The sequence below is a fragment of the Streptomyces sp. MK37H genome (assembly GCF_018035285.1).
Taxonomy (GTDB): domain Bacteria; phylum Actinomycetota; class Actinomycetes; order Streptomycetales; family Streptomycetaceae; genus Streptomyces; species Streptomyces endocoffeicus.
In genome coordinates, this window is the sequence record NZ_JAAAYH010000008.1 from 1 (window position 1) to 57,671 (window position 57,671).

Genomic DNA, 57,671 nt, shown 5'->3' on the forward strand with positions numbered 1-57,671 from the left:
GACGTAGACCGCCTTAGCCGCGCTGAAGGTGGCCTTCGGTCCGAACGGCAGCGGCCCGGCCGGTCCATCGTTGCGCAACCAGTCCCCTGCATATGCCGCGAGGGACGCAAGCTTCCCAGGGGTCATGAAGCGACCTCAGCAGCGTCCTGGTCGTTCCACTCCTCAACCGCCTCGTCCGGGCTGTCGAGAAACTCGGCGGTCCAGCTGTCTTCCCGCCTCGCGGTCGAGTGGCCTCCCCTGCGGTTGCGGCGTTCCCAGATACGGCCCCAGAAGTCCAGGTCGGCGCCGACTGCGTCCAGAATGCCCTTCCATTCCTTGACATGGCTGAGGTCGATGCCCACCATCTCGACGTGATCCGTTCCATCCCCCGCCTTGACTCCCCGTAGGGCAGCCATGGTCTCTTCGAGCTGACGTACAGCGGCGCCAAGGGCAGCAGCAGCGTCACGCAACGCGTCGTCAGGGGTGTCCATGGATGTCGGCCGAGCCGGCGAGCCGGCCTTCGGGAACGTCGAGCGAAGGTATACGTCGTTGAGTGTCTGATCCTGCGCACGGTCATCGGTGAGACGAATGGTGCCGTCTTCGTTGACTGCACGCAGAGCGGAACGGCCGTCGTTGTGGTCGACGATGGCCCGATGCAGCTGCTGGATTCCTAGGCGTGACGTGAGCATCGTGTCGATGACCTCACCCGGGCGGCGCCGGTCATCAGCGTTCGGGTTGTTGCTGGTGCCTCGGTCGGCCCACAGCGACAGCGTGGCAATGAGCGGGTACGCAGCACGGGCAGCGAGTTCGAGTCGTGCCTGGCCAGGCGTTCCTGCCGGGTCTGCGTCGAAATCGCTGAGGGCGTCCCCAAGTACCGCGTCGGCATCGCGATGCGTGGGGTTGAAGTGGTTGTCGCGCACCGAGACGAATCCGTGCTGCATGTAGCGACGCACCCGGTCGGGACTGGCCCCTTCCCCGGCCACAGACCTCACGATCAAAGCCACCGCGAGCTTCACCCGGACATTCTTGGTGATGCGCTTGCGGGTCGACTGACGGGTCACAGCATCTCGGATCGCGTCACGAACGGCCTGGTCGTTGCTGGTGAACAGGGCAATGATCTCGGCTGCCCGGATAGCCGGGTCGGTCGGCAGATGGGCAGTCTTAGCCTGGGAACGGCTGATGGCGCCGGCTAGCCACCTACGACGCAGAGGGGTGAGGATCCCTCGGTCCTCCATGACGGTCAGCGCCTCGTCCGCGAGTGACTCGAGTTCTGGCCCTTCGCCCCACTCCTTCGGGGCGTCGACATGCCGAAGCGCTACAAGCGACTTGACCGCGGAGGAGAAGCGGTCGGGCCCGCCGGGCAGAGGTCGGTAGCCGACGAGAATGAGCGCCGGCATGGTCTCGCAGCGCAGCGCCTCGGACTGCTTGACCGTGGGACCTTGCTCAAATGCCGTGTTCAGTTCCTTGATCCGACCCCTCATGAAGGTGTCGGATTCGGCCTTCACGACGACCTCGACGCTGTTGCCGTCTCCGAGGAGGTCGTGGGCGGCAGTGGTTCGCGACGACCCCTCGGCAGTGGTCATAGCCCACAGGTCTGAGCTCTCTTCGCCGGAGTGCCTGTAGCGGTTGGCAACCAGCCATACCTCAGTCAGTACGCCCTGATTACGAATCGAGTATCGCCAGTCGTTCGCAGCGAGCACCGCGCGGGCTGCGAGAGCCGAGGCCCACGCCATGTGCTCGGATGATTCGACTTCGATTTCGAGGTGGGGCGTGATGCCGTTGCTGGTGGGGTCGTCAACGGGCGCGAACCGAGACTCCTCGTCCGTCCCCGGCTCGATCGCGATGGGATGGCGGCGGGCATCACCGATGCGGGGGTTTCGGATATCGGGCAGCGTGCGACGTGTCCACACCCTCGCACGAACAGCGAGGAGGGTGCCTCCCGTGATGGCCAGCGCCGTCGGAGTCTCGATCGATCGGCGGAGTTCGGCCGGGTCCACTACGGCATTGGCGACGCACTCGGCCGCATCTGGCGCGAGGTCGAACGTGTCGACGAGCTTCTCAGCCGCCTTGCGGCGGGCAGCGATCGGAGCAAGCTCGGGGAGCTTGTCCACCGGTCGCGGAGGTACGTGATCGTGCGGAGCGGCCGTCTCTTCAAAGATCGTGGTCATGTTCCGATGCCCTCCTGGGCGTAGTTGGGCACGCCGAAGAGCACGGAACAGTTGAATTACCGATCATCCCGCTTGCTCCCGGGTGCCACACGAATGTGGTCCGTGCCCGGGAGGTCGGACGACTCAAGCCGTCAGGCGCATCCCCTCCGACTCGTCTGAGGCAAGCCCCAGCGTGGTCTTCGGCGGCAACGCGGCACTCGGCATAGTCCGCGGCGTGAGGAAGCATGCCTCCACGTTGCCTACCCCAGGGGGAACCCTGAAGCGACCATGCTCCGCTCCACGCGTCGCAGGCGAAATCGACACTAGCACGAGGCAATCAACTCACGTGGACAAAGCGCTGTTGTCCCGCCTCCTGCATCCTCAATGCACCTCAGTGAACGACTCACTGCAAAGCCCCCCAGCCCCCGTCAGGCCAACAGGTCCCGCCCTCCTGCCGCAGCCTCCACCCACCGGACACGCCCATCACGCCACCGAACACCGAACATAAGACCATATTGACGGTTCGTCATGAGAGAGAACCCAGCCTGCGGGCTGCGGTACATGAAGCCGCGCTTCCCAGCGAGGACTCCTGTGGCCATTGCGCCGGCCCAAGAGCAGTAGGCTGCCCGCGAGTTATTCGCCTCGGGACGGGATCTGGCGCTAGTCGCCCGGGCCGGGACCGGCAAGACATCCTCGCTGATCCTGATGGGCTCCGCGACCCGTAGACATGGGTTGTACGTCGCCTTCAACCGGTCGATCGCTGACGACGCACGGGGACGTTCACTACCGCGAGCGCCTTAACAACTCGGCGCGCATCCCCGCCAAACACACGGCCCACTACACGACCGACCGACAGGTCATGGCCCGCCACATGGAGTGGGTCAACGGACGCGACGATCAGGCGCAGGAGTTCCTCGCGCGCTCTGCTGCCCTACGCGCATCGGGCCTGGCAGGACACCTGCTCCGTCGCGGGCAAGCTGCGGTTCGAGCACGATCACTACATGAAGTTGTGGGCGATGACCAAGCCAGTGCTGCCCGCCGACTTCGTCTTGCTGGACGAGGCCCAGGACACCAATCTTGATCTGGAGGAGGTCTTCCTCGCCCAAGAGGCGCAGCGGATCTGTGTAGGTGACCCGGCCCAGCAGATCTACGGATGGCGCAGCGCGCGGGACGTGATGACCGGCTTTCCGGCCGATCGCCTCCACCTCACCCAGTCCTTCCGCTTCGGTCCGGCGATCGTCACGGCGGCCAACCGCTGGCTCAGACACGCCGAGTCCGAGATGCAGCTCACCGGGCACCGGCCCAGCTCTTCCTGCATCGACAAGCTGGCGCATCCGGACGCGGTGTTGTGTCGGGGCAACGCCGACGCCATGCAAGAAGTCCTGGCCTTCTTGGAGCTGGGCATCCCGGTGGCGCTGACCGGCGGCGGGAGTGCGCTCCACCGCATTGCTAAAGCCGCCGCCGACCAGCTTCTCGAATGCCACGATCACCGAGAGGGTGAGGCCACGCTCCGTGCAGTGCTCACGGTCGGTGACTCCTCCGTCAGGCCGTTCCTGGCTCCGCGAACGCCGGGGACCATTCCTCACTTATTGCCGGTCATCCCCTCGGTGCAGGGCCCGCAGTGGGGCGAGGAGCAGGAGTGCCCTGCTCTTCCTGCTCGGCTGTCGGTTCCCGGAGAACACCGGCCTTCGCTGAGATGTCGCGCAGGAGTGCGTCCCGCAGGGTGTGCAGCGTCGCGATCTTGGCGACCAGGAGTCGCGCCACGGCGTGCAGGGGATCGGCCATCGTGTGGAAGTCGGTGCGCGTGAACCGGTCCGGCCAGGTGACCTCCAGGCGCTTGAGGGCGCCGGCGGAGATTTCCCGCCCGTTCTGGCCCTGCGCCAGCCGTGCGATGTCGCTGCTCCTACTCCTGAGTTCGTGGAGCAGCCACCAACCGTCCTCGTCCTCAATAGGTCGTACGGCCACGACGCCCCTGAGAGGTGTTGCTGGTCGGCGCGGCACGGCGATGTGTGCGCCGTCGGAACGGGTGCTCAGCATCAAGGTGCCGGGAGGATGTGCCTTGCCGCCGTTCGCTGGGCTACTCAGACGGAATCTCTGAACGTGGGGCACGGGGAGGCCGTAGAGATCTTTGGGGGCGATTACGTCGGCTACATCGGTGGTGAGTTCTGTGGGTAACGAGGGAAGCGAGCGTTCGGAGCCTTCGCCCGTCTTCGGTTTGGCGACCTTCGCGAGCGGGTGTGTCTCCCATGGTGGAATCGTCGACGCCCAGTCGTCATGGAGGGCGTCGGCCAGTTGCACTGCCTTGCACGCGGTCTCCTGGTAGAGGGCGGTCATCTCCTCGATGAGGCCGAAGGCCCGGTGGTATGCGGTGATGACGTATGGCGGGGGCAGCGGAAACAGCATGCGGTGGAGGGTGTCGAGGCTGATGGTGGGCTCGACATGTGCCGTCACGTCCTCGTCGATGCGGGCCTTCGCCGTGGGTGTCTGTAGCCAGATACGCAGCCACCGCACTATGTGCGGCTCAGCGCGGATGATGCCGATCGACCTGGTCGCTGTACATCCCGCGTGCTCGGCGGTGACCAGTGCGGAGTCGCCCACCCGCCGGACGAGAACGACGGCCAGGTCGCCCTCCCTGAGGGTTGCCCGGCTGGGCGGGGATTCGCCCAGCCGACACTCATTGGCCCTGGGCGAGAGGATCCTGCCGTCCTGGACGAACGTCGAGCTAACGACTCCTGCAGTCTGATCGGCAGCCGCGTCGTCGAGGAAACCGGAGGTGGTGTATATGTCCCTGCGGGCCCGCTCGATTTTGATGGAGGTCGTCTGCCAAGCCGCCCTACCTGAGTCGGCCTCTTCGGCATTGGCTTCCATCAGATCTCCTCCAAGACGTCCAGCAGTCGGAGTTCCAGGTCGCGCATCTGGTCGAACTGATCGGCCAGTTCGAGTTTGAGCTGCTCGACCCGGCTCCGTGTGTCCCGTTCGGGGCTGGGAGCCTCCACGGCGTACGAAGTCGGCATCAGGCTGTACTCCCGGTCGGCGATCTCCTCGGTGGAGCAGCTTCGGGACCAGCCAGCTGCGTCGTTGTACGGCGAGGCCGCAGAACCGTTCTCGGAGAGGCCACGCCAGGCCGCCAAGGTGGTCAGGATCAATGCCGTGTTCTTGTTGCCCAGCCTCCTTGATCTCGAATCCGGGACCGGTTCGAAGGCTCGCCGCGCGTTGACGAAAAGCACCTGCCGGCGACGGTCCAGGACGCCCCAGCCGGGACGCGCGCTCTTGTCCCTGTTGAGCACCCACAGACAGGCCGTGGCTTTGCTGTGACCGAACACGCGAGGTGGCAGAGCGATCACGCACTCGACGAGATCGTCACACAGGAGGCGTTCACGGAGCCTTCGGGTGTGGGGTTGTCTGCTATTGGCCGCGCTGTCGGCCATCAGGAAGACAGCACGTCCGGCCGGAGCCAGCGCATGCGCGATGTGCTGAATCCACGCGGAGTTGGCGGACCCTCGGGATGGCGATTCATCCGGCCACCGGGGATCGACAGGGACAGGAAGAGCCGACCAGCGGGCGCCTTGCTCCGTCTTGTCCTCCGGCGCCCAATCGCGCTGGTTGAAGGGAAGGTTAGCCAGGATGATGTCGTAGGGCTCGAGTTCGGGCTCCGCGAGGCTGTCCCCGGGCGGGAAGACGTGGGCCGTGATCCCCCGCACCGCGAAGTTCATGCGGGCCACCTGTGAGGTGTGGGCGTGCTGTTCCTTCCCCTGCAAGGACATGGCCGGATGCAGCTCGACGCGTTCGCGGACATAGCGGTGACTCTCGACGAGCAGTCCCCCTGAACCGCAGACCGGGTCCAGCACTCTGTGCCCGTCGCCGGGGACGGCCGCACCGACCATGAGACGTGTCATGTCATCCGGCGTGAAGTAGTGGCTGCCGTCTGCCTGGGCCTGGTCCGCCGAGAGGTCATGGAGGCACTGGTCGAGCAGGGGCCCGACCCGCTGGGTGGAGCCGATGGCTTGGATGAGAGCGTGCAGTGATCGTTCGGAACCGGAGGGCGGAATGGGCATCAGGCTCCTCATGCCCACGTCGGCGCCCTGTTCGTCGGCTACGGGAAGCCAGTGGCTCAGACACTTGCTCACGGCAGCGCGGATTCCTGAACCGTGCCCTGCTGGCTGACCCAGCAACCACGACCACGTCGGTACGCCGGTGCCGGGAGCAGCGTGCGCGGTCCGGCTCAGATACAGCAGCCCGAGGACGAGGCGAGTCGCATCGTGGGCGTTCATCAGCCGCGAGAGGTGCGTGCGGTGTCGGCGCACCTTCGCGAGCACCTCGTCGAGCGAGGAGGCACCCTCGGCCTGCATGTGTCCTCCAAGGGCACTCATGTCGCTCACGAGCCCACCACACCCAGGGCGCCCATGACCACGATGAGGAGTGTCAGGGAGCCGGCGAAGGTCAATGCTCCGGTCTTGAAGGCCGCCGTGGGACGCCCTCCCTCGACGACGGTCACGACGCTGCCGGCCAGAGCGGCGACAAGCGCCGTGAGGACCGCGATGATCACGTACATCAGCCTCGGTTGCACGTGGTTCCTTCCTGAGGTCGGGGGATCTCCCAGCGGACGAGTAAGCCGGTGATCCCTGGCTTCAGGAAGGACAGTAGAAGACGTAGACCGCGGGCTACTGGGTGCACGCCGTTTGGGATTTTCTTAGGAGCGCGCGCGGAGTTCAAGCACTATCGTCGAGTGCACGTCGTTTGGGATTCAAGACAGCGAGTCGGCGAGGGGGGGGTGTGTCCCGGCCTTGGACTCACGTCCAAATGCCCTCCGCCCACGGCAATGCCTCGCACCGGGTGCCGTCGATTCCGTTGGCGTGGAGTAGTCCGGAGCGGCGCACGAAGGCATGGAAGCAAACGCTGGCCGCGCTCAACACTCAGGAACGCAACGACCTGTCTCTCCTGCTGGGCAAACCACTCACCGGTGCCACCGTGACCGTACGGCTTGACGTGCTCGACTCACGGCTGTGCGCCTCGGCCATCGGACTCGGCCTCAGGGACACCCTGGAGGAACTCGGCCCGCCCCAACCCCGCGCGACCCCGCCGGGACGGAGACACAGCGGAGCTGGTGATCGATAGACGCACACCCTCTCCGTGTGTCACCGTTCAATCGCGCTGTGAAGCCGCATCCACCCTTTTGAGGAGCACGATGCCCGCACCTACCGCCGAGCAGAGTACGGCCGTCGATACCTTCCGGCGCGGGGGCCACATGGTCCTGCAGGCCGGAGCCGGGACCGGTAAGACGACGACGCTGGCGATGCTCGCGGCCAGCACGGCGAAGCCCGGCCGGTACATAGCGTTCAACAAGTCGATCGCGAACGACGCCGCCCGCAAGTTCCCCGGCAATGTGCGGTGCAAGACCGCGCACTCGCTCGCCTTCGCAGCGGTGGGCCACAAGTACGGAGCACGGATGAACGCGCCCCGGGTGCCTGGCTGGAAGACCGGTGCCTCCCTGGGCATCTCCATCAACATGCGGGTCCGGATCGGCGAACGCAACGTCACCAACAAGGCCCTCTCCTACACCGTGTTGCGGACCGTCACCCGCTTCTGCCAGTCCGCGGACCGCGTCATCAAGCGCCACCACGTGCCCCGCCTGCGAGGCGTCGAGGCCAAGGATCTGCACGCCCAGCTCGTGGACATCGTCCTGCCGTACGCCGCCAAGGCATGGGACGACCTCCAGAATCCGCAGGAAGGCGTTGTCCGCTTCGATCACGACCACTACCTGAAGATCTGGGCGTTGACCGAGCCGAGGATCGAGGCGGACTTTCTGCTGCTGGACGAGGCACAGGACACCAACCCGGTGGTCGAGCAGGTCTTCAACGCCCAGCGGGACCACTCCCAGCTGGTGATGGTCGGCGACTCCGCCCAGGCTATCTACGGCTGGCGGGGAGCGCGAGACGTGATGAGCGACTTCGACGGCACCCAGCTGGCCCTGTCGCAGTCGTTCCGCTTCGGTGCCGCGCTGGCCGAGGAAGCCAACCGGTGGCTGCGCCTCGTCGACTCTCCGATCCGCCTGACCGGCACTCCGGCCATCAACACCCGGCTCGAACGGCTGGAGGAACCAGACGCGATCTTGTGCCGGTCCAACGTCGGCGCCATGCTCGAAGTGATGCGCCAGCTGGAAGCCGGCCGCCGCGTCGCACTGGTCGGCGGCGGCGACGCACTGCGAGCCCTGGCCCGGGCCGCCCGCGATCTGAAGGCCGGCAAACGCAGCACCCACCCCGAACTCATCCTCTTCGAGAACTGGGGCGAACTCCAGGAGTACGCCGAGTACGACCCGTCCGGACGTGACCTGCTGCCTCTCGTCGACCTGGTCGACGAGCACGGGGTGGACGTCATCCTGCAAGCGGTGGACCGGCTCGCAGCCGAGCAAGGGGCCGAGATCGTCGTCTCCACCGCCCACAAGGCCAAGGGGCGCGAATGGGCCTCCGTACGCATCGGCGAGGACTTCGAGGAACCGGCCGACCAGGAAGAGACCGACGAGAACGGCGACCCGTTGCCCGGCGACATCGACGACGCCGAGGCACGCCTCGCCTACGTCGCCGTCACCCGTGCCCGGCACAACCTCGACCTGGGCGGCCTGTCCTGGATCAACCAGCACCCCGACGGCAACCCCAGCGGCAAACGCCCGCCCCAGGCCCCCGAACCGCCCTCAGGCTGGGCCGCGCTGGGACCCGCACCGCACTGAACACCTGGCGAGATGCGGCCCGAACGGCGATGTCAGTGTCCTCTGCCACCGTGGAGACTGGCACGAAGGATCTGGTCGGAGAGGGGTACCAGGTGCCGATGACGGCGATGCACCCAGAGCGCGGTCGGATCGATGCCACGGCCGAGGGCCTCGGCTGTGACTGGTCTTGGTCGGCCATCCACCGCGTACGGCCCCGGGTCCCTCTGACCTGCCCGGAATGCGGCCGTGGACTGCGGGCCAAAGTCTCCCGCCGCGGTCTGCGATTCTTCGCCCACGATCCTGGCTCGCCCACGTGCTCTCTGACCGGGGAGACGATGGAACACCGCCTGCTCAAGCTGGAGCTCGTCCTCGCCGCGAGGGAAGCCGGCTGGCACGCGGAGCTGGAGGTGCCCGCCGCCAGCGGGCGGTGGCGGGCGGATGTCCTGGCCACCTCGCCGGACGGCCCCCAGCGAATGGCCTGGGAAGCTCAGTTGTCCCCGATCACCGCATACGACATCACCCAACGCACCGAACGCTACGCCGCCGACGGTGTCGCGGTCTGCTGGGTAGCTACCCACCGACGTCCCTGGCTCGGCGAAGTCCCTGGCGTCCGCGCCAGGCCACCCAGCGATGAGCCCGAGTCGCAGTGGCAGGTCACCGAAGGTCTCGCCCGCTTCGCAGTCGAACCGTGCGAAGACGAACGTGTGTGCCCTGGTGATGGGCACGGAGTCTGGAGCGAAGTCCGGGCGCCCTTACGGGAGTTTGTGACTTGGTCGCTGTCCCACCGTGTCATTCCGCACCGCCTGTCCCGCCCGGCGTACCTCGCTGGCAACCGGTGGGCTCAGGTGTGGACGACCTCGCAGTACGCTGCCGCGGCGGAAGAATTCTCCCGGGCCGCAGAGCGTGATCGGTGGCTAAGCTCTCCCCGCGGCTCGGTCCGTGTCATGGCCCCACAGCAAGGAGGCACGGACAATGTCGCACGGCAGGCTGCTCGGTTGCTGACCGGCGCCCAGCCCACTGCACGTCGCCGCCCTCCTTCGCCTCGGACACCGAGAACAGCGGGCCGCCCCCGTATTCCAGCAAATCCAACCCTGGAAATCGGACCTGATGCGAGTATTCCTGCACTGCACGACGCCGTGACCGCCTGGGTGCAGGTAGCGACCGGATCGACACCCCAGATACGCCACAGCTCGCGTATTGCCGATGGGGCAGCGATCTACCTCGACGGCAAGCCTTACGGTGTTCTGCGACCGGACCCCGAGCAGATGGATTGGCAGCGGTGGCGAGGCTTGAAGGATCTCGTGGTCTTCGCCGCAACCCGCGACGAGCGCAACCGCATCGCCGTCGCGGCCCCGAACGGCGTCCGCATCGTTGTCCTCGGACAGCAAGGTTCTTGAACGCCGCGGGGCCGACACGCGCGGCATGAGAGGCCCTTGTACGCCATCCAACAGGCCCTTACGCTCGCGCACTTGAGCCGACAGCTGTGGGGGGCTGGGCATGGCGGTGTTGATGGTGGCCGCGACGGTGTACGGCGTGGTGCAGCTGCTGGTGTTGTCATCGCCGACGCGTTCGGTGCGGGTCTCCACCGTCCTGCTGGCGATCGCAGTGGGCGTCTACGGCTGCGGCATAGTGACCGTGCTGCTGGAGTACGCGTATACACGCACCGTCTCCGACCAGCCCCATGGTGGGGCGCTGCTCAACACCGTGAAGACGGCCAGTTACACCGTCGACCCGGTCATCGAGGAGCTGGTCAAGATCACGCCGCTGCTGCTGGCGGCGTGGAACGTCAAGATCCGCCGCCAGTGGGGCCTGACCGACTACGTAGTCACCGGCGCGGCGCTGGGCGCGGGGTTCGGGCTGCTGGAGGCGGTGGCCAGGTTCGGCCTGGACGCGGCCCGGGCCATCAGCCACCCGGCCGGGGGCTGGATCATCCCCGACAGCCTGCAAGCGCCCTGGATCCCTGGCCCCGATCAGGTCTTCGCTGCCTGGTTCCCCGCCCCCTTCACCACCCTGGACTTCGGCGGTGCCCACCCGGCCGCTGACACCAGCCCCCATCTCGTCTACACCGCCGCCGCGGCCCTGGGGGTCGGCATCCTCATCCGTGGTCGCCACTGGCTGCGGGCCCTGGGGCTAGTGCCCATCACCGCTGCCTGTGCTCACCACATGCTCACCAACTACGCGGCCGCACAACCCGGTGCCCGGGACACCCAATCACTGGTCGAAGACCTCAACGGCATCCTGTGGACCATCCCGCTGGCCGTGCTGGCCATCGCGATGGGCGTCGACATGTGGCAGATCCGCCGTGCCAAGCGGACGGTCCCAGGCGTACTGCTCCGCGAGGAGCGAGCCGGACGCACCGGCCTTACGGCATTGACCGGATACGGGCTGTGGTGTGTTCCCTGGTCCACGCTGATCGCACTGCGCTTCGCGCGCATGCGCCGGGCCCTGTTCTATTGGAAGCGCTCAACAACTTCCTCGCCTACCTCGGCTTCGCCCTCATCCTCCTCGCTCTCCTCGCCCTCTTCCCGCCGGGTGGTGGACTCGCCTTCGCAGGCGCCGGCATCGCAGCAGGCACGATCACCATCGAAGCCGCGATCCACGCCGCCGCGCTGGGGACGCTCGGCATCGTCCTCATGACCGCTGCGGGTGGTGGCGCACCGACCGACGGGCCGCCCGAGGGACAGGCGGATGCCGGAAGTCAGAGTGGCTCGCGCCCCAAGCCGGAAGAGCCGAACCCTGTCACCGAGGAGCAACAGCAATCCTTCCATCAGAGCCAGCAGCATCTGAACGGCCTCAGCAAGCGGAAACAGGCAGACGAGGTCGGCAGAGGCTTCGAAAGAGACGGTCAGAAATACAAGCCTGAAGCGCCACTACTCAAGACCGGCAAGCACGGCGTTGACTGGTCCGAAGGAACGGCTCGCGCGATAAGAGACGGACGACCCCAGGGGCAGTTCGGCAGCGCAGCGGACGTCAAGTACGCAGCGGAACGCGGAGCCGAACTAGGGCCGAATAAGACAGGGTTCTTCAGGCTACCTGAAGGGCACAACTGCATAGAGTATCTTCCAGATGGCACGACGCGCACACCGAACAGCATTTTCGTCAAGGTGTACCCCAACGGCAAGGTCCACGCCTACCCACTGACTCGATAGGAACAAGCATGAACTTCCGGCTGCAAGCAGGGAACCCTGAGGCCCTGAAGGTTGGGCCAGCCGACGACATGGCGGATGCGGCAGGGCAGATGTATCCCATGGAGACCGAAGATGCCATCCTGTTCTGGAACCGGGTCCCCGTGCGACTCGAATACCGTTACGACATTCCCGTCTTGCTTGATGACCTCGTCCCGTTGCTTGAAGAAGTCCAGAATCCGGGATTCTCTCAAACACAGGTCCACTGGGGATCCGACACATTCTCCACCGAGTGGAACATCGTTCGCGACGGAGATTCCCTCAGAATCGATTCGCACTGGGACAGCGCCCATGGAAGCTACGAGTTTCTTCTCAACGACCGAAGCCAGTTGACCGTAGGAATCGCTGCCTTCGTAGCCGAGTGGCTGAAATTGCTACGCCGGATCACATCCGACCTCATCATCTGCCATGTACGCCTGGAAGATGATGACATCGCGGTCCGGGCGAAAGCTTTGTTGTCGAAGTCGAGCTGACCCTCCGAGGAGAGGACGCGCAGGCTCTCCGAGTACAAGGCCGAGCCGCGGCAAGGATGGGTACGTGCGCACCTGATGGGGCCGGGTACCGTACGCCGGATCTGAGATCGCGCCCGGAATGCACAATCCCGGCCCCATGCCGTGCCTGGGCCGCGGCTCGACACGACGGCAGTTCGTGACGGGCTGGGCACGCTACTCGAACGGGACCGCCGAGGGCACGCGGCATCCGGACGAGTCGGACTACCGCACGCACGGACAACGCGACGATGACATGCAGTGATTAGCGCGCCGCCAGACGCGCCCGCAGGAGATCGTTGAGCATGCGTACCGGTGAGGTCGGGCCCATGACCAGACGTGCGTCGAGTGCCGCCTCCCACTGCTCGGTCAGACCGAGCATGAGGCGTTTGCGCATGCCGGGGGTGACGTGGGCGTAGCGCGCGGAGATGGAGCCGTCGATGTGGCCCATGCGCTCGTCCATGAGCACCTTCTCCGTGCCGAGGTCCTCCATCACGGTCCGGTGGGTATGGCGAAGGCCATGGGGGGTGAGGCCCTTGGCGATCGGAAGCCAGCAGGCATCGGCCCGCTCACTGGCGCCGCGCCGTCGGGCTGGCACACCGGGCCACGGCTCGGCGAGCAGGGGCACGGGTCGTGGCTCCTGCGGCGCCTTCTTCGGGTACCAGCCGGAGACCGCAGGGGTGAACAGCCAGGTTGCAAAACCGTTCCTGCGCCAATGGGCAGCGTGCTCCGGCACCACGCCACCCCGCACGAATCCGAGGTCCACGATGGCCTGCTCCACCTTCACTCGCGTGGCTTCGGTGACGCGGTCGGGGCGGTTGAGGACGTTGGACACCGTGCCCGTGGAGACTCCGGCACGGCGCGCGACGTCAGCGAGCTTCGCGCCCTGGTGGCCGCCGGTGCTGGCCGCGCCTTGCCCCCGGAAGACGTACGTCTTGCCGTGGCAGGGACACGGCGTGGGTTTCGTGCGGGCGATGTGGTCGGCCACCAGCGCCGACAGCCAGTCCATCGAGTCGAGGGTGCGGTAGCTGTCGTCCTTGGGCGGGCAGCGCACCAGCTCGCCCGAGTCGAGTTCGTACAGCTGCCACTCGACACGGAAGGCCCCAGGGCGCACGAACTCAGTCTCAAGGCCGACGATCTCGCCCCAGCGCATGCCCGTGTACCCCTTGAGGACCACGGCGACGAACTCGTCGTCGCGCCCCGACAGGAGAGCGGCCCGCTCGGCGGTCAGCAGGATGCCGAGGGGGTCGGTGACCACCTTCTCCGGACCACGGTTTCGGGAGCGGCCGGCGCGCTTGCCGCGCCCGCGGCGCCTGGCCGCGGGGTTGGAGGTGAGCAGGCCCTCGTCGATCGCGTCCTCGAAGATCAGGTGGAGGGTCGAGCGCCACGTCTTGACGCTGGAGGCCGCGTACACGGCCTTCTCCTTCTTCTCCCAGGCATCGACGTCCGTGCGCAAGATGCCAGCGAGCGCATTGTCCTCGAACTCGGGGAGCAAATGCTCCTCGATGTGACGCTTGTAGTTCTGCATGGTCGAGGCGGCCAGGTCCTGAGCCTCGTACCAGCGGTTCGCGTACTCGCCGAAGGTCTCCTGGCCGAGCGCCGGGTCACGCCAGTCTCCTCGCCGATATTTGTTCTCGGCCTCGCTCGCAGCGCGCTGTGCCTCACCCTTGGTGGCGAACCGGATCGCCCTACCGCTGTCGTCGACGACCGTGAGGTGCTTGCCGGGCACGACCTTGTACCGGCCTCGCCAATAGTTCCCGCGCTTCTCCGCGAAACCCAAGTCCCGCTTTCCTCCCCTTGTTCCGCTTGGCCTGGTGGGTGCTACGCGACCGTGTCGTACGGCGTCCGACGCGGCGGCCGGGCACGCAGGTGAGACGCCGAGGCGCCGCGCGTCCGCCGAGGTTGCTGGGTGGCCTGAGCAGGCGGCGTCGAGGCCGGAGCAGCCACCGGTGTGACGCCCCGCGGAGGCCGCACCGGCCGCTCTTCGTGGAGGCGGACGATCTCGGCGAGATGGCTGGCGGTGAAGCGGTAGGCGCGACCGACTCGTGTGTGGGGGATCAGGCGGCGTCGTGCTCGGTCCTTGACCCACCAGGCAGAGCAGCCGAGAGTCTCGGCGATCTCCTCGGGTCGGTAGAGGCGAGGCAGGGCAGCTTCGCCCTCAGCGCCGGAGTGGCCGGGCGTGCGGGCAGGGGGCATCGCGGAGTGATGCTGCACGGGTGGTGGGTCCTATCTCGGTGGCGGGTGCGGTCGGCCAGCGGTGCTGGGCTGGCCTCGTCACAGGGGGTTCGGCCCCTGCAGCAGCACGAGGGGCGAGACGCGGAGGGCTTCGGCGATCAGGACGAGGTCGTCGACGTCGCAGCGGCGCTGGGCGCGTTCGATGCGGGACAGCATCGTGTTGGACATGGGATGGCCGAGGGTGGTCACCCGTTCAGCCAACTCACGCTGCGCGAGATGCTGTTCGGTACGGAGGATTTCGATGGTTCGGGCGGCTCGTATTCCCGCGCTCCCGATTTCCAGTGATCGTGCTGCCATGGCTCCAGTTGTAGCGTGCATTCGCCGGTTTGGTTAACCGGCGATCGTGGTCTATGTTGCGTCGCGCGCGGTTCGGACACGGGGAGATTCTGGCGGCCTTAGGGACCTGGATCCCGCGATGTTGCTCAACACCCCAAACCTGCTCTGACGTGGGATGTTGTGTTGTAGCTTCCCCACCGGAAGCTCGTCAACGACTTGGCGATGTGATCCTTCTGGCTCGGCGTCCAGGGCAACTATTTCGTCAACCGCGAATCGTGCCCTACCGTTTTCGCACCGCCCTTTGCCGACCGATTCCCGGGAGCCTTTCTGCCGTCAGAGATTCGATCGGATTGGGCTGGACTTGCCCGACCTGGGTGTGGCTATGTTGACGACACCCCCAGGAATCGCGACCGGCTAGCAGCGCATCCCGCGCCAACTGTCGGCCTGCTACCTGCCCTTGCCCCCATACCGCCCTGACCGACGGCTTCCGTGGGCGCCTGCCCACCGGTAACCGAATGAGGAACACCCCCCTTGGCACGAATCCGCACCATCAAGCCCGAAGCCTTCGTCTCCGAGTCCCTTGCCGCCGTCACCCTGACCGCCGAGCGCACCTTCTTCGGTCTGCTCACGCAGGTTGACGACCAGGGCCGTCACCGCGACCACGCCGCGATCATCGCCGGACAGCTATGGGTTCTGCGGCCGGATCACACCCCCGCCTACGTCGAGGAGGACCCCGCCCAGCTCGCCGACGCTGGCCTGATCTGCCGCTACCAGGGCCCGGATCACAAGCGCTACCTGCACATCGTCACCTGGCAGCAGCATCAGAAGATCAACCGGCCCAGCAAGAGCCGTCTCCCCGGCTGCCCGCACCACGATGCTCCGGCCGACGCCGTGCCGAGGACCGTCGAGCGCGCCGCAGAGTGCAGCGTCACGGAGCCCGCACCGTCGTCTCACAGAACCCTCCGTGAAGGCTCCGGCAAGGCGCCGGAGCATGCGGTGAATCCAGGCACCGGTACCGAAACCGCAGGTCAGGTGGATTTCACGGAGTCCTCCGTGAAGGAGCCCGGAGGACTCCCTGCGGCGACAGTGACACCTCATGGTCCGGATCTAGGACCTAGGAACCTGGATCTAGGAACTACCCCTTCGGGGGCGCAAGCGCCCCCGCACCCGACACCGTCTCGACTCGGCAGCTCATCGGCGAGTACGCCGCCGCCTGCACCCACCGCCCGCCCAAGGACGTCATGGCCCACCTCGGCCGGGAGGTGCGCAAGCTGCTCGACGAGGGCATCGTCCCTGCGCACATCCGGTCCGGGCTCGAACGGCACCACGCCAAGGGGCTACACGCCAGCCTCCTGCCGAGCCTGGTGCACGAGGCATGAACACCACACCCGCCACGTCGGCTGTCCACAGGCCGTGGACGAACCCTGCCGACATCGCTGCCGCCTACGGAGAAGAGCTCTGACCGGCACCCTCACCCGCGCGCCCCATCACGTCGGTCCGCTCGCCGACCGCCTCAACGGCATCCTGGCCGACCGCGGTATCGACCCCACCACCGCAGCCGAGGAACCACCAACCGAGCCGGCCGTCACCGCGCTGGAGCTCGCCGACGCCCGCATCCCCGCCCGCTACCGCCGCGCCATGGCCGACGACCCACAGGTCACCGCCTGGGCGGACCAGGTCGCCCGCGCCGGACGCCCCGGTCCCGGCGGCCCCGGCATCGCCGAGGGCCCGTCGCTACTGATCGTCGGCCCCACCGGCACTGGCAAAACGCACCAGGCGTACGGCGCCATCCGCGCCCTCCTCCGCCTGGGCGTCCGCCTGCGCTGGGAAGCCACCACCACCGCCGACCTGCACGCCCGCCTCCGCCCGCGAGCCGGGCACGACGCCGAACGCGACCTGCAGACGCTGGCCCGCTGCCCGCTGCTGCTCCTGGACGACCTCGGCGCGGCCAAGACGAGCGAGTGGACCGAGGAGCTGACCTACCGGCTGATCAACCACCGGTACGAGCACCTGCGCCCGACGCTGATCACCACCAACCTTCCCACCGCCGAGCTACGCGCCGCGCTCGGCGACCGGGTCGCCTCTCGCCTCGCTGAGATGACCGAACGCGTCATCCTGACCGGCCCCGACCGACGACGTCACAGCCCTGCTTGAACTTCAGCGAGGTCCGGTCGCCGCAAGGCCAATCTGGGGAGCGCTGCCATCCGGGTACGGGACCGGCTCCGTCACCATCGGGGACCGACTGGGGTCTGGGGACCGTCCCCGACAGCCTGAGAACCGTCCGGGACCGACGCAGGGGGACCGCGCAAGCACAGACGACCGTTTCGGGACCGAGCCCACCGAGGGTGGGGACCGGTCCCCACCAGACAGCGAACGGTCCCCACTCGATTCGGGGACCGGCCCCCAACGGACGTATCGGATACGGGGACCGGTCCCCGGCAAAGCACCAGGTCACCGCGCGTACGAGGCGGCGAAAAGCAGTCCCTCCATGGGTCCCGAAGTCGATTCCGTGGGGACCGAAACCACCGTCTCCGCCCTTCCGGGACCAGCACCCCGGGGATCAACAAGCACGCGGTCCCCAGAACCGATGCGCTACGGGGTTGGGGACCGGTCCCCGTCCTGAGCCCGATCCGGAGCGCAGGGCGACCGCTCACCAGCCCGGTCCCCATCTCCGTCCACGCGCGCCCTGCACCGCCAGAGCACACGGCCCGCCACAAACCAGACAGCCGGAGAGCACTCATGCATCAGGCACACCACGCAAGCACCGACCACACGCGACCGAAGACCACCAGCCTGGCCACAAGCACAGCAAGTTATCCGCCACGACACTCTTCCCCGTCGGGGAAGGCGGCCTGGCCAGAGCCCGCCCCGGGAGCGGCGGGAGCGGACCAGCACCGGGGGGCGCTGGTCCGTGGGGCAACGGCCGAGGGCGGATCGCAGCCGGAGGAGAAGCCGTCACCACGCAAGCGCCGCGACGCGAAAAAGACCTCGCGCAAACGCTCACCCAAGCCGCCTTCGCACAAGCGCGATTACGTGTGCAGCGTCCGCCTGAACGACGACGAGAAGACCCTGCTCTCCGCTGCCGCCGGCGCAACCCGTACGAGCCTTCCGGCCTTCCTCGCCCGCAGCGGCCTCGCCGCCGCACACGACCTCGACAACACCGCCGCCGCCATCGCAGGCCACCGCGAGCTGGTCGCCGAGATGTTCGCCGCCCGCCGACACCTCGGACAGGTCGGCAACAACCTCAACCAGATCGCCCGCGTCATCAACTCCGGCGGCCAGCCAGCGGAGATCGACGCAGTCGTCGCAGCGGTCCAGCGCGCCGTGACCCGCGTACAGGCAGCCACCGACCGGCTGCTGGACCAGCACTGACTTGGCTTCCCCACGAAGCCCCGCCGCCACCACTCCCACGGCCCACATCGGACAGCGAGCATGATCCCCCGGATACAGAAGCGCGGCCAGCGCACCATCGGGCTCCTGTACTACCTGTACGGGCCCGGGAAGCACGAAGAGCACATCGACCCGCATCTGGTCGCCTCCTGGGACCACAACGCCCCCGACCCCGGCCGAGACCGGTCTACCACCCTCAAACAGCTCCAACAGCTTCTGGACCAGCCCGTCGAGAACATCGACCAGGCGCAGCAGCCGAAGAAGCACGTGTGGCACCTGTCCGTCCGCAACAGTGCCGAGGACCGGATCCTGGCAGACGAGGAGTGGAGCGAGGTAGCCCGTCGGATGGTCGCCGCTGCCGGTATCGACGACCCCGAGCAAGGTGCTGGATGCCGGTGGATAGCCGTCCGGCACGCCGACGACCACATCCACATCGTCGCCACCCTCGCCCGCGAAGACGGCTACAAGCCCGACCTCAACCACGACGCCGCCCGCGTCCAAGCCCAGGCCCGCGCCCTCGAAGCGGAGCTGGGCCTACGCCGCCTCAACAAGGGCGACGGCACCGCCGCCCGGCGACCGACCAGCGCCGAGCGCCACAAGGCCGAACGCCAAGGCCGAGAACGCACCGCGCGGGAAGAACTTCGTCAGACGGTGCGCCGTGCAGTGTCTGGCACAACCAGCGAGGAGGAGTTCTTCGACCGGCTGGCCGCCTCCGGCGTGCTGATCCGCAAGCGCCTCGCCCCCTCCGGAGACCTGCTCGGCTACAAGGTCGCCCTGCCCGATGACCGCAACAAGGACGACGAGCCGGTGTTCTACCCTGGCGCGCGCCTCGCGCCGGACCTGTCCCTGCCCCGGATCCGGGGCAGGGACAGGTCCGGCGACGCCCACGACCAGGACACCAGGCAAGATGCTCCCGTCCGTAACGTGCCGGGCATACCGGCCACCGCCCGTCGGCGAACAGCAGCGGCGGCATGGGACGCGGTGCTGTTCGTCGAGCACGGCGACGATGGCCTCGCCGCCGCGCACATCGCCGCGAGCGGCGAGGTTTTGGACGCCCTCGCGAAGACCTCCGCTGCCCACACGCGAGGTGAACTACGCAAGGCCGCCACGTCGTTCGAGCGCGCCTCCCGCTCCCATATCCGGGCCGAGCGAGGCCACGACCGGGCACTGCGACAAGCCGCCCGCGACCTCATCCACAGCGGACCCGCCCTGGGCCTCGGAGAAGACGGTGCGACCATCGCGATGGCGATCGACATGATGTTCTTCCTCATCACCGCCGCCGCCCACTGGCACGCGAAGACGGGACACGCCCAGCAGGCTGCCGCCGCCCGCCAGACTGCCGAGCACTTGCGGGCCGCCTACCAGGCCGCCGCGGCCCAGCCCCTCGGTGTCCTCTACCAGCGAGGCCGGCGCCTGGGCCGCCCGCTCCTCCAGCAGCAGACGGCAGTACTGCGCGAAGCTGTGCCGGAGCTGGCGGAGCAGGTCCTCGCCGAGCCCGGCTGGTACGCGCTCGCCGCCACCCTCACCGACGCCGAGAACGCCGGCCACGACCCCACATCTCTCCTGACCGACGCTGCCCAGCATCGCGAACTCACCACGGCGGAATCCGTAAGCGACGTACTGGTATGGCGTCTGCGCCGAACCGCCGACCTACCGGCCGCCACCAACCCCACGGCAACCGAAGCCCACACAGCTCAGCACGCCGCCCACCACACGTGGCAGCAGACACAGGGCCGATCCGCAGCTCGCCGCGGACGGTCATAGCCGCGGACCTTGTGCGCGACGAGCCCGGCCTCCTCGTTCGAGGAGGCCGGGCTCGTCGCGCCAGGTGAGGAGGAGCAGCCGATCGTCAATCGGCTGGCGCTCGCAACAGCCGGTCCTGAGTGCTCTCGGGCAGCACCCGACGCAGGACCGGTGCGGTGGAACTGAGGGAATCGGCGAACGCAGCGACGAGGTCGTGCGGCACGCTGGCGCCAAACGACGCCGCCCACAAATAGCCAGCGCCAAACACCGGCTCAGCCCACGCCTGCCACCCAGCCAGAACCGCCTCATCAGCCTCGGCCACGAGAGCGAGCGGGTCGGCATCCTGAATGAGAGGCGGCACCTCACCAAGGCGGACATGGGAGGCGAAGGTCGGATCCACTGCCCTCACCCCAGGCTGGTCGACGTCGCGCAGCCAACCATGCGCCGCAACAGCGTCGACGACCAGCTCGGGGCCGCCAAGCGGTACGGCAGGCTGATCGCGCGCGTCGAGCGCGACGAGAAAGTCAGCGAGGACCTCGCCGGGGACATCGCGGGTGAAGTAGGCCGACCACTGCGCGAGCGGGCTGCTCGTGTCCGCACGAGCGGAGACCTGCCAGGCGATCGGCAAACTCCCCAGGTGGAAGGGCTCGTCCGGCAGAATCCACTGGGCCCACCGGAGGGTGTCGGGGCTGATGTGAAGGACGATGCTGGGCAGAACCTGACGGTCCTCCGGCACCTCGTCCAACTCCTGCCGTCCACGGACGATCGTCACGCTCGTCCAACCTAGGTCAGCAAGCATCTCAGCGACGGCATCGTAGAGACGCCCGTCGTCACCAGCCAGATGCCGGGGGCCGACCCAGTACGCGGACGGGGCGCTGGTCGAGGTGGACGGGTCGAACGGGAAGTCGGAATGCAGGAACGCCTCCAGGGGCTGGTGGGGAATTACGGGCCGCCCGGTTGCTCCGTAGCCTGGGCGACGTGCGCCAGGTGGGGCGGCATCGGGAAAACAGACTCATCACATGCCGCACTGGTATGCCCGGGTGCACGCGGACAACGTCGATGAGGTCAGCGACGGAAATCTCCGTACGCCACAGTCAGCCTCCTGGCACGAGGCAAGACGGGGTGGAATCACGGCCGTGAGGCCGGGGTGGGCGGAGAGCAGCCTCCAGTTGCGGGCCTGCGACTCGATCCTCGGCATCACGCCTGCCGGGAGGTCTCCAGCACGCGAGTCACAGCGGCGGCGACGACATCGGCCGGCGTCTCGGTGCCGAAGGAGATCTGGTAACCGCGCACCTCGGCCGTGCCGGTAACGGCGATCTTCCATCCCTCGCGATCGGTGCCAGGGCGCCCGGCCGGGAACCACCCGAGATAGAAGCAGCCATCCTTCGAGTTGACGTGCACGTCCGCGCGGTCGTCCACGACCAGGTTGAAATCGTCGGCGGAGAACTGATCCATCACGAGCATGGGCTCGCCCGGGCCAATTTGCCACTCACGCAACCGCAGAGCCTCGATGGTGGTGGAGAATCCGGGACTCGGGGGTGCCTCAGTCACGGGCAATCACCTCTTTGACCTGGGGATTTACGAGAAGGTCGTCCACGTTGACATGCCCTTGCACACGTTGGCCAGTCATTCGTGGCCACTTGCCGTCTGCCCCCAGCGAACTGATGGCCTCTGCCACAGAAGTTAGTCGCCGTTGTCAGCCAACTGAGCCGTCACGCGATACGTGGCCTGCTTCTCGCACTCTTCTCGCACGAGGTGCCAGCATCGAGCAGCCGGGACGCTGGCCGCGTCATAGGTTTGAGTCCACCCGCCAAGTCCGCCCATGTCAGCCTTGGCTAGAGGTGGGACGTGCCCTTCAGCCCTCAGCCTCGTGTGCACGGCGTGTTCCACAGCGAGGGCCGCCGCTCCCGTAACGGGCTCGGTTACCTGGTAGGTGGTCCATCCACAGCTGTGGAGGGACTGTAGCCGCGTGCTCCGAAGTGGACTCGTGCCGATTTTCACGGCGTTCAAGACGTGGTTTTCGACTACGTACACCCGCGCTGGCCGCGACACTGCAATGCCGCGTGGTGTGCAAGCGGAACAGCCGTCTCTCAGTGTCTTGTAGAGGGGCAGGTAGATGATGTTCCTGCACGTCAGGCACCTGCTCTGCCACGGTTCACTCGCTCGGCCCGGGTATTGGGAAAGTGGTTCGAATCCCGCCGCACGAATCTCCTGCTCGGCTTCTACCGCGAGCGCTCGCCTCCCATCGCTGGTGCGTCGCGCCAGTCCGCAGTATCGGCAGCCGCCTTGACCTCGACGGACGTTGGTCACCGCTGGGGTGGCCTGTCGGCCGCACTTCGTGCAGATGCACTGCCAGCGCCTTGCGGCGCCGGGATAGGGAACCGTCGGCTCCAGTCCCGCCGCACGCATCACAGCTACTGCCTCGTCAGGAGTTAGAGGCCGCGCTTCCACAACCCCGCGGGCGCAGTATCGACAGCCGCTCTGTCCCTGACGGACGTTGGCGTATCTCGGCTGTACCTTCTGGCCGCACTTCGTGCAGATGCACTGCCAGCACGTTGCCGCGCCGGGATAGGGAACCGTCGGCTCCAGTCCCGCCGCACGCATCACAGCTACTGCCGCCTCGGGATCAATCCTGCGCGGCATGCGTGCATCTCCCGTCTGTTTCATTTCTCGCGTTCGATGAGGATACAAGAATTGAGCCGATGTCTGAGGTCTGCCAGTCTCGCGCCGACGCTTCAGACAGATGGGCTGCCTGGAGCGATCTCAGCCTGCCCTGGGGTGAGTTGCAGCAAGGAGGCCAGTTGAAGATTGGCAAGGGGCGACGCCTGCTCACGCATCGCGTCCGCAGCGTGGGAGAAGCACGTGGATAGCGATCTTCCCTCAGACGTGCAGCAGCAATTGCTACTGCTCGACCGCTTACAACGCCGCGACGACGCCGCCCTCTGCGCGCTCAGCGGGCTGCTTTGGTTGCTTGGCGTGGCCTTCTACGCAGGTGTGGCCACGTTTGCGCTCCACGGGAACGGCCCCGCTGTCACAGCATGTGGCATCTTCGGATCCGTCGTCTCAACTGCCGCTGGATGGCTGACTCGACAAGTTGTACATCGCCCCAAACGCCACCTCCGGCGGCAGGGCCGGTAGTCGTCCGAGTGGCTGTGTGCCGCTGCAGCGCTACCCCTGGGGAGGCCACGAGAGCGGCGCTGACCTGCTGAAGCGCCGCTCACCGCAGCACAGACATGCCTCGGTACCCGACCGGGTACAGACATTCGACAGCCTTGGACGGTGTCGAGGACTCAGCGGCCGTCGGTCTGCGAGATGTTTTGTGCGAGTTGGCCCACGACGCTAAATATCCATTGTCCGAAGCTGGTTGGAGCGATCAGCACGCCGAAGACCAGAACGATGACCACGGTCATCTTCTCGTCGAACCGGCTCCGAGCCTGTGTGCGTCGACGCAGTCGCATAGCGGTGATCACCGCTAGCAGAACCGCGACGTTGATGGTTCAAAATCATCCGGCCAGTCCTCCCCTCGGCACCTGGCATTCCGCCTCTCTGCATAGCTCGAACCGGGTACTTCTCAACGGCCCCATCCGCAGTGATTGGCGACAGAGCACTTGTCCAGTGGCTGGTTTCACGGCGCTCTCGCGGCGTTACGCTGGCCGCCAGGACCCTCCCCTCGCACCCACCGCCCCACTCGGCAGTTTCAGGACAGGGTTGTTGGACGACGTGGGGGCGGGATGCGGTCCAGCAGTTCCCACAAGGGCCGGGAGCTAGCAGCCCACTCGCCGAGCTTGCGGCGATCGACGAGATGTATCCGGTGCTCCTTTCCCCAAGGGATGGCCTTTGAGCTGAAGCGGCCATTGGTGAGGACGAGGGCAATATCCGCTCCATGGATCTGCCGTGCGGTGCCGTTGACCTGCTGTAGGACGCCGACACCAACGGCAGAGCCACGGTCTCCGTCCCGGCGGTGCTTGCACTGGATGGCCCATACACGCCCGGCGGGATCGACGGCCCGCACATCGCAGGCGTTGTCGCCGGCGCCGCCCATCCGCTCGGCACGGCAGCCGTCCCGTCGCATCAGGTCGCGTATCGCGAACTCGAACGCGCGGTGATCCAGCGCGTCCAACTCAGCGATACGCATCCGCAGGGCCCGGGCGCGGACACGTTCCCACTCGGCCCGCTGCCGTGCTTGATGCAGCCAGAAGCCGCCGCCGACCGCAGCGACCACGACCGCGAGGAGGGTGATCCACCAGTGCGCGAGCAGCCACTGCACGACGGTGACCACCACGACGATCGCCACAGCCCCAGTGGCCAGCAGAGCAACCTGCTCATCCTGCTTCTTGGTGCGGCGTACCGGCCTACGTCGGCCGGTACGCCGCGCCGGGCGTCGGCGGCTCATCGAGCCGTACCCGGGCGCGCCCATATCGGGACAGCGACCCGAACGTGAGCCTCCACCTTTACCCCCATGAAGTAAGTCCTCCTGTCCAGAGCCGTTGACGATCCCCGCGCTGGCAATGAGAGCACGCGACTCTGACAACATGTGGAGGTTTGATCACTTTAAGTGATCGATTTTCGGCCAGCGTCGATCGTGGTCCGATGCGTCTGAACGGCGATGACCAGGGTTTTCCGGTGCTCGCTCGACCAACTTCGGCCGTTTCGTCGAACGAGTCGGATCTCCGGGGTCCTATCGACGAACTCCGTCCCTTCTGCCGACCCCCTGGCGATCCGAGCTGGAGTTGCGCGGATGCGCAGGGTTGAGGAACCAGGTACGCGCCGAGGCGAGCCACCAGGTTCCGCAGAAGGCGAGGACGACGCCGACCGCGATGGGTGCGTAGTTGAAGGTCTCCGCGGTGACGGGCGAAGTCTGCGGCAGCATGAACAGCACGGTGATCACCAGCACCCACACGATGGCGATGGTGCCGACGGTCGTGGACCACGAGCCAAGGTGCCAGGGGCCCCGCTCGAAACGGTCGCCTTGCCGGAGCCGGAGGAAGGTGGGGATCACGTAGGCGATGTAGAGGCCGATGGTCGCGATGGAGGTCACGGCCGCATACGCGGTCGTGTTCCACAGGTAGGGCAGACCGAGGACGAAGGCGCCGCCGGTGGCGAGCCACACGGCGTTGGTGGGGGTTCGCGTCGCAGGGTTGAGCTTGTGCCACGTGCTGGAGAAGGGCAGGGCGCCATCACGCGAGAAGGCATAGATCATGCGGGAGTTGGCGGTCACCGACGCCATGCCGCAGAAGAGCTGCGCGACGGTGATCACGAGCAGAAGCCATTTGCCGACCGCCGCGCCGAGGGCGTTCATGAGGATCTCCGCCGGCGGCACCCCTGTCCCCGATGCGAGTGCGCCGACGTAGGACTGGATGGCGTAGGTGAAGCCGAAGAGGAGGACGAACCCGGCCGCGAGGGAGACGAGGATCGAACGGACGATGCCTTTGGGCCCGGCGGTGGATGCGTCGATGGTCTCCTCGGTCATGTGGGCGGAGGCGTCGTAGCCGGTGAAGGTGTACTGCGCCATCAGCAGACCGATCAGCACCACGTAGCCGCTGGACGAAAAGCCGGTGTTGTTGACGAATTCACCGAACACGAACCCGGTCGACTGGTGGTGGTCGGGGATGAGTACCAGGGCGCCGCAGATGACGATGACACCGAGGATGTGCCACCAGATGGAGACTTCGTTGAGGAGGGCGACGATGCGCACGCCGAAGGTGTTCAGGACACCGTGGAGGGCGAGTATGGCTCCGAACAGCGTGATGGTGTGGCCCGGCGTGGCGGCTAGCCGAATTGGAGATCGAGCAGTGCGTTGAGGAAGTTGGCGGCGCCGAAGTCGATGCCGGCGGTGACCGCTATCTGGCCGAGTGTGTTGAACCAGCCGGTGAACCACGCCCAGGCTGCTGCGGAGCGCTTGGGGGCCATGCGGTGCGCCCAGAAGTACAGGCCGGCGCTGGTCGGGTACGAGGAGCAGACCTCGGTCATCGACAGGCCGACGAACAGCGTCATCAGGCCGACGAACAGCCAGCCCCACATGATCACCGCCGGGCCGCCGGTGTTCATGCCGTACCCGTAGAGGGTCATGCAGCCGGACAGGATGGAGATGATCGTGAAGCTGACGCCGAAGTTGGCCCGACCGGACATCGAGCGGGAGAGCGTCTGCTGATAGCCGAGTTGTTTCAGGCGCTCCTCGTCGGAGATGCGGGAGACGTCAAGAGGCATGGAGATTCCGCCCTTCGTGGATCGCGCGTGAGGTCGAGTGCTCAGGGGTGCCGACGCCGCCGCGGGCTGTAGGCCCAGGCGCGGTGCCGCAGAAACAGTTGGTCGGCCTGGCCGCAGTAGGCCCATGGAACCTGGGTGGCGTAAGGGCCGATCGCGTCGAAGACCTCGGCCGCCTCGGTGTGGCGGTTGGCGAATGACAGGGCGTGCGCGAGGTAGTTGGCGTCATCGGCGAAGCAGGCGTGCTGGCGCGGCGCGCGGTATCGCCACCAACGGTCCAGCACGCGATCGATCTGCGGGCAGTCGATCCAGGGGTGGATCGTCAGCCCGTACGCCGTCTGGTCCTGCTCTTGACGCGATCGGTGCGCTTCGGCAACCACAACCAAGGGCAGGACCGCGATCGGCAGCCCCTTCGGGGCTATGGACGCCTGCTCCTCGGCCCACCACATCGCCTCCCCCGCCCGGCCGTGGTGCCGAAGGAAGAGGTAGGTGGCCACCTCGTGGTGCGCCTCGCGGTTCCAGGGGTCGCGCTGCTTGATCTCCGCCCAAATCCGGTGCAGCGTCGCCCGGTCCGGCGCGTGGGTCCGCAGCAGTGCGAGCATCACCATCAGGGGCGCCACATCGTGCGGCCACACCTTCAATGTCAGGCGGCAGGTGGCCCACGCCTCTTCCATCAATGACCGGCCGGCGCGATGCCCAGCGATCATCGCTCGGAGGGCCTGCACATTTGCCAGGAGGGCCAGCGCGTGTGGCGAGTGAGGCTCCGCCTTCGCCCACGTGTCGGCGAACCTCAGCCGAGCTCCTGCTTCCTCGAGTACTTGGAGGCGGAAGACTCGACGGTCCCAGTCGGCACCAGTAGAGGCCAGCAACTCCTGCGGACCCTCCCAGCGCCCCATGGAGGCGTCTTCCAGGGCCCGCCGCAACGCCTCATCATTCCTCGTTGGGTGCATGTCAAGGGCGGCTCAGCCGCCGGTCGTAGTCATCGTGTTCACCCCGGTGGCCTCCTGCCTGGCAAGCAGGCAGGAGGGGCCTGGTTGTCAGACGGTCCGAATCTCGGTACCGAGCGCCACCGAAATGGCACGTTGGTGGACGAGGCCCGTGCGAACGAGCCGGGCCTCCGGCATAAAGCAATCGACGATGGTCATGTGGTTCGCCGCCGGGCACACTCCACCGTCGACGATGACGCTGACCTCCAGGCCGGAAGCGGCGATGAAGGCATGGACCTGCTCAATAGTGACGGCCGGGCCGGGGTCGTTCGGGCCTGCGTCTCCGGAGATGTTCGCTGTGGTGGCCGCGAGGGGCACTTTCACCCGCGCGGCGAGGTGCCCGAGGATGCCGGGATCGACCGTGACCAGGGCCGGTGATCCGACTGCCGCGTGCCGGGCCGCGTCGTCCGGGCTCTTCCACGGCAGCAGCAGCGCGAGATCGCCAGGCCAGAAAGCCGCCGCGAGTCGACTTGCCGCCGGACTGAAGGTGAAGACGCCCTCGCAGGAAGCAGCAGAAGGGGCGACGTAAGCGAGGGGCTTGCCACTCGGGCGGCGCTTGCCCGTGATGATGCTGTCGCACGCCCGGGCGTTGCTGGCATCCGCGCAGACCATGTACCAGCGCTGGGTCGGGACGACGACGAGTTCTCCACCCTCGATCGCCTGAGCGGCGGCGTCGAGGTCTTGGGTTCCGATAATGCGCATGAGCTACTCCTTGTCGGCTGCGATCTGAGGGACGAAGGTCAGCGGCGGGTAGTCGAGCCACGGGTCGCGCAGTGCTTCGAGGCGGCGGCCCTTGTGGTCCGGGTGGGAGACGCGGAAGTAGGCCATCACCCTGGGGAACGGGGTGAGGTTCCATCCCACCGAGTGCGGGACAAGGTGATGCATGAGCAGGACGTCGCCAGGCGCACCGAGCAACGGCACACCCTGCTCGTGATCGACCTCCGGCGGCACCTGCTCCGTCATACCGAGCGACCACTCGCTGCGGAACCAGTCCGCCATGGTGCGGTGGCCGCCCGGTTGGTAGCGCAGCGCGCCGTCTTGTGCGCTGGTGACGTCCGAGAGGACGACGCCGACGAGGAGCGAGAAGGTCCGTAGTTCTCGCGGATCGAGATGCGGGCAGGAGACCCCGTCCACGTGCATCGGCTTCTCCGGCTGCACGCCAGGGAACTCCGATTCCGGCACCCGGATTTGGATCTGGGCGGTCGTGATGGGAGCGGTGTCGCCGAGGAGGTCGCCAGCTAGGTCGGCGGCATCCGTACCTCCATACAGGGCGAGGATGTCGGGGTGACTGCCCAACTCGGGCGCGAACGTTCGCTGGCTGTACGCGGGGACGTCATCAGCCTTCAGGCGGTCGCGGTACCAGGTCTCGACCAATGATGCGGCGCGCCGGACCAGTTCGGGGCCGATCAGCCCGCGGCGTATGACCGCGCCGTCCCGTTTGAACGTGTGCTTCTCCTCAGCTGTGAGGGGCATGGCGTCTCCGTGAGGTCTCCGGCGTCCCTGGGAACGAGGCCGTGGCGATGCGGTCCAAGGCGTGTGTGCTTGCGTCGAGTGCCGCTGCGAGGAGCTTCTGGCCGAGTTCTGTGGTTGCTTTGCGCGGGTCTCCGCCGATGACGCCGTGAGTGGAAAGGGTGGGGTTGTCGGAGGTCCATGGCCAGGTGATGCCGCGGTCGAGTACAAGGCGGCTGATCGCTTGGCGCTGGCCGGGGTCGGGGAGGGCCTCGCTCGGCAGGAGGTCCAGTCGGACCGAGTCAGGGTCCAGGGCGAGCATGAGGGCGGTCTCAAGGATCCCGGCATGCACCTCGGGGAGTTCGCTGTCGGTCGGGACGCGACCGGCAGCGAGGGTGGCGGGGTGGAGGACCCAGGCGGTGATGCCGTGGTTGTGGCGGAGCTGCTGGATGAGCACCTCCAGCACGCCACGGTTGCCGCCGTGGCCATTGACGAGGAGCACGCACCGAGCCGACGTGGTGCGGACGTACTCCTCCACGAGTGCGCCGACCAGCGCGGCGTACAGGTGAACGTCCAGGGTGACGGTCCCCGGTGTACGCGCGTGTTCGGGCGAGAGTCCGTAGGGGACGGCCGGCCCGACCCAGAGGTCGTGCCGGTCCGCCACCTGTGCGGCCAGACAGTGGGCGAATCGCTCAGCGATGACGGTGTCGGTATCCAACGGCAGGTGCGGGCCGTGCTGTTCGACGGAACCGAGCGGCAGACAGAGGACAGACTGTTCACTCAGCTCGACTGCCGCGCGCGGTGCGGTGAGCGCGGCGAACGCCCGTCTGGGGTGGTCGAGCGTCACCTCCTGCTCCGCCGCCCGAAGCGGATCAGGAACTCGTTCTCCTCCGGGAAGGTGTCGTCCTCGCTGAAATCGGCGAGCCTCTCCATGACCGCGGTCTCGAATGCCTGCAGCCGGTCGCCGAAGAGGTGGGGGGCGGCGAAGGAGGTGGAGTACAGATAGCCGAGGATGCTCTCCCTGGTCCAAGTGCGATGGACAGGGATCCGGGCCTCCTCGACCTGGTCGAAGAGTGATTCCTCCATGATCTCGCTGTACGGACGGTTGTGGTGCTGGAAGGTACCGGAGCCGGCACGGCGCTCCTCGCCGAGGAAGGTCTTGATGACGTCCCGGACGGCTTCCTTCCAAGGGTTCGTAGTGGTCCAGAAGCTGCTGTCGCCGAAGATGGCGACGACGCCGTCGGGGGCGACCTGGTCGTCCAGTCGAGCCAGTACGGCGGCCTGGTCGAGCCAGTGGAACGCGCGACAGATCGTGACCAAGTCGGCTTTCCAACCGATGGGCGGCACGAAGTCCTCGGCGGTGCTCTCGACGAGCGAGAGGCGTGAGCCTTCGGGGATCTTCGGGCGCAGCGCCGACTCCGCCGCGGTGAGCATGTCGACATCGTTGTCGATGGCGATGATGTCGTCGAACCGGTCCAGCAGCGCCTCGGCGACCAGCCCGGTGCCGGTGCCGACGTCCAGCAGGCGGCGCGGGCCTTCGGTGCGCGTCGGGACAGCCTGGTCCAGGACCACGGCGACGTCTTCGGGGATGCCGGGGCGGAACTGGCGGTAGTAGCTGGCGGTTCCGGTGAACAGGCTCATGTGGCGCTCCGTGCTGCGAGGTGCTGGATGTGGGTGGCGGCTGCCGCAAGGTCATTGGCGACGAGCACACCGTGGTCAACGAGCAGGGACTCGTCGGGGACCTGTCTTCCGCGCGAGATCCACACAGCGCTCGCCCCTGCTTCGATGGCGCCCACGATGTCGCACGCCCAGTCGTCTCCGATGTGGATCAGGCCACCGGGGTCTGTAGCGAAGTGGTCGGTGACGGCTTGGAAAGCGCGAGGGTCGGGCTTCGTGTGGCCGATGCGACAGGACGGGAAGAAGTCGCTCACCCACGGGGAGAGAAGTGTGCGCAGTCCGTCGGTGTCAGCGTCGACGCAGGTCACGTTGGAGAGGGTGGCCACGGTCGCTACGGCGCTGATCCGGCGCAGGGCCTCGGTGACACCGGGGTAGAGGCTGAACGGGGCCGGCGGCGCATCTCGCGGGAACGTCTCCGTCGGCACCTGGACGGCTTCGCAGACCTCGCTCACCAGAGCGTCGGTCAGGGCCGGTCGGGTGTGAAGACTGGACCGCAGGATCGCCCGGGTGCGCGCGGGAGGCAGCGGAGAGGCTTCGACCAGCCGCATCGTCAAGCCGGGGCCGTCGACCATACCCAGGGTCCCTCCGACGTCCACGGAGACCAGGAGTCCGGGTCGTGACGTCACTGGTTCCTCCCCGAAGTGGCAGGCAGCGTGGAGACGACGGCTCCGATGCGGGCCTTCCGGATGTCCCTGGTGGTGGCCTCGGAGAGGAACGTCAGGACGTACCGCAGCTCCGCTTCGTCAAGGCCGTTGAGGGATCGTCCCTCCCGGCCGGCGGCGGCGTTGAGGTCCGGTGGGACGCTGCGCGGGCGCAATCCGTGCGGCAGGTGGAGTCGGCCGTGCCAGTGCTCGCCGTCGCCCGGTGCAGGGAAGCTGTCCGTGGGGCGCAGGACAGTGACGTCGTCCAGGGTCAGGATGCGGACGCGGACGGACGTGTCCGCGATGTCGAGGCTCCCGGTGAGAAAGGTGTCGTGACCGTCGAGGCGTTGCGACAGGCGGAGCATGGGCCCTTCCGGGCTGTGGGTGACCGTGCCCTCGACGGGGACGTTCAGCAGAGCGTTGGGCATGCTGTGCTCCTTGGCGTGGTGCCGAGACCAGTGGTGTCCGGCAAGCGGATATGGCCGTTTTCGGGGCGGATCGGCATCTCATAGAGGCGTTGTCGTCCGGGCTCCCACCTGAGCCGGTACTCGACGGCCCGGGCGACGGTGGGAAAGGCAGCGGCGAGGTGGAGGCCCGGCAGGAGTGAGCGACCGTGCGGGTAGACGGGGATGCCCTGGGCCTGGGCGATCGGGATGATCTGGGCCGCCCGGGTCAGACCGCCGCACCCGACGACATCGAGGGTCAGGGCACTGGGACGGATGTACTGGATCAGTCCGGTGGGGTCCTCGTCGCAGTGCGCACGTTCACCGACTGCCAGCGGCACCGAGGTCGCCGCAAGGAATTCGTAGGCGTCTGCGGCGTGATGCGGGAGCGGGTCCTCCAGCCACCGTAGACAAGAGGGATCGACGGCCTGCGCGAAGGCCAGTGCCACGGACGGCGTCCAGGTGCCGACCGCGTCGACGGCGAGGGGAGCCCCGAGAGCCTGGGAGTAGCGCTCGACTGCCTGGGCCATGCGCAGTGCGGCTTGCTCGGAGGGGGCTGCCGGGTCGCGGCGTAGTCCCCACTTGGTGAAGCTCCAGCCGTCGGCCGCGACCCTGCTCAGCGCGTCCGGGCTGTCGATGCGGCTGAGGTCCAAGGTCAGCCACGAGGCATACGCGGGAACGAACTTCCGAGGAGCCACGGTGGTGAGGAGTTCGGCAACAGTGCGCTCCGCGAGCTGACCGTGAAGGTCCCAGACGGCGCAGTCGACGGTCCGACCGCCCAAGAAGCCACCTCGGACGGACACCTGCGAGCCGCCGCACGCAGCTGCTCCAGCAGACTGACGTGGTCGGTGACCGCCGTGTCCTTCACCTCAGGCGCCAGAACGTCGCTCACGTAGCGCCCGACGCCCTCCCCGACCGGCCCGTACCATCCGACCGCCGTGGTGGATCGAACCCCGACGAAAAAAGTGTCATCTCCGGGTGCCACGGGCCGCCTCGCCTGAACCACGTGCAGGCCCTCGATGGTCCAAGAGCTCATCGGACCACCTCACGGCAGGCCAGGAGACGGCCTGCGGCCCGCTCGACGCCCGCCACGTCCATCCCCATCGTGCGGGCAAGGTCGCGTTGTGGCATGGGACCGCCCGGCTCCTGCCAGCCAATGACGTCGGTGGGACGGCGGAGGCGCCCGGCCAGCAGGCCCCAGACAGCGGCGGGGTGGCCAAGAGTGAGGACAAGAACAGCGGCGTTGGTCCCCAGATAGTCCTCGACCTCGCGATCGCCTAGCCCCCGTGGCCACACATGCGGGGGCCCGAGCACCGTCAGGTCATGCAGATTGACGACCCGGACCCGGCACCCGTGGCGCTCTCGGACCCGCTCGGTGGCCTGCGTGGCTACGGCAGCGGGGATGTCCCCGGCCGCCACGATCACCAGGTCGGGCTCGTCTTCGTCGCTGAGGTGCGGCCACACCGCGAGACCACGGCTCTGCTCCTCGGCGAGCGTTTCCATCGGGTGGGCGGTGCGGCTGTGCTTACCGGCGATGACCAAGTTGACGCGGTCCACCGAGTCGAGCGCCTCGTCGAGGGCCACTGCGGTTCGTGCCGGGTCGGCAGGCGTCAGCACGCGCACGCCGGGGGCCGCCAAGCCGAGCAGGGCAGTGGCGAGGGACGGGTCACCGTGTGTGTAGACGTTGTTCCAGCCATAGGAAGTCAGCAGCAGATTGAGGCTGGGCAGGCCCCGTGCGCCGTCGAGGCGCCGTTGCTTGATGTGTCCCACCAAGCCGCTGGCGAGCAAAGGGGCGAAGCTCTCGTACGACACGAGCAGCCCACGACGACCGCTGGCGGTCCAGCCGGCGAGCCGTTCCAGAAGTACCTCCTCCGCCAACAGCTCGTGAACCCACCGCTCACCGGCGAGCTCGCCGAGGCGGTTGGAATCCAGTTCGTCTGGGCTGACCAGCAGGACGTCGCCTCGCGCGGCGTGCTCTCGTACGACCTGGCTGACCGCGCTCGTGAAAGAGACACCGCGGTCCTCGTTTGGGCCAGCGGAGACGCCCTGCCGCGTGGAAGGCGCCGGAGGAAGGGAGCACCAGCGGACCTGCATGACGGCTTCCGCGAGGGGACCTTGCCCGCGTCCCTCCTCGTCAAAGAGCTGGGAGGGCTGGTAAGAAGCGAGCCAGTCAGCGAGGAGCGACAGGTGCTCGGGATCAGTACGCGGGTCGGTGAGCGGTGTCTTGTGCAGAGCCTGCGTGCCGAGGAGAGTCTGGTCTCCGAGGGCGGAGGGGCCAGTCCACCCCTTGAGGCACCGCAGGACGACCGCTGTGGGCCTGTCTTCGAGGACGGATTCCATCGCGTCCCAGAGCGCGGCATGGAAGTCGGCGTGCTCGTCAAGTGATCCAGTACTGACCCGAACAACCTTGGTTCCCCACCCCAGACCGGCGAAGTACACATGGAGTTCGCTGTCGTCCAACCCTCCGAGCAGGGAGGGCCCACCCATGCGGACCGGCTCCGAGCAGCGGCACCAGGTCCACGTCCCGTTCGAGGGTCCCAGCGGCAAGGGCGATGTGGGACAGTGCCCAGGCGGTGCCGGGAACGGTTCCCCAGTGCCCCGAAGGGTGTTCCTTCACGTGAGCTGCGGCCAGCGGCTGCTGGAGCATGATGTTGTCCCGCAGATGGAGTTGGCACACCGTGGCGTAGCAGATGGCCCTCCACAGGGCGTCGGCCAGAGACGCGTCGTCCACCATCACGCGCCGACCAGGGTCTCGCCGGCGAAGGTGAAGTACCACAGCGGGCGGTAGCACTCCCACGCCGCCGGACGCAGCCCCGTCGGTTTCAAGATCTGCTCTATCTCCGTGCGGGCGTGCAAGTAGTACTCCAGCTCCTGCGCCCCGGAGGCGCGGAGGCCGGCCATGATGCGGTTGTGGGCCTGGTAGACCTGGAAGTTGGGAAACTCGGTCACGTAGGGGGCGAGGGCTTCGACACCGTTGCGCAGGGCGTCGAAGTCGTCCAGTCCCACGATGTACGTGAACGAACTGCCGTGGCCTGCGGCCACCGCTCGCCGCAGTACCTCGGGCATCCAGGTGGACGTCAGAACCGCCTTGCTGGCCTTCAGCAGGAGATCACGACGGGTGAAGCACTCCGCGGTGAGCCGGAGCACGAAGGGCCCGACGTCGGCAAGCTCCTCGAACGCCTGCTGAGAGCGCAGCACCGAAGTGAGGAAGCCGAGGCGGGCTTCCACGCCGTACTCGACAAGCACCGAGCGCAAAGCACGCAGGTGGTCGACGGCGGCGGGTTCCCGCTCAAAGCACCCCGTTGAGACGGTGACCTCACGGACTTCCGTAAGGTCCCGCTTCGGGTGCTGCTCTCCCAGTACGGCCAGGAGTTCCCGGAGGTCCCGTTCCTCCGACAGTCGCGGGTCTGCTGCCGCCTCCAGTGTGTTGGGGCAGAAGGCACACCCGACACAGCGGCTGCGCGCGTTCGGGTTGAGCGTCAGGGCCGTGCCGTTGTCGCGGAAGTAGCCACCGACTGCCTCGTCGGCATCGACGCGCTCCACGGTGCCGACCGGGGCTTCCCCCAGCAGCAACTGCCCGTCCTCCACCAACCGGAACGGCGATTCCGTGGCGTTCAGCGGGACGATGAGCTGCCAGGGCACCGACCGCGCGCTGTCCAGCCGAACCTGAAGACGCGCCCGGTGGCGCGGGGTTTCCCCGTTGATTCCATGGAGATTGACGGCGATGCGCAGGGCGTCTTCGACCGGCACTCGGTACTGCTGCGCGAGTCGTTCCACTTCCGCGAGCGAGGACGTCGCGCCCACCTGTCCACCGAGTAGTGCTGTCACGCGCGTGCTCCATCCATGAGGTCGGAGTGGGATGGCGCGTCGACGGAGCGCGGGGGCAACTCCGCCGACGGCACGCAAGAGACTGCCGTTGTGCGCCAGGACGACGAACCACGCGCAGGGATTTTTGGCGGACGTCCCGGGACGTTTTCAGCGGACGGCGTGTTCCAGCGACCGTAGGTGGTGCATCAGGGCGGCGACGTCGGTGAGGTCGGCGAGCACCATGTCGGCTCCTGCTTGACGCAGTTCATCCTCGCTGTGTACGCCGGAGGCCACCGCGACGATGTGCGCGCCGGAGTGCAGAGCAGCTTCGACGTCACGCGGGGTGTCCCCAATGAGGACGGTGGGTGCGTCCAACGGAATGCCATGAGCCGTATGGACCCGCTTCCGAGCGACGTCGACCAGGTCGGTCCGATCCGCCGCGTCCGCTCCGTAGGCCCCGGATTCCATGTCGAGCAGCCCATCCAGTCCGAAGGCCCTGAGTTTGACCCGGGCGTTTGCCTGGATGTTGCCGGTCAGGACTGAGGAGATCATGCCGGGCTCCGCAGCCACGGCTGTGAGGGCCTCTCGGGCACCTGGCAGATCACGGCCGCGACGGGTAAGGTCCGCTTCCCGCGCGGCTCCGGCGGCCTCCAATGCTGGAAGGATCCGCTCCCATACCGGGGGCTCCAGCCCGTGATCCCGGAACATCCCACCAAGGATCAGCCGGTCGGTCCGGCCTTCGGTGCGAGCCGGGTGGGCCGCGGCACGGCCCGCCGCGCGCTCGAAGGCGGCAGCATAGATCTCCTTGCTGACGCCGGAGTTCTCGATGAGGGTGTGGTCGATATCCCACAGCACGATCAGCGGCACGGGGCCAGGGTAGGCACACGCACACTTCCAGCCACAACCACGTGCCTCCCGCCCAACACACTTGCGGTTCGCCACCGCACTCAGGTTGGCTTTGCGGAGTGAATGAGCGACTGCGTTCCGCGCTCGTCCAACGGGGCCTGACAGTTGAGGAAATGGCCAGCGCCTGCTCCGTGGACCCCAAGACCGCCAGCCGGTGGGTCAGTGGCCGAGTGCCCCACCGGCGGCACCGCTGGACGGTGGCCAACCTGCTGAGCGTCGACGAGGCATACCTCTGGCCGGAGAACGAGAAGGGGGCCCAGCGGCTGGGCTCAGACCGCACGGAACTCGTCGACACTCACCCCAACCGAGCCAGCGTCCCTCGCGACCTGTGGCTGTCCCTCCTCCTCGGAGCGATGAAGCAGATCGACGTGCTCGTCTTCTCGGGTACCTTCTTCGCACAGACAAACCCGCACATCGCACGGATGCTCCAGGAGCGAGCGCAGGCAGGCGTTCGCGTTCGGCTGTGCTTCGGCGATCCGACCGGGGAAGCGGTCGGCATCCGAGGCCGTGAGGAGGGCATCGGAGACACGCTCGCGGCCAAGATCAGGGCATCCCTCACGTACTACCGTGACCTCGTGGGCTACCCGGGCTGTGAGGTGTGCCTTCACGACACCACGCTGTACAACTCGATCTTCCGATACGACGACCACCTCATGGTCAACCCCCACATCTGGGGCCAGCCGGCCAGCGCCAACCCGATTCTCCAGCTCCGCCAGACAGATGGCGGGGAGTGGTTCCAGCGGTACGGCGACAGCTTCGAGGCCGTGTGGACGACCGCGCGCCTTTGGACGCCCGACCATTAGGAGTAGCAACCACCGTGGGCAGGACCGAGTACTACCACGACCCCATGGCCCCCAAGGCCAACACCCTCATCCCCGCCAGCAACATGCTCGTGGTCGACGGCCAAGGCGCCATCCCCCTCCAGCGACGCCGCGACACCGGCCAGTGGGCTCTGCCCGGCGGCGCCCAGGACATCGGTGAGAGCCCGGCCCAGTGTGCTGTCCGCGAGTGCCAGGAAGAGACCGGAATCGTCGCGGAGGTCACCGGCTTCCTGGGCGTCTACTCGAACCCCGCGCACATCGTCGCGTACACCGACGGCGAGATCCGGCAGCAGTTCGAGGTCGTGTACATCGGCCGCCCAGTCAGCGGCGAGCCCACGATCAACAATGAAGCCGACGGCGTGCGGTGGGTTCACCCGGACGACCTGCACACCCTCGACATCCACCCGAGCATGCACGAGCAGATCGGCCACTACCTGGCTGGCACGTACCCCTACCTCGGGTGACCGCTCACCTTCACAGCACCACGCCGGCCTCGGCCGCAGCCGCCCGCACCCGATCCACACTCGCGTGGATGTGCGGCGTGGCCCGGCGAATGAAACGCCCCACCACGCTGTCCTCGCCGTAGCGACCCAAGATCTCGCTCAACCGCTCTTCCGACGTCGTCCGCCGACCGTCCGGCGTCGTGGTCATATCGCAGTAGATGAGCGCGTCCACGAGCAGCTCATCATCCAGGAGCGGGAATTCGTCCGCCAGCTCGTCCCGAAGACCGCGCTCCTCGGCCTCCAACAGCGCGTACGTGTGGTTCGCCACCAGCCGGACGACCCGCTCGTCCGCCACGTGCGTATCCCGGAGGTACCGGGCTCCGTCCAAGGGATGGAATCCGGTGTTGACGAGCGGAGGCGCATAGCCGATGTCGTGCAACACCGCGGCGGACTCCAGAACCTCGGTATTGGTGCCGACCAGGGGTGCGAGCATCCGGGCACAAGCGGCCACGCCCTGCGTGTGCGCCATCTGCGCGGAAGGCTGTCGCGCAGGAGCTCGCCCGCCAGTTCATACGCCCAGTCGCTATTGGTCATTGCCACTTGTTCGACTACTCAGCCTGCACCGTTGCGATATGCCGCCGCATCGTCTCTGCGAGAGCCTCCGCGTCCCCGCTGGAGGGCAGCTGCCACGGGGTTTCGTCTCCGTTCTCCATGACGAAACTGCTCAGGAACCGCACGCATTTCCGTGAGGGTAGATAGGTGTCGCGGAGCCACTGGGCGAATACGGCTGCTTCGTTGGCGGTGACGTCGATGAGGCTGATGCTGGCGTAGTCGGGAGATGGCATGGCTGCGGTGCCGCTCACCCAGACATCAGGGGTGATCTCGACGTCGAAGTCCAGTACGCTGTCGCCCCGCAGAGCGGAGGTCTGTGTCTCTGCGATGGCTCCGGGAAACGCCCGCGCCAATGCTTCCTCAAACGTATCAAGGCTGCTCCGCCATGCCGACTCATTGTCTTCTGGTGGAGCGAAGACAAAGTTGGACCGGATGTTGTGCTTTTCTGACACTTGTTTCCTCTACTTCAAGGCACGTAGCGTGCGGAACCTTTGACATCGTTCATTGCCATCATGGACTGCCAGTAAGCGACATTATCCTTTCCGTTCGTCGCGATCTCAAGGCCCCGAATTTCTGAGTTCGCCGGGTTGGCCATGGCGCTCTTGTATCGGCGCAGTTCGGCTTCATCGCCGCGATACATGCCGTCAATGAGGGGGTCGAATTTCGGCCTGCCTTGGTTGTCGACCTTGACGGGCTTGGCGAGTGTGTCATTGACGCGTTCGAGAGATCGGAAACTTCGCTTCTTGCAGTCGGGGTCCTGTACGTGTTTAGCCTCGACCAGATAGCCATCGGACGGGCGTATCCCGTCAACCATGAGCCCCTTGGGTCGACCAGGCAGAGGGACCTCGCGTTCGGGATAGCCAGACACGCGCAGTTGATAGGCATTGTCCGGATTACTGGGTCCTCCGCCTCCCGCGAACCCGCCAGTGTTCAGTGTGTTGAGCCAGGTGCGGAACTGCTGCTGTTCTCCGGGACTGAGGGTGCGGGTGCTCCCGGGCTCCGGTGGAACCGGATCTCGACTGGGGATGCCCGGATCGACGCCAGCCATCGGCACGATCGCTGGAGCCTGTCCGTGGTAGGACGCCAGGACGAGGGGCACGGGCACCGGCCGGGGTACCGGAAGTAGGGGCAGCCCGGGCAGGCCCGGCGGGGAGTCGGATCCGCCGGGCAGTTTGACACGGCTTTCCGATGCATCGATTGCGTGGGCGACGTCTCCGAGGCCATGGATGTAGGAGTCTTCGAGGACAGCGTTGAGGAGGCCACCGTCATTGCCGTTTCCGCCGAACATGGGCTGATCCCAGGGCATTTCGACGTGGAACGGGTCCATGTCATCGAGAGCGATCTTCTCCTTCGCGGCCTCCACGTGGCTGGCGTAGCGGTCACAAGCCTTGGCGAGCTGAGTGCATGCAGCCGCCAAATTGGCGACCAAAGTCTCGTCCTGTTGAGCTCGCTCCGGAGGAGCGGAGAAGCCGACGAACCCTCGGAAGTAGCGTCGGAAGGAGTCAGCCGCTTCGCCAGAATGAGCATGGTCTGCGGTGTGCGCGTAGGCTTGGGCATCTTCGAGGAACCGCAGCATCAGCTTCCCCGCCTGACGCCAGGACCCGGCCACATCTCGCAGTTTTTCAGGAGAGCCGCGGAAGCGGTCGCTCCCGCCGCCAGGGGCGTACTGGTCATACCAGGCCGTGTCGCCCACGACCTCAGGGAGTTCCTGTCCGAGCCCGAGGAAGTTCTCGGTGCAGTCTTCGCCGGGATCGCCCATCCCGGTAGTCAGGTCCACTTGCTTTCCGAGAAGCTGTGAAGCGATATGACTCTCGTTGGCCATGAATTCGCGCGCGTTGCGCATCAGCCCCTTGCCGGTCTCACCCATTACGTAGGCGCTGAATCCCATGTTGTCGAGGGTGGTGGACGCCGCCGACTTGTAGACCTTGGCGAAGGAGCGGCCTGCCTCGTCATCCCCGGCCATGCCGTGCTGCCGGTCCAGTTCGTGGTAGAGCGCTATCGTGGTGTCCCGGGCTCCCGGCATCACGATCGTGACCATCCCCATGGACGCCTTGATCATCCCGTCAGCTATCACCTTGAGGCCAGGCGGCATCCCCACACGTACCAGCTCCTCGCAACCGCGCCCGCATCAGCCCGAAGCATCAGTTCTACCCCATCAAGATCGCGCGATGCGCGTCGCGACGAGCTTCACGCGATATTGCTGTCCGCTGAGCCACGCAAGCTAGACGTTCTGTCGGTGGTTCTGCGGGCCTCATAGGTGGAGTAGGCGTTGGCCTTGTGCCCTCGTGTTCCCACTTGAGAGTGGAATGGCGCACAAGACCCACGCCATCCCGCAACCGTCCTCGCTGGCGTTCTGCTTCCCGTTTTCGGTCGTGAGACCTTCGATTCCTGCCAGTCGAGCGCACGGGCAAGCGCCCCGCCACTCGCGAATCCCGCGTCCTTGCGAAAACCGCGAAGCCGGGCGCCCAGCGCCTGACGTGCTTCTTGTGCTTGATTGCTCACTGGTGGGTCAGGGCTTGTACTCGGTGTGTGGGGTGGCGGCGGTCCAGAGAAGGTCCCGCACACGGACGCACTCGGCCACGGTGTCGGGGTCTTCGATGATTTCCGACCCCAGCACTCGACCCTCCGGGTCGAAGTGGCCGATGGCGAGCAGGCGATCGTCGTACAGCCACCAGTCGTTGCCACTGACCGGGAAGGTGATGTCCTCCGGCAGATGGTGCCGCGGAAGCCATCGGATGTCCTCGCCTGCTTCCAGGTTGAGGTGGGTCAGGGAGTGCTCCCAGCCGACGTACTGGGAGTGAGGCTCGATGACGACGCGCACGCGCGGGACGGACTTCCCATCGCCCGTGACCCGCTTCATGAGCGTCATCCAAGGGTCGAGCCACGCGTAGTCGTCGGGCTCACCCCTCTGCCACCGCGCATAGGGCGTGTCTTCGACGGGAGACCCGTAGTCGTCCCTCAGCTCCAGGTGGAAGGCATCGCGCTCGAAGCTGTTGAACAGCTCGTCACGCTGGGCTGGGGTGATCAGGTCCACTGTTCTCCTCCAGTAAGGCCGTGATCGAGGACTTGGGGACCTCGATGCAGGTCTCATAATCGGGCATCCGCATCTGGCTCAGGGCCTCAGGATCGTTCATTTCCAGGCCCTGCACGATGCATGTGCCGTGCTCGGTGACGAGCATGATCGGGGCGCTGAAGCTCTTGATCTCGCCGGTCGCGTGTCCGTCTTTCGTCAGGTGTGCGAACAGCTCTGGCGGCACCTCGATCACAGTCCGTCGCCTCTGCCCGCGAGTTCCGCGACCGCCTTCAGTCGCTGCCCGTCGCAGTCTGACAGGCGCCGCCCTGGACACCGGGGTCGAGCCCGCCCCGCCGGAGAGCCCGCTCAAGCTGCCAGGATGAACGGCATGACGACGATCCACGGTGAGGTGGCACCCGGATTCGAATCGGTGCGTGAGGCGTTCAAGGCGAACTTCGCCCGGCACAGGGACATCGGCGCGGCAGTGTGCGTGTACCAGCACGGCCAACCTGTGGTGGACCTCTGGGCTGGCGTGGCCGACCCCGAAACCGGTCGTCCGTGGACACGGGAGACGTTGCAGCTGGTCTACTCGGCGACCAAGGGAGCCACCGCGACCGCGACGCACATGCTGGCCGAACGCGGCGAGCTGGACCTGGACGCGCCGGTGGCGAAGTACTGGCCGGAGTTCGCCGCGAACGGCAAGGCGGACATCCCGGTGCGCTGGCTCCTCTCCCACCAGGCCGGCTTGGTCGCGCTGGATCAACCGGTACCGCTGAAGGAGGCATTGGCCTGGCATCCGATGGCGGCGGCACTGGCCGCCCAGCGCCCCCTGTGGACTCCCGGAACGGCGCACGGGTACCACGGGCGGACCTGGGGCTGGCTGGTCGGCGAGGTGATCCGCCGAGTATCCAGCCGCTCGCCCGGCCGCTTCTTCGCCGACGAGATCGCCGCCCCACTCGGCCTGGACTTCTTCATCGGCTTGCCCTCGGATGAACGCGACTGGGTCAGCCGCATGGTCTACCAGCGGCCGGACGTCGACCTCACCACCGTGCCCGCCGAGTCCCTTCCCGCGGAACTCCGCGAACGGGTCGCGGCCTGGCGCGACCCGAACTCATTCAGCAACAGGGCATACGCGGTCACCGACCCAGCCGAGATCGACTTCACCTCACCGGAGGTACAGGCCGCGGAGCTTCCGGCCTCCAACGGCATCGGCACCGCTCGCGCACTGGCGCGCATGTACGCCGCGCTGATCGGCGAGGTGGACGGCGTGCGCCTGCTCACCGCGGACACCCTGGCGTCGGCGGCCAAGGAGCAGGCCAGCGGGAAGGACCAGGTAATGCTGATCCCGAGCCGGTTCAGCTCTGGATTCATGCTGCCCACCCAGGCCAACCCCATGACGGCGTCGACCGCCTTCGGCCATACCGGTAGAGGCGGCTCCCTCGGCTTCGCCGACCCGGAACGTGGCCTCGCCTTCGGTTACGTCATGAACAACATCATCGGAGGTTCCGACGATGTGCGTGCGGCTTCGCTGGTCGACGCGGTCCGAGGGGCACTGGTGTAAACACCTGGTCTCGCGGTGGCCCTGGTCTGTTACCGCAGCCGCCTCCACAAGGTCCGGAACGGCTCGCTGGCAACGTCGACGTACGACGTTGCGGTGCATGGCGGCTACGCCGCCGACCACCGGAACCCAGTCGAAGTAGTGGCCGGAGGAATGGAGGCGATGCCGACGACCTCGACCTGCACACCCCACGCTTCAAGCACCCTGGCCGTCTGTACCAGGGTGACCTGTGAGAATGGGAACAGGGTGTCGGCATTGAGGTCGGTGCCGTCCTTCAGCAGGATCGCGAAGACGACTTTGGAAGGCCGGAAGTCCTTCGGTAGGCCGCACCCCTTCCGGGCCGCGGCCACCTTCTCAGCGAACCGTTCCCTTCCCTCTGGGGAGTTCCGCAGCGTCTGTACGGCTACGAGCGCCTGGCTGAAGAGATGGCTCAGCGCGTCGGAGCCCTTGGCACGCTTCACCATGACCAGCACGTTGTCCGGGCTCAGCAGATCGCAGATCTCCACACCGTTCCCGCGATGCAACGCGGTCTGAACGTTGTCGCGGTCGAAGCACACGTACCCGGGCCGCTGGTCCGGCACGGACGCGTTGTAAGTGCGCTCCTTCTCCCCCAGGACCCACGGGGGCAGGTCGACGGACGGGGTGTCGGCAATCAACCGCTCGGCGTGCGAGCGAATCGCCTTCAGATACTCCTGATCGATCTCGTACCAGTGCTCGTCCATCAGGAAGAACCGGCGAGAGTCGAGGAATACTTCCGCCTCGATCCACCGGAACGTGCTGGACTTCCAGATCTCGTCGGCCCGGTCGGCGCGGCTGTGCCGGTAGAGCGTGACGGTTCCTTCCCGGAGCGCGGCCACGCGACTGCCCGCACGCTGGATGCGCGCCCGGCAGAGGACGTACTCGAGGTCGAAGTCGTCGGTCGACCGACCGGCCGCGCCGCTGTTGATCCTGGCCCTGAACGCCTGGGCGGCCATGTAGTCGTCCCAATGGTCCATGGGAACGGCGACTCTGATCTTCCCGTCGGACTCGTGCCCCAGAAGGTCGTCAAGGACGGCCTCCAGGCGGGTAACAAGGCTGGGATCGTCGGCAGGCACGACGTGCTCGACGAACTCCAGCTCCGGGCTCGGCTTCTCCTCGCGCAGCACGCGGGCGATCGCGCGGATATCGGCAATCAGGTCGGCGCCCTCCACACCGAGCCGTATGCGCAGGCCGACACCGCCCTCGGCGCTGGAGATCTTCGCCGGATTGTCCCGGGAGATGGTGAGCGGGATGTCGTCCAGGTGACCGCCGAGGCGACGCACGATCTGGGTGTGCTCCACGATGCCCAGGCTCCACACCGAGGTCCCGCTCGGGATCAGGGTGATGTCGGTGCGCCCTCCGCCCGGGGTGTGCGACACCAGGTCCCGGATCCTTCCAGGGTCCACCCGGCGGGACGCGAAGCTCAGCCCGAAGCGATGGTCCTTCAGCCGGTCGGGCACTAGGCGAAAGCCCTGGTCGTAGCCAATGGCGTACACCTCGCCGTCGACGGCGAGCATCAGCAGCGCGGCCGAGCGGTTGACCGGTCGTGACACCTCGATACCCGTCGTACGGAAGATCTCGTCGCACCAGCTGGCGACGGGCTGCTCGAAGCTGCCGGTGATCAGGACGGCCGGTACACCGAGGTTCTCAGGGATGTCGAAATCCGCGTGGACCCTCTCCAACTGGTCCGCGTCCAGGGCGTCGAACATCGCGTCGGCAGTGGGAGACACGCCCCTGAGCCGGTACAGGGTTCGCTTGGACGTACGGGCCGTCATGGTGCCGCTCCTCGCTCCGCTCTTTGTGGACGGTGGCGCTAACCGCCCCCGTGGTGTCGTTCTCACGTGTGTCTCCTTATGGCAACGCCCCTCCTGGCGCTGCCGGCCAGTGCCCACCTCTTAGCTCGGCGGAACCGGGGGACGTGGGCCGAATGCTGATCAGTGGGCCAACAGGACGACGATCGCCGCTACTTCGGTACGCCACGCGCGCACCTGGTCCTCCGTGGGACCGATCTCGTACTGGTGGTAGTGGCACCCCAAGCAGAGCTGGCTCCACACGGCCTTCGCCCGGCGGGCCGTTGCGGCTTCGGCACACCCGCGGAGCCAAAGGAACGCAGCCCGCTGGGTGCCCTCCCGGATCGCGCGCGGCGCGCGGTGAGCGGCGAGACGGTCAGCGACCGCGCTCTCCAGTGCGGCACGCAGGGCGAAGGCGGCGCCTCGGCACCGGCTCGCCGTGGTGGCGATGGACGCGGCGGGTACGGGCGTGGCGGGCTCGCCGGTGTGCGCGAGGAGCAGGTCGGCGGTGTCGAGCAGTTGGCGGATCGTCGCGTTCACGGCCCCTCCTCGGGCTTGCGTACCGTCAGGGCGACCGCCTTGATGTCGTCCACGAACCGGTGGGGATCCGGCATCGAGGTGCCGGACGGGTGGGCACCCTCCTGGCACTGCCGAATGAGGTCCACCACCCCGGGGCCGCACCGCCTGCGCACTTCGCGGTAGACCGCACCCGCCCTCTTCGACGGGTCTCCGAAGAGCCCCAGGGCGGCGATGTCCATCAGCGTGACGGCACCCGCGACGGTCTTCTCTGCCTCGTGCTCGGCCAGCCCCGCCCGGTGCAGCCGCAGCCACGCGGCCTCGGAGAAGGCGCGTTCCAGGACGGTGCGGCAGAGGCTGGGCAGTACATGGGTCATCGCGACCGGCGAGAGGTTCGGCGTGCGGACCAGGGCGCGTGCGTCGGCCAGGGCCTGGCCGACCGGATCGGTCACCCGCCGCACGATCACCGCGGACCGGCCCTCCCTCTCCACCTCCAGTACGGTTACCGGGAAGTCCTGGTTGGTGAAGGCCCGCTGCAGCCGCGTGTCGTGGGTGAAGACCACGACCTGCCGGGTCTCTCCGAGGTCGTGCAGGACCTTCGCGAGGCCGTGCACCTTGGCGGGATCCATGGACTGCACGGGGTCGTCGATGACGACGAACCCGAAGGGACTGTCCGGCGCGGCGGCGCGCGGCAGGAAGAGCGAGAGAGCGAGGGAGTGCAGTTCGCCCTGGCTCATGACACCGAGGGCCGCCGCCTGAGTGCCATCGACGGACACCTCCATCACCAGCTTGCGCACGGTGGCCTTCTCGCTGCCGGTCAGGCGTACGGAACGCAGGTCCACGTTGCTCTGCTGGCGCAGCTCCTCCCAGATCCGCTGCGAGTAGTCCTCGAACGGCCTCAACCGCTCCTCGCGCAGCTCGGCACACGCATCCTTGAGCCACTTACGAGCCGCCCTCACCTGGCGCAGCCGCGACCTGCCGGCGTACGCGGGCCGGGCCCGGTCGAGCCAGCCCGCGAGGCGGGTGACACAGGCGCGCCACTCCTCGTCGAGCTTCTCCAGCTCCCGCAGGGCCTCTTCCCGCAGCGCGGCGCAGGCGTCGGCGAGGACGAGCGCAGCGGCCTCTGCGCTGGCGGCGAGCCGCTCAGCGTCGTCGATCGCCCGGCACGCCTGCCACTCCTCCCACGGGTCGACGAGCGGGGCGGGCAGCCGCGCAGGGACCGGTGTGACGAGATGACGGACGGCGTCCACCGCGTCCCGCAGCCCGGTGCGGGCCTCCCACGCGGTCGCGGCCTCCAGCCGCAGGGTCGCCACCTGTTCGGTGGCCCGGTCGGCCCACTCCTCGTCGAGCGGTCGGTCGGATCCGCACACCGGGCAGGTGTCCTCGTCCTCGTGCCGAAGACTGTGCTCCAGGGCCTTGGCCAGCAGTTCCGCGCGCTGGTGGGCGTCCTCGGCTCCCGAGGCGCGTACGTCGTCGAGTACGGCGATGGCCTCGCGCAGCCGGTCCACGGACGCGCCGACCGCGCCGAGGTCGGGTCCGGTCAGCGCAGCGGTCGCGCGCAGTTCCCGGAGACGGCCCTCGTCCGCGTCGGGCAGTGCGGTCACGAGGGCACCGAGCTCGACAAGGTCGGGGTCGCCCGCCCCGCCGACGACCACGAGCGCGCGGTCCGCCCGAGGGTCGTCCAGCGCGGACAACGCCTCTACGAGTGCGGGCCGTTCCGCCTCGACCTGCTTCAGCGCGGAGGCGAGCGCCTTCTCAGTGCCCTGGAGCCGCTCGTCCGCGTCGGCCAGCTCGCCGAGCCCGAGGATGGCGGCGACCGAGTCGTACTGCTCGCTGGGCCTGCCGTTGAGGACCTTGTCGAGATCCGCGTACGACAGGAAGGGGCTGTAGTCGTTCAGGGCCCGCTCCCAGCCGATGTCGGCGAAGGGCCGCCGGCCGTGGCCCGGCCGCCTGAACTCGACTGCGGGGGCGGTGACATCGTCGCTGGGCCAGGTGCAGGTCAGGGTGGACAGCCGGGGGTCGCCCGCGATGGCGAGGCGGACCTCGACCTTCGGGTCGGTCCCGTCGTGCAGGTTGCGCCAGTGCCGGCGCCACACCTCGCCCCGCTGCTTGTCCAGGCGGGCGGTCCGGCCCGTGAGCGCCGTCTCGACGCCCTCAGCAAAGCTGGACTTCCCCGAGCCATTGCGCCCCACGACGAGGGTGACGCCGGGCTTCGCGGTCAGCGGCAGACGCGCCTTGCGGCCGATGCCGCGAAAGCCGCTGACGCTGATGGAGTCGAGGAACACTCCCTGGTCCGGGTGCGGAACGGCGGGGGCGCCGGGCTCCGCCCCCGTGGCGCCCAGTGCCTCGCGCAGGAGTTCCCGGGGCGCCTCGGCGAGCTCCGAGCTTTCGAGGCGGGCGGCCAGCCGGGAGAGCGTCGAGGAGCCACCCCGGCCCTGATCGTTCGTTGCGTTCGAGTCGCTCTGTGCGGGGTGTTCCGTCATGGTGCTCTCCGCCCTACGTGGTCCGTTCCGATGGCCGATGTCCAATGGGGCACCGGCCGGGCCCGTGCGGTGAGCGAGAGGGGTGAGCCTCCGGCTTTGCGCGAGCCCGGGGTGACGGAACGGACGTTAGAGGCGGAGAAGTTACTCAATCTATGTTCTCGGCGATAACCTGGGTTATCACAATCGACACTGCCTAGCGACGGCAGTTGGCGGGGTGATGGGCATCTCGGCCCACACTGTTTTGCATAGTGGATGACGCGACGCCGAACCCCAGCGCACGGTCAAGGCGGCCACCAGGAGCCCACGGCCTGAGTTGCCCTGAGGATGACGAGGGCTGGGCCGTTCGCTCCGTACGTCCGTGAGGACACCCGCCTCCGCGGTGGAACCACTGTCGGCGATCACCGTCGCCGTGATCACGGGGGCACCGGGCCCCGTCTCCATCCACGTCCCGATCGGTCCGGACTGCGGAGTGACCACGTACAACGAGTCGTACGTGAACTGCACCGGCCTGCACATCGTCGACAAACCGAGGCTTCAGCGGCGTCTCGGGCTGATGGCTCCGAGCGAGATGCGGCACGTAGAAGAGTGCGTCCGCGTGGTCCTGAGGCTGGCGTAGTCGTCACCCGCCCCAGGAAAGCCCGCCTCCGTCGCAGTACCTCTGCGGTGCTACCGCTCCTTCGCCCCGGGCGCCCACAGGGCGGCCACGATCTCCATCTGCTTGAGGACCAGGTCGACCGCCTCGCGCTCCTCCTCCGGTGGATAGTCGAACATCGCCAGCACGCGGCGGATGCGTGTGCGCAGCTTGGCCCGGACGGGCTCGCGGGCGAGCCAATCGACTGAGAGGTTCTTCCGGATGTCCTTCACCAGGGCCCGGGCGATTTGGGCGAGCGTGTCTTGGCCGCCCTCCATCAACTCGGCCATGTCGCGGTGGGCGACCGCGTCGTAGAAGGCCAGCTCCGCGTGGGTGAGCGGCGGATCGAACTGCTCGCCGCGGCGTGCCTCCGCCGACACCTCCCGTGCCAGGGCGGCGAGTTCGGCGATGACCTGGGCGCTGGTGAGCTGCTGGAGCATGTACCGCTTCATCAGGTCGTCGAGTCGCTCGGAGAAGCTCTCGTTGCGGACGACGTTGTGCTTGGTCACCTCGCTCATCTTCTGCTGGATCATGCGGCGCAGTGCCTCGGTGACCAGGTGCGGGGTCTCGGAGTTCTCCAGCTTGCGCAGCTGGGCCTCGTTGAGGCGGGTGATGTCCAGCCGGCCGATCCCGGCCTCCGCGTACAGGTCGGTGATCTCGTCGGCGTCGACGACCGAGGCCGCGAGGGCTTGCAGGTAACGCTGGACCTCGGCGCTGAGTGGCTCCCCGCTCGCCTCGCGCTGGGCGGCGTCGAGCTTGATCATCCAGGCCCGGACCTCGCTGAAGAAGGAGATGTCACGACGCCAGTCGTCCAAGTTCTCGCAGCGCTCGGCGATCTCCTTGCTCATCGCGCAGACCCGGTAGAAACGGTCCAGCCGGGCGGCGCTGTCCTTGAAGCGGACGGAGAGCGGCTTGGCGGGGGGCTCGACCTTGTTGCCCGGGTTCTTCGGGTCGCGCAGGAAGTCGGCGGTCAGGCGCAGCGCGCGCTTGCGGGTGTCGGGGCGGCCGGTGTCGGCGAGCCACTCCTTCCAGCGGCTCCCGGCCAGCAGCCCCTTGATGGTGGTCAGCTCGTTCTTGACCTCAGTGACGGCCCGTTCGATGTCCGCGCCGAGGGTCTGGTCCTCGCGGTCCTGGTCCGAGTACTCGCGCAGGGCCTTGGCGAGGTTGTCGGTGAGAGGGGCGTAGCCGACGAGCAGGCCATCCTGCTTGCCGCGGAAACGGCGGTTGACGCGGGCGAGCGCCTGCATCAGATTGGCACCCTGCATGGGGCGATCCATGTACAGGGTGTGGATGGGCGGAGCGTCGTAGCCGGTGAGCAGCATCGAGTGCACGATGAGCAGTTCCAGCTCGTCGTCGGGGTCCTTGGCACGCTTCTGAACGACCTTCTGCTGGGACTTGCGTAGCGAGTGCTTGCGCAGGCGCTCGAGGTCGGAGCGGTCACCATGAAAAACGATCTTCATGACACCCTTGTCGACCTCGTCACCGACCCAGCAGGGTCGCCGTTCGGCCAACGCGTCAAAGACCCGTACGCAGATCTCGCGGGTCGCGCACACGACCATCGCCTTACCGGGGCCGCCGATGTCGGGCTTGACCAGCTCGCGGCGCTGCTCCCAGTGGGCGATCAGGTCGTCGGCGAGCTTCGCTATGCGGTCGGGCGCGCCGTACACGGTGTTCATCGTCGTCGCGTACTGGATGGCCCGACGGCGCTCGGCATCGTCCATGCCCTCGGTGAGCGTGTTGGCCTGCTCGTCGAGATTGTCTGGGTCGACGCCCTCGAACAGGTCGAGTTCTATGACACGCGGTTCGTGGAACACGCGGACCGTGGCCCCGTCGTCGACGGCGCGCTTCAGGTCGTAGATATCGATGTATTCACCGAAGACGGCGCGGGTGTCGGCCTCGGCCTTCGAGATCGGCGTACCGGTGAAGGCGAGCAGGGTGGCGTACGGCAGGGCGTCGCGCAGGTGACGGGCGTAGCCATCGAGGCTGTCGTAGTGCGAGCGGTGGGCCTCGTCGACGATCACCAGGATGTTGCGGCGCTCGGAGAGGAGCGGGTGCGACTTGCCGGCATCCTTCTCCTCCTTGCTCAGGCCGAACTTCTGGAGGGTGGTGAAGACGATCCCACCGACGTTGCGCCGCTTCAGCTCAGTGCGCAGCTCCTCGCGTGTGTCGATCTGGTGGGCCTTCTGCCCGAGCAGGGTCTCGCTGTCGAGGAAGGTGTCATAGAGCTGGTCGTCGAGGTCGTTGCGGTCGGTGATGACGACGATGGTGGGGTTGTTGAGGGCCGGGTGGCGGGCTACTAAGGCCGCCGTCTCCACCATCTCCTCCGACTTGCCCGCGCCCTGCGTGTGCCAGACGACGCCGGCCTGGCCGTTAGTTCGCGACGCCTCGACGACGGCGTCCACCGCATTCTTTACCGCGAAATACTGGTGCGGCTTCGCGATGCGCTTGCCGGAGAGAGGCTCGCCCGGCTTGGGCGGGGGGAAGTTGACGAAGTTGCGGGTTAGGGAGAGGAACTGGTCCTGCGTGAACAGGCCGTGGAGAGCTAGATTCAGCGCGTCGAGACCGTCGTAGCCGAGTTCGTTGGTGTCGACCCGTTCGCCCTCGTGGTCGACGTTCCAAGGCGCGAAGTGCTCGTACGGCGTGAATGCTGTGCCGTACTTGGCGGTTATGCCGTCCGAGACCAGGCAGAGGACGTTGTAGCGAAACGCGACCGGAAACTCCGAGACATACGTCTGGAGTTGCGCGTGCGCCGACTTGAGCGTCGCGTTCTCGTCGGAGGCGCTCTTCAACTCGACGACGGCCAGGGGGAGGCCGTTGACGTACAGGACGATGTCGAAGCGGCGATGGCTGCCGTCGGTGTCCCTGACCGTGACCTGGTTGACGGCGAGGTAGCTATTCGCGTCGGGGTCTGCGAAGTCGACGAGGCGGACGGTCGGGGTCTGCTCGGCGCCGAACTCGTCGGTGTAGGTGAGGCGAATGCCGGTGGTCAGGTACTCGTGGGCCTGCTTGTTCTCCGGGTATGCCTCGCGGGAGGCGGGGTCGGCGGCGATACCGAGGGCTTCGTGGACGGCGGTGGAGGTCAGTTCCGGGTTCAGCTTCTCGATGGCTGCCTGGAGTTCATCGTGCAGGATGAGGTCATCCCAGTCACGGCGGTGGCCGGTGCCGGGGGCCAGGTCTTTGCCGGGCTTGGTCTGCCAGGCGAGTTCGCCGAGTTCGTCGAGGGCGAGGTGCTCCCAGGTGGACTCGGTCATTTTGGCGTCGAGGTGGGCGGGGGTGTGTTCGCTGCCGCTTTCAGTGGTCATACGGCGTCCTCTACGATCTTCTCGGCGTCTCGGACTCGGAGCTTGCCGGACATCAACTGGGGAAGCAGAGAGTCGCGGAGGGTGATCAGAAGGCGCGACTCGCGGTCAAGAGACCGCATGTGCGCAAAGGAATCCGATGCCACGGTCCCGAATTCAGCGAGCAACTTGCCATCAGGGCAGTCAATGTAGAAGTTTGCCGCGTCCGCGGCAGCGACACGCTGACGACCTGATGAGCCAGCCATATTTCTAATGGCATGCTCACGAAACCTATTACTGCGCGCCAGGAAGTAGGTGAACTCAGGCGGGACTCCCCGGGCTGAACGCATCACGATAAATTCCGTAGACCCCGCCCCGATTTCACCGTCTTCCATGAAGTCGATGTACCCCGTCTTACCGTTCTCCAAGCACGGCGTGATACGGGCCAATAGCGTATCCCCATTGACGAAACGCGTTCCCCCCTTGGGTTCCCTTCTCGCCCATGCACTGATGCCCGCACGGTTCGTAGAGAGAGCAGCCATGTCCACATAGACGGCTTCCGAGGACGGCTTCGGAACCTTGGGGTTGAAGTGGACGAACTCGGTCACTGGCACCGCGGTTGCAGGATCAGGGTCGACCTCGAGCCCCATACGCTCGACCTGCAACTTGAGCAACTGCTCGTACGTAATAGCAATGCGCTCATTGACAGCGATCTTATCGTCTAGCGCCCCAAGTGCGGCTGCAATGGACTCTTGCTCCCTCCAGGGGGGTGCGACAACTGGGACGGCGCCGAGAATCTTGGTGTTCAGGTTCGGCATAGTGGCGCCGACTGCATGTTGCTTAATCCACTGCCGCACACTGGAGTGCCCCAGGTAATACGAGAGATAGGCGGAGTTAATTCCATTACCTGGCCTGATCCGCAAGCACCCAGTTCCACAAAGCCAGCCTTCCTGTTCTGGGCGAACCAGGGCTCGACGCTCCACGTCACCTCGACGCGAGTAAACGATGTCACCAGCTGCGAGAAGATAGCGGGAAAGCCGCAGAGAGTCCTCAACTGTGATGCGCGCAATGAAATCATCTCGGATTACATTGTCCCCGATATCTTGAGGCATCACGCTGGGAACTCCAATCGGAACGTAGTCCGAAGCATGGAGTTGACTACCGAAGGGACCGGTTTGGATATTGCCGCCGCCGCGCTCACAAATCTCCTCAAGCGTGGAATGCTCCCAAGCGGTCGGTACACCAGCGACAATCACTTCAGCCATCGATCCTCCCCAACTGCTCCCGCACCACCGCATCCAACCGAGCCGACTCGTCCAACTGCTCGAACAACTCCTTGGTCAGCCGAGCGATCCGCTCCCCCACCGGCTCCGCGTCCGGGTCCTCCGCGACCTCCGCCGCCCCCACATAGCGCCCCGGCATCAGCACATAGTCGTGTTTCTCGATCTCCTCCAGCGTCGCGCTGTAGCAGTAGCCTGGGACGTCTTCGTATGAAAGGCCCTTACCCCTAGCCGACTTGGTGCCCCGCCACGCGTGGTACGTGTCGGAGATCTTCTCCAAGTCCTCCTCCGTGAGGATCCGCTCCGTGCGGTCGAGCATCGTGCCCATGGCGCGCGCGTCGATGAACAGCACCCGGCTCCGCCGGTCCTCCAATGCCTTCGCGCCCTGCGGGGACTTGTCCTTGGTCAGGAACCACAGGCACGCCGGGATCGCTGTCGTACGGAAAAGGTTGCCCGGCAGAGCGATCATGCAGGAGACCAGGTCCGCCTCGACCATCGCCGCGCGGATCTCGCCCTCGCCCGACTGCTTCGACGACATCGAGCCGTTCGACAAGACTACGCCCGCGCTGCCCCTGTCCCCCAGCTTGGACACGATGTGCTGGAGCCAAGCGTAGTTGGCGTTCGACTGGGGCGGAGTGCCGTACCGCCACCGCCTGTCGTCCGACTTCCTCGCCCAGTCGGACATGTTGAAGGGCGGGTTGGCCATTACGAAGTCGGCCTTCAAATCAGGCAACTTGTCGTCCGCGAACGTGTCCGCCCAGCGGTCGCCGACGCCCTTCGGGTCCATACCGTGGATGGCGAGGTTCATCTTGGCCAGGCGCCACGTGCGCTCGTTGGCCTCCTGGCCGTAGATCGCAATGTCGTGGGTGTGGTCCTGGCCCTTCCACTTCTTCACGAACTTGCCGCTCTGCACGAACATGCCGCCCGAGCCGCATGCCGGGTCGTAGACCCGCCCGCCGTACGGCTCCAGCACCTCGACGATCAGGCGGACCACGCTCTCCGGGGTGTAGAACTCCCCGGCTCGCTTCCCCTCCGCCCGCGCGAAGCGCTCCAGGAAGTACTCGTACGTCTCCCCCAGCACGTCCTGTGCCGGACGGTCACCATACCCCGTGAAACGCGCGTCGCTGATCAGGTCGACGAGTTCCTTCAGGCGCTTCTGGTCGACGTTGTCGCGGTTGAAGATCTTCGGGAGGACACCGGTGAGGGTCTTGTTGGCCTTCATCACCTCGTCCATGGCGGCGTCGAGGAGCTTGCCGACGCCGCCCTCCGCGCTCGCCGCGTTCTCGGAGATGTGGTCCCAGCGGGCGGTCGGGGGCACCCAGAAGACGTTCTTCTCCGTGTACTCGTCCTTCTCCTCAAGGAAGGCCGCCCGGCGGTGCTCGGGGATCTGGGCCAACTCGGGATCGGCGGCCAGTTCCTCGCGGCGCTCTGCGAAGGCGTCGGAGACGTACTTCAGGAAGACCAGGCCGAGCACGAACTCCTTGTACTGGGCAGCGTCCATGGAGCCGCGGAGCTTGTCCGCGGCTTTCCACAGGATGTCCTGGATCTCCTTGGTGCTGGAGACACTGAGCAGTTCGCCCTGTCCGGCGGCTGCCGAGGCTCGCTTGCGGGGAGGCATCGTTCCTTCTTCCGACTCGTCGGTGGATGGTATGGATGAGTTACGTGCGATTGATGGTTCGAGGTTCGCCGAGCGTGAGGGTGCCGTCGGCCAGGCCCGCGATCGTCAGGTGGCGAGCCTCGGCGAGGGCATCGGACTGGGCGCGCAGCAGGCGTTCCCGGCGTTCTGTCTCGGTCAGGAGGGCGTCGAAGCGCAGCACCTCGTCCGGGTCGAGGTCGGGGAGCTGGTAGTCCTCGATACGGCGGGCGGGGCGTACCGCGCTGGGGCTGCGGGCGGTGCCACGGGCCGCGCCGAGCAGGGCTGCCAGGACCCGGGGGGTGAGCGGGCGGGCGGCGTCGGCGTTGACGCGGAGTACGCGGGCCGGGAACACGACGACCGAGAAGCCCTCGTGGTCGACGTACACACCGAGGCGGGGCACGAGGGTGTAGACGACGTCGCCGGGCTCGGTGAGCGCTACCCGTTCATACGCCGTCGCCAGCAGCAGACGGTCGATGCGACGCTCACCCACGGTTCCTTCGCCGGTGGTCTCCTCAGTGCCCAGGACCGTGTGGTGACCATCCCGGGTGAGGTGCTTCTCGTCGATGCGGTGGCCGGGGAGCCGGGTCACCCTGCGTTCGGTGATCAGCTTGCCGAGGGTCGCGCGCCTGGGCAGGCGACCGACCCTGCGCAGCACGGCCCCTCGGTAGGGACCCCGCTCGTCCTCGTACGCGCGGATGTCCGCCGTCGCACGCTCCAGGCGGGCCTCCGCCTCAGCGATCAGGGCAGGGCGTTCGGTGACCTTGTCGGACCAGATCGCGGAGGCGGGCGGTGCGGGAGGGGTCATCGGCCCGCCGAAGGCCCGGTCCAGGTCGGCGACAGAGACCACACGGCCGTAGCGCGGGTCGTGGCCGTCGAGCGTTCGGAGCCCTTCCGCGCGCCAGAGGAGGACGTCCTCGGCGAGCAGCATGCGCACGCCTGGCGTGAGCTGTTCCGAGCTGATGTCGGCCAATAAGACCTTGCCCTCCGCCGCCGCTACGGGACCGCGCGTGAGCGTCCACAGCGCGGGACGGTAGCCGGGGCGGAAGGGCAGGACCCCGCCGGGAAGCGCGATGACCGACTCGACGATGTTCTCGCGCAGGAGGGCGGAGCGGAGCTGGGCGGCCTCGGTGCTCTTCAGTTCGTCGACGAGCGCGTCGGCCGGCCCGAGAACGAGGGCCGTGCAGCCGGGGCGGAGGAGATAGGCGACGCGTTCGAGCTCCGTCAGGGCGGCGACTACCGAGCGGTCCTCGCCGGGGCGGTACGGGAGCTGGGTGACGACGAGGTCCGGGTCCGCGAAGCGTTCCTCCAGATCGGTGCCGGTCTGCACGTCCAGGTCGAGTTCGCTGACGCCCGCCAGCAGGAGGCGGCGGCGGGTGATGCGGGTGAGCCGCTCGTCGGGGTCGGCGGCGAGGACAGTGACGCGGTCGCGGTCCTCCGTGGCGTCGAGGAGCGCGGCGAGCAGGTCGCCAGCCCCGGAGTGTGGGTCGGCGAGGGTGAGGGACTCGCCTTGCTCAAGGCGGATGCGGAGGTCGGTGAGCTGTGTGAGCAGGCTCCGTAGCTCCGGGGTGACCGCGTCGGCGGCGAGGGAGTCCAGTCCGAGTCGGGAGCGGGCGGCGAGCAGCCACTCGTACGCGCCGCGCTCGTCGTAGGCGGACTCGATCAGTTCCTCGGCGAGGCGGGCGAGCGGGACCGCCGTGGCATCGATGGAGCGCAGCTCGCGGAGTACGAAATCGTCCTCGGCGTCGATCCGTTCGGCTCGGCTCAACAGGGCGGACCAGAGGGCCGCGTCCGCTTCGGCGTCGGGCGGGAAGGCGTTCGCGCCGTCGTCGGCCAGTGGTCGGCCGTCGAGCCGGCGCAGGCACAGCAGGCTGCCGAGCGTCTCGACCAGCTGCCAAGGCGTGAAGCGGTCCCGCAGCGCGACGATGCCGAAGAGGGCTAGTTCGGATCGGAGCTCCGTCGGGGCCGCGTTGCCCAGGCCGCTGGTGATCAGCCAGTCGGTCACCTGGGCGCCGTCGAACAGCGGCCGTCCCGAGTTCTCGGACACGGCGGCGGGGAAGTCCGGGTGGCGCCGACGCCAGGTGGACACGACAGGGCGCTTCACCCGGGCGAAAGTTGCGATATCGGACATCGACACCAGAAGGGGCAGTGACGCTGGAGGGCGAAGCGCCGGGTCCGGCAGGTCAGTGACCACGGTGCGCACCCCTCCCCTGCTCATCTATCGTCGCATCAGCCGCTTCGGCCGTTGGGCCGGGCCTTGTCTCACGGCACGGCTCCGCTTGCAGCGGATTCTCGTCCGTCGCCACAAGACGATACGCGGACCCAGGGGGCAGGAGAGCACCTTCCTTTGATAACGATGGTTATCAAATCTGCTCGGCTCCCTCGCACCGCCAGGCGCTCCCGCAGCCGAGAGTCGATGACGATCAGGACTCTTCGCGCGGAACCACCATCCACGGCTAAAGCGTCACAGCCTCATCGCGCCCTTCCATCGGGCTGGGCGATTCGCACCCGAAGTACCATTGCCCCCCGTTGAGATACGCCAGAATGACGGATCGGTTTCCCGACTGAACAGCGTTGAGGGGGTGGCAGCGGGAAATGGCTGAGCGCAGCCGTGGCGTAGCCGGAGTGAGGCAGCTCCGTTCCTCAGCAGCCGCCTCGCCCACATGGGCGAGCAGACCGTCTTGCCGCAAAGTGCTCGCTGCGCGGCACACCCCCAGGCCGACGGCGTTCGGCTCCTCTCGCTCCGATGGTTGAGCGCATGGTCACCGTCAGCGAGAAGGGACAGGCATCGGAGCTCGTGGGCGGACCGGGCTGGAGCCGACCTGGCCTGGACGTCGCCGCGGGCCGTTATCCGCTCTCGGTGGAGCGGCATGTAATGCGCATGGTCGATCACCTGGTGCCCGGGGTGACCGCGGTGACTCCGCACGCGCGTTACTACGCACTGCACGGGCTGATCGCGGCGCAGGCCAACGCGGAAGACCTGACGGTCCCGGCCGCCCAGACTTTGCTGCGTCGCTCGGAAGTGGCGTTGGCTGCCGTGTCGTTCGCGCATCATCCGCAGGCTCTGGAGTGGCTGCCGCGTGCTCATGGGGTCGATGCCCTGGCCCGGCGGCTGCACGCCGGGACGATCACCATGTCCGAGGCCGAGGTTCCGGGCAAGGACGGGTACGTAGGCAACTCGTGGGGGTTCTGGGGACCGTACGCCGGATCCGAGGTCGCGCTCGGCGTTCTCGACACAGGCCCCATGCCGGTTCCTGGACCGCGGCTCGACACGGCGGCACTACAAGCCGGACTGGGCGGGCTGCTCGAGCTGGCCGCCGAAGACACGCTGAAGGT

At 67.2% G+C, this 57,671-nt stretch carries 48 protein-coding genes and 4 pseudogenes (1 of these 52 running past the window's edge); 17 read left to right on the top strand and 35 right to left on the bottom strand.

All coding sequences use genetic code 11. The annotated features are described in order from the left end of the window. Nucleotides 1-122: 122 nt before the first annotated feature. Complete coding sequence (locus GWI24_RS02575) at nucleotides 123-2,147, bottom strand: hypothetical protein (RefSeq protein ID WP_210944258.1); 2,025 nt, start codon at nucleotides 2,145-2,147, stop codon at nucleotides 123-125. Nucleotides 2,148-3,142: 995 nt separating this feature from the next. On the opposite strand from GWI24_RS02575, the pseudogene GWI24_RS44765 reads away from it, so the two are divergent. Continuing rightward, nucleotides 3,143-3,235, top strand: a pseudogene (locus GWI24_RS44765) (hypothetical protein); the annotation flags it as partial. A 487-nt stretch (nucleotides 3,236-3,722) separates the two neighbouring features. Here GWI24_RS44765 and GWI24_RS02585 read toward each other — a convergent pair. Genes GWI24_RS02585 through GWI24_RS02595 form a run of 3 tightly spaced genes read right to left on the bottom strand, consistent with a single transcriptional unit; the run spans nucleotide 3,723 to nucleotide 6,693 of the window. Beyond that, nucleotides 3,723-4,994 (bottom strand): hypothetical protein, encoded by a 1,272-nt coding sequence (locus tag GWI24_RS02585; RefSeq protein ID WP_210944259.1) that lies wholly within the window; start codon nucleotides 4,992-4,994, stop codon nucleotides 3,723-3,725. Beyond that, nucleotides 4,994-6,496 carry an N-6 DNA methylase gene (locus GWI24_RS02590; protein ID WP_247615779.1) on the bottom strand — a complete coding sequence of 501 codons (1,503 nt, stop codon included), beginning with the start codon at nucleotides 6,494-6,496 and terminating at the stop codon, nucleotides 4,994-4,996. The genes GWI24_RS02585 and GWI24_RS02590 overlap by 1 nt, the downstream gene beginning before the upstream one ends. A gap of 5 nt (nucleotides 6,497-6,501) precedes the next feature. Next, nucleotides 6,502-6,693: a hypothetical protein gene (locus tag GWI24_RS02595; protein ID WP_210944260.1), complete on the bottom strand. Its 192-nt coding sequence runs from the start codon at nucleotides 6,691-6,693 to the stop codon at nucleotides 6,502-6,504. 233 nt (nucleotides 6,694-6,926) lie between these two features. Between GWI24_RS02595 and GWI24_RS02600 the strand changes: the two genes are divergently transcribed. The 7 genes and pseudogenes from GWI24_RS02600 (at nucleotide 6,927) to GWI24_RS02625 (ending at nucleotide 12,487) form a co-directional block, all read left to right on the top strand. Next, nucleotides 6,927-7,241, top strand: a complete 315-nt coding sequence (locus GWI24_RS02600; protein WP_210944261.1) for a TIGR02679 domain-containing protein — start codon at nucleotides 6,927-6,929, stop codon at nucleotides 7,239-7,241. A 70-nt stretch (nucleotides 7,242-7,311) separates the two neighbouring features. Next, nucleotides 7,312-8,850, top strand: coding sequence for a UvrD-helicase domain-containing protein (locus GWI24_RS02605; RefSeq protein ID WP_210944262.1), 1,539 nt, complete (start codon nucleotides 7,312-7,314; stop codon nucleotides 8,848-8,850). Nucleotides 8,851-8,957: 107 nt separating this feature from the next. Continuing rightward, nucleotides 8,958-9,389 (top strand): annotated as a pseudogene (locus GWI24_RS46735) (competence protein CoiA); the annotation flags it as partial. Between the two features lie 576 nt (nucleotides 9,390-9,965). Further along, on the top strand, nucleotides 9,966-10,226 hold the full coding sequence (locus GWI24_RS44770) for a hypothetical protein (protein ID WP_247615771.1): 261 nt from the start codon (nucleotides 9,966-9,968) through the stop codon (nucleotides 10,224-10,226). A gap of 100 nt (nucleotides 10,227-10,326) precedes the next feature. Next, a complete protein-coding gene (locus GWI24_RS02615; RefSeq protein WP_210944264.1) occupies nucleotides 10,327-11,466 on the top strand; it encodes a PrsW family glutamic-type intramembrane protease in 1,140 nt (379 codons plus the stop codon). Continuing rightward, nucleotides 11,463-11,978 (top strand): hypothetical protein, encoded by a 516-nt coding sequence (locus tag GWI24_RS02620; RefSeq protein ID WP_210944265.1) that lies wholly within the window; start codon nucleotides 11,463-11,465, stop codon nucleotides 11,976-11,978. Before GWI24_RS02615 ends, GWI24_RS02620 begins: the two co-directional genes overlap by 4 nt. Nucleotides 11,979-11,986: 8 nt before the next feature. After that, complete coding sequence (locus tag GWI24_RS02625; protein ID WP_210944266.1) at nucleotides 11,987-12,487, top strand: hypothetical protein; 501 nt, start codon at nucleotides 11,987-11,989, stop codon at nucleotides 12,485-12,487. A gap of 280 nt (nucleotides 12,488-12,767) precedes the next feature. Here the strand turns inward: GWI24_RS02625 and GWI24_RS02630 are convergent, their stop codons facing one another. The 3 genes from GWI24_RS02630 to GWI24_RS02635 form a co-directional block, all read right to left on the bottom strand. After that, nucleotides 12,768-14,282: a LacI family DNA-binding transcriptional regulator gene (locus GWI24_RS02630; RefSeq protein WP_210944267.1), complete on the bottom strand. Its 1,515-nt coding sequence runs from the start codon at nucleotides 14,280-14,282 to the stop codon at nucleotides 12,768-12,770. A 41-nt stretch (nucleotides 14,283-14,323) separates the two neighbouring features. Further along, nucleotides 14,324-14,698, bottom strand: coding sequence for a helix-turn-helix domain-containing protein (locus GWI24_RS44775; RefSeq protein WP_247615772.1), 375 nt, complete (start codon nucleotides 14,696-14,698; stop codon nucleotides 14,324-14,326). A gap of 78 nt (nucleotides 14,699-14,776) precedes the next feature. Then, on the bottom strand, nucleotides 14,777-15,034 hold the full coding sequence (locus GWI24_RS02635) for a helix-turn-helix domain-containing protein (RefSeq protein WP_210944268.1): 258 nt from the start codon (nucleotides 15,032-15,034) through the stop codon (nucleotides 14,777-14,779). 510 nt (nucleotides 15,035-15,544) lie between these two features. Here GWI24_RS02635 and GWI24_RS02640 point away from each other — a divergent pair. The 4 genes and pseudogenes from GWI24_RS02640 (at nucleotide 15,545) to GWI24_RS02655 (ending at nucleotide 20,167) form a co-directional block, all read left to right on the top strand. Next, nucleotides 15,545-16,475 (top strand): annotated as a pseudogene (locus tag GWI24_RS02640) (hypothetical protein). Then, on the top strand, nucleotides 16,472-17,167 hold the full coding sequence (locus tag GWI24_RS02645) for an ATP-binding protein (protein WP_210944294.1): 696 nt from the start codon (nucleotides 16,472-16,474) through the stop codon (nucleotides 17,165-17,167). The pseudogene GWI24_RS02640 and the gene GWI24_RS02645 overlap by 4 nt, the downstream one beginning before the upstream one ends. An 879-nt stretch (nucleotides 17,168-18,046) precedes the next feature. Further along, nucleotides 18,047-18,385, top strand: a complete 339-nt coding sequence (gene mobC, locus GWI24_RS46465) for a plasmid mobilization relaxosome protein MobC (RefSeq protein WP_308343381.1) — start codon at nucleotides 18,047-18,049, stop codon at nucleotides 18,383-18,385. Nucleotides 18,386-18,445: 60 nt separating this feature from the next. Beyond that, nucleotides 18,446-20,167, top strand: coding sequence for a relaxase/mobilization nuclease domain-containing protein (locus GWI24_RS02655; protein WP_210944269.1), 1,722 nt, complete (start codon nucleotides 18,446-18,448; stop codon nucleotides 20,165-20,167). Between the two features lie 85 nt (nucleotides 20,168-20,252). Here GWI24_RS02655 and GWI24_RS02660 read toward each other — a convergent pair whose 3' ends face one another. The 16 genes and pseudogenes from GWI24_RS02660 to GWI24_RS02730 form a co-directional block, all read right to left on the bottom strand. After that, nucleotides 20,253-21,074 carry a DUF317 domain-containing protein gene (locus GWI24_RS02660; protein WP_210944296.1) on the bottom strand — a complete coding sequence of 274 codons (822 nt, stop codon included), beginning with the start codon at nucleotides 21,072-21,074 and terminating at the stop codon, nucleotides 20,253-20,255. A 269-nt stretch (nucleotides 21,075-21,343) separates the two neighbouring features. Then, nucleotides 21,344-21,697, bottom strand: a complete 354-nt coding sequence (locus GWI24_RS02665) for a DUF317 domain-containing protein (protein ID WP_210944270.1) — start codon at nucleotides 21,695-21,697, stop codon at nucleotides 21,344-21,346. A 2,146-nt stretch (nucleotides 21,698-23,843) separates the two neighbouring features. Further along, a complete protein-coding gene (locus GWI24_RS02670) occupies nucleotides 23,844-24,539 on the bottom strand; it encodes a restriction endonuclease (RefSeq protein ID WP_210944297.1) in 696 nt (231 codons plus the stop codon). A 285-nt stretch (nucleotides 24,540-24,824) separates the two neighbouring features. Continuing rightward, nucleotides 24,825-26,353: pseudogene (locus GWI24_RS02675) on the bottom strand (amino acid permease). Nucleotides 26,354-26,394: 41 nt separating this feature from the next. Next, a complete protein-coding gene (locus GWI24_RS02680) occupies nucleotides 26,395-26,958 on the bottom strand; it encodes a hypothetical protein (RefSeq protein ID WP_247615773.1) in 564 nt (187 codons plus the stop codon). 429 nt (nucleotides 26,959-27,387) lie between these two features. After that, a complete protein-coding gene (locus tag GWI24_RS02685) occupies nucleotides 27,388-28,038 on the bottom strand; it encodes an L-threonylcarbamoyladenylate synthase (RefSeq protein WP_210944271.1) in 651 nt (216 codons plus the stop codon). A 3-nt stretch (nucleotides 28,039-28,041) separates the two neighbouring features. Beyond that, a complete protein-coding gene (locus GWI24_RS02690; protein WP_210944272.1) occupies nucleotides 28,042-28,809 on the bottom strand; it encodes a phytanoyl-CoA dioxygenase family protein in 768 nt (255 codons plus the stop codon). Continuing rightward, complete coding sequence (locus tag GWI24_RS02695) at nucleotides 28,793-29,632, bottom strand: creatininase family protein (protein WP_210944273.1); 840 nt, start codon at nucleotides 29,630-29,632, stop codon at nucleotides 28,793-28,795. Before GWI24_RS02695 ends, GWI24_RS02690 begins: the two co-directional genes overlap by 17 nt. After that, nucleotides 29,629-30,426, bottom strand: coding sequence for a trans-aconitate 2-methyltransferase (locus GWI24_RS02700; RefSeq protein WP_210944274.1), 798 nt, complete (start codon nucleotides 30,424-30,426; stop codon nucleotides 29,629-29,631). The genes GWI24_RS02695 and GWI24_RS02700 overlap by 4 nt, the downstream gene beginning before the upstream one ends. Next, the gene (locus GWI24_RS02705) at nucleotides 30,423-31,088 is read right to left on the bottom strand and encodes an HAD family hydrolase (protein ID WP_210944275.1); all 666 of its coding nucleotides are present in this window, start codon (nucleotides 31,086-31,088) and stop codon (nucleotides 30,423-30,425) included. The genes GWI24_RS02700 and GWI24_RS02705 overlap by 4 nt, the downstream gene beginning before the upstream one ends. After that, the gene (locus tag GWI24_RS02710; protein WP_210944276.1) at nucleotides 31,085-31,531 is read right to left on the bottom strand and encodes a hypothetical protein; all 447 of its coding nucleotides are present in this window, start codon (nucleotides 31,529-31,531) and stop codon (nucleotides 31,085-31,087) included. Before GWI24_RS02710 ends, GWI24_RS02705 begins: the two co-directional genes overlap by 4 nt. Continuing rightward, complete coding sequence (locus GWI24_RS02715; RefSeq protein WP_210944277.1) at nucleotides 31,513-32,328, bottom strand: enolase C-terminal domain-like protein; 816 nt, start codon at nucleotides 32,326-32,328, stop codon at nucleotides 31,513-31,515. The genes GWI24_RS02710 and GWI24_RS02715 overlap by 19 nt, the downstream gene beginning before the upstream one ends. A gap of 250 nt (nucleotides 32,329-32,578) precedes the next feature. Then, nucleotides 32,579-34,006: a hypothetical protein gene (locus GWI24_RS02720; RefSeq protein ID WP_247615774.1), complete on the bottom strand. Its 1,428-nt coding sequence runs from the start codon at nucleotides 34,004-34,006 to the stop codon at nucleotides 32,579-32,581. Further along, complete coding sequence (locus tag GWI24_RS44785; RefSeq protein ID WP_247615784.1) at nucleotides 33,924-34,280, bottom strand: hypothetical protein; 357 nt, start codon at nucleotides 34,278-34,280, stop codon at nucleotides 33,924-33,926. Before GWI24_RS44785 ends, GWI24_RS02720 begins: the two co-directional genes overlap by 83 nt. Then, the gene (locus GWI24_RS02725; protein WP_210944278.1) at nucleotides 34,280-35,374 is read right to left on the bottom strand and encodes a hypothetical protein; all 1,095 of its coding nucleotides are present in this window, start codon (nucleotides 35,372-35,374) and stop codon (nucleotides 34,280-34,282) included. Before GWI24_RS02725 ends, GWI24_RS44785 begins: the two co-directional genes overlap by 1 nt. A gap of 147 nt (nucleotides 35,375-35,521) precedes the next feature. Beyond that, nucleotides 35,522-36,220 (bottom strand): haloacid dehalogenase-like hydrolase, encoded by a 699-nt coding sequence (locus GWI24_RS02730; RefSeq protein WP_210944279.1) that lies wholly within the window; start codon nucleotides 36,218-36,220, stop codon nucleotides 35,522-35,524. A gap of 236 nt (nucleotides 36,221-36,456) precedes the next feature. On the opposite strand from GWI24_RS02730, the gene GWI24_RS02735 reads away from it, so the two are divergent. Together GWI24_RS02735 and GWI24_RS02740 are read left to right on the top strand one after the other, a co-directional pair. Beyond that, nucleotides 36,457-37,062: an XRE family transcriptional regulator gene (locus tag GWI24_RS02735; protein WP_374103261.1), complete on the top strand. Its 606-nt coding sequence runs from the start codon at nucleotides 36,457-36,459 to the stop codon at nucleotides 37,060-37,062. Between the two features lie 14 nt (nucleotides 37,063-37,076). After that, complete coding sequence (locus GWI24_RS02740; RefSeq protein WP_210944281.1) at nucleotides 37,077-37,544, top strand: NUDIX hydrolase; 468 nt, start codon at nucleotides 37,077-37,079, stop codon at nucleotides 37,542-37,544. Nucleotides 37,545-37,554: 10 nt separating this feature from the next. Here the strand turns inward: GWI24_RS02740 and GWI24_RS02745 are convergent, their stop codons facing one another. The 5 genes from GWI24_RS02745 to GWI24_RS02765 all read right to left on the bottom strand — a co-directional run bounded on the left by GWI24_RS02745 (nucleotide 37,555) and on the right by GWI24_RS02765 (nucleotide 41,401). Beyond that, on the bottom strand, nucleotides 37,555-38,052 hold the full coding sequence (locus GWI24_RS02745) for an HD domain-containing protein (protein WP_308343384.1): 498 nt from the start codon (nucleotides 38,050-38,052) through the stop codon (nucleotides 37,555-37,557). 79 nt (nucleotides 38,053-38,131) lie between these two features. After that, nucleotides 38,132-38,587, bottom strand: a complete 456-nt coding sequence (locus GWI24_RS02750; RefSeq protein ID WP_210944282.1) for a hypothetical protein — start codon at nucleotides 38,585-38,587, stop codon at nucleotides 38,132-38,134. Between the two features lie 14 nt (nucleotides 38,588-38,601). Beyond that, entirely contained in the window at nucleotides 38,602-40,194 is a 1,593-nt protein-coding gene (locus tag GWI24_RS02755) for a restriction endonuclease fold toxin-2 domain-containing protein (RefSeq protein ID WP_247615776.1), read from the bottom strand. A 450-nt stretch (nucleotides 40,195-40,644) separates the two neighbouring features. Further along, nucleotides 40,645-41,169 carry a DUF6879 family protein gene (locus GWI24_RS02760; protein WP_210944283.1) on the bottom strand — a complete coding sequence of 175 codons (525 nt, stop codon included), beginning with the start codon at nucleotides 41,167-41,169 and terminating at the stop codon, nucleotides 40,645-40,647. Further along, nucleotides 41,141-41,401 carry a hypothetical protein gene (locus tag GWI24_RS02765; protein WP_247615777.1) on the bottom strand — a complete coding sequence of 87 codons (261 nt, stop codon included), beginning with the start codon at nucleotides 41,399-41,401 and terminating at the stop codon, nucleotides 41,141-41,143. The genes GWI24_RS02760 and GWI24_RS02765 overlap by 29 nt, the downstream gene beginning before the upstream one ends. A gap of 135 nt (nucleotides 41,402-41,536) precedes the next feature. Between GWI24_RS02765 and GWI24_RS02770 the strand changes: the two genes are divergently transcribed. Next, nucleotides 41,537-42,709, top strand: a complete 1,173-nt coding sequence (locus tag GWI24_RS02770) for a serine hydrolase domain-containing protein (protein WP_210944284.1) — start codon at nucleotides 41,537-41,539, stop codon at nucleotides 42,707-42,709. A 104-nt stretch (nucleotides 42,710-42,813) separates the two neighbouring features. Here GWI24_RS02770 and GWI24_RS02775 read toward each other — a convergent pair whose 3' ends face one another. From GWI24_RS02775 to GWI24_RS02785, 3 genes are all read right to left on the bottom strand, one after another. Further along, nucleotides 42,814-44,499: a TIGR04141 family sporadically distributed protein gene (locus GWI24_RS02775; protein WP_210944285.1), complete on the bottom strand. Its 1,686-nt coding sequence runs from the start codon at nucleotides 44,497-44,499 to the stop codon at nucleotides 42,814-42,816. Between the two features lie 159 nt (nucleotides 44,500-44,658). Beyond that, the gene (locus GWI24_RS02780; protein ID WP_210944286.1) at nucleotides 44,659-45,054 is read right to left on the bottom strand and encodes a hypothetical protein; all 396 of its coding nucleotides are present in this window, start codon (nucleotides 45,052-45,054) and stop codon (nucleotides 44,659-44,661) included. After that, nucleotides 45,051-47,513: an AAA family ATPase gene (locus GWI24_RS02785; RefSeq protein ID WP_210944287.1), complete on the bottom strand. Its 2,463-nt coding sequence runs from the start codon at nucleotides 47,511-47,513 to the stop codon at nucleotides 45,051-45,053. The genes GWI24_RS02780 and GWI24_RS02785 overlap by 4 nt, the downstream gene beginning before the upstream one ends. A gap of 358 nt (nucleotides 47,514-47,871) precedes the next feature. Between GWI24_RS02785 and GWI24_RS02790 the strand changes: the two genes are divergently transcribed. Further along, a complete protein-coding gene (locus tag GWI24_RS02790; protein ID WP_308343385.1) occupies nucleotides 47,872-48,129 on the top strand; it encodes a type II toxin-antitoxin system PemK/MazF family toxin in 258 nt (85 codons plus the stop codon). A 50-nt stretch (nucleotides 48,130-48,179) separates the two neighbouring features. On the opposite strand, the gene GWI24_RS02795 is transcribed toward GWI24_RS02790, so the two are convergent. Genes GWI24_RS02795 through GWI24_RS02810 form a run of 4 tightly spaced genes read right to left on the bottom strand, consistent with a single transcriptional unit; the run spans nucleotide 48,180 to nucleotide 56,424 of the window. Then, nucleotides 48,180-51,446, bottom strand: coding sequence for a type I restriction endonuclease subunit R (locus tag GWI24_RS02795; RefSeq protein ID WP_210944288.1), 3,267 nt, complete (start codon nucleotides 51,444-51,446; stop codon nucleotides 48,180-48,182). Then, entirely contained in the window at nucleotides 51,443-52,687 is a 1,245-nt protein-coding gene (locus GWI24_RS02800) for a restriction endonuclease subunit S (RefSeq protein WP_210944289.1), read from the bottom strand. The genes GWI24_RS02795 and GWI24_RS02800 overlap by 4 nt, the downstream gene beginning before the upstream one ends. Beyond that, on the bottom strand, nucleotides 52,680-54,320 hold the full coding sequence (locus tag GWI24_RS02805) for a class I SAM-dependent DNA methyltransferase (RefSeq protein WP_210944290.1): 1,641 nt from the start codon (nucleotides 54,318-54,320) through the stop codon (nucleotides 52,680-52,682). Before GWI24_RS02805 ends, GWI24_RS02800 begins: the two co-directional genes overlap by 8 nt. Nucleotides 54,321-54,360: 40 nt before the next feature. Beyond that, nucleotides 54,361-56,424 carry a hypothetical protein gene (locus GWI24_RS02810; protein ID WP_210944291.1) on the bottom strand — a complete coding sequence of 688 codons (2,064 nt, stop codon included), beginning with the start codon at nucleotides 56,422-56,424 and terminating at the stop codon, nucleotides 54,361-54,363. A 669-nt stretch (nucleotides 56,425-57,093) separates the two neighbouring features. Between GWI24_RS02810 and GWI24_RS02815 the strand changes: the two genes are divergently transcribed. Then, a protein-coding gene (locus GWI24_RS02815; protein WP_210944292.1) for a hypothetical protein crosses the window boundary here: on the top strand, nucleotides 57,094-57,671 show its 5' end (the start). 934 nt of this gene lie beyond the right edge of the window; only the first 578 of its 1,512 coding nucleotides appear in the window; the start codon lies at nucleotides 57,094-57,096; the stop codon falls past the right edge of the window.

Excerpts from the sequence above, each read along its gene's own strand:
- GWI24_RS44785 (WP_247615784.1), bottom strand. The coding sequence starts at position 34,280 with ATGGTGGACGACGCGTCTCTGGCCGACGCCCTGTGGAGGGCCATCTGC.
- GWI24_RS02585 (WP_210944259.1), bottom strand. The coding sequence starts at position 4,994 with ATGGAAGCCAATGCCGAAGAGGCCGACTCAGGTAGGGCGGCTTGGCAG.
- GWI24_RS02710 (WP_210944276.1), bottom strand. The coding sequence starts at position 31,531 with ATGCCCAACGCTCTGCTGAACGTCCCCGTCGAGGGCACGGTCACCCAC.
- GWI24_RS02795 (WP_210944288.1), bottom strand. The coding sequence starts at position 51,446 with ATGACCACTGAAAGCGGCAGCGAACACACCCCCGCCCACCTCGACGCC.
- GWI24_RS02620 (WP_210944265.1), top strand. The coding sequence starts at position 11,463 with ATGACCGCTGCGGGTGGTGGCGCACCGACCGACGGGCCGCCCGAGGGA.
- GWI24_RS02600 (WP_210944261.1), top strand. The coding sequence starts at position 6,927 with ATGCCCTCCGCCCACGGCAATGCCTCGCACCGGGTGCCGTCGATTCCG.
- GWI24_RS44775 (WP_247615772.1), bottom strand. The coding sequence starts at position 14,698 with ATGCCCCCTGCCCGCACGCCCGGCCACTCCGGCGCTGAGGGCGAAGCT.
- GWI24_RS02575 (WP_210944258.1), bottom strand. The coding sequence starts at position 2,147 with ATGACCACGATCTTTGAAGAGACGGCCGCTCCGCACGATCACGTACCT.
- GWI24_RS02685 (WP_210944271.1), bottom strand. The coding sequence starts at position 28,038 with ATGCGCATTATCGGAACCCAAGACCTCGACGCCGCCGCTCAGGCGATC.
- GWI24_RS02700 (WP_210944274.1), bottom strand. The coding sequence starts at position 30,426 with ATGAGCCTGTTCACCGGAACCGCCAGCTACTACCGCCAGTTCCGCCCC.
- GWI24_RS02745 (WP_308343384.1), bottom strand. The coding sequence starts at position 38,052 with ATGGCGCACACGCAGGGCGTGGCCGCTTGTGCCCGGATGCTCGCACCC.
- GWI24_RS02800 (WP_210944289.1), bottom strand. The coding sequence starts at position 52,687 with ATGGCTGAAGTGATTGTCGCTGGTGTACCGACCGCTTGGGAGCATTCC.
- GWI24_RS02785 (WP_210944287.1), bottom strand. The coding sequence starts at position 47,513 with ATGACGGAACACCCCGCACAGAGCGACTCGAACGCAACGAACGATCAG.
- GWI24_RS02605 (WP_210944262.1), top strand. The coding sequence starts at position 7,312 with ATGCCCGCACCTACCGCCGAGCAGAGTACGGCCGTCGATACCTTCCGG.
- GWI24_RS02770 (WP_210944284.1), top strand. The coding sequence starts at position 41,537 with ATGACGACGATCCACGGTGAGGTGGCACCCGGATTCGAATCGGTGCGT.
- GWI24_RS02775 (WP_210944285.1), bottom strand. The coding sequence starts at position 44,499 with ATGACGGCCCGTACGTCCAAGCGAACCCTGTACCGGCTCAGGGGCGTG.
- GWI24_RS02635 (WP_210944268.1), bottom strand. The coding sequence starts at position 15,034 with ATGGCAGCACGATCACTGGAAATCGGGAGCGCGGGAATACGAGCCGCC.
- GWI24_RS02670 (WP_210944297.1), bottom strand. The coding sequence starts at position 24,539 with ATGAGCCGCCGACGCCCGGCGCGGCGTACCGGCCGACGTAGGCCGGTA.
- GWI24_RS02680 (WP_247615773.1), bottom strand. The coding sequence starts at position 26,958 with ATGGTGATGCTCGCACTGCTGCGGACCCACGCGCCGGACCGGGCGACG.
- GWI24_RS02625 (WP_210944266.1), top strand. The coding sequence starts at position 11,987 with ATGAACTTCCGGCTGCAAGCAGGGAACCCTGAGGCCCTGAAGGTTGGG.
- GWI24_RS02755 (WP_247615776.1), bottom strand. The coding sequence starts at position 40,194 with ATGATCAAGGCGTCCATGGGGATGGTCACGATCGTGATGCCGGGAGCC.
- GWI24_RS02615 (WP_210944264.1), top strand. The coding sequence starts at position 10,327 with ATGGCGGTGTTGATGGTGGCCGCGACGGTGTACGGCGTGGTGCAGCTG.
- GWI24_RS02690 (WP_210944272.1), bottom strand. The coding sequence starts at position 28,809 with ATGCCCCTCACAGCTGAGGAGAAGCACACGTTCAAACGGGACGGCGCG.
- GWI24_RS02655 (WP_210944269.1), top strand. The coding sequence starts at position 18,446 with ATGATCCCCCGGATACAGAAGCGCGGCCAGCGCACCATCGGGCTCCTG.
- GWI24_RS02805 (WP_210944290.1), bottom strand. The coding sequence starts at position 54,320 with ATGCCTCCCCGCAAGCGAGCCTCGGCAGCCGCCGGACAGGGCGAACTG.
- GWI24_RS02590 (WP_247615779.1), bottom strand. The coding sequence starts at position 6,496 with ATGAGTGCCCTTGGAGGACACATGCAGGCCGAGGGTGCCTCCTCGCTC.